The sequence below is a fragment of the Sulfurisphaera tokodaii str. 7 genome, from assembly GCF_000011205.1.
GTDB classification, from domain to species: Archaea; Thermoproteota; Thermoprotei_A; order Sulfolobales; family Sulfolobaceae; genus Sulfurisphaera; species Sulfurisphaera tokodaii.
Window position 1 is genome coordinate 1,643,515 of record NC_003106.2, and the last position, 57,671, is coordinate 1,701,185.

The 57,671-nt window shown below is 32.2% G+C and carries 54 protein-coding genes and 1 pseudogene (2 of these 55 only partly in view); 30 read left to right on the forward strand and 25 right to left on the reverse strand.

Annotation, left to right across the window (positions count from 1 at the left end):
• Positions 1–2,855 carry the 3' portion of an MMPL family transporter gene (locus STK_RS09230; RefSeq protein WP_010979710.1) on the forward strand. 556 nt of this gene lie to the left of the window's left edge, so only the last 2,855 of its 3,411 coding nucleotides appear in the window; its start codon lies off the left edge, out of view; it ends in the stop codon at positions 2,853–2,855.
• 24 nt (positions 2,856–2,879) lie between these two features.
• On the forward strand, positions 2,880–4,346 hold the full coding sequence (locus tag STK_RS09235) for an ABC1 kinase family protein (protein ID WP_010979711.1): 1,467 nt from the start codon (positions 2,880–2,882) through the stop codon (positions 4,344–4,346).
• 14 nt (positions 4,347–4,360) lie between these two features.
• Here STK_RS09235 and hsp14 read toward each other — a convergent pair whose 3' ends face one another.
• Positions 4,361–4,732 (reverse strand): archaeal heat shock protein Hsp14, encoded by a 372-nt coding sequence (hsp14, locus tag STK_RS09240; protein ID WP_010979712.1) that lies wholly within the window; start codon positions 4,730–4,732, stop codon positions 4,361–4,363.
• Between the two features lie 641 nt (positions 4,733–5,373).
• Between hsp14 and STK_RS09245 the strand changes: the two genes are divergently transcribed.
• From STK_RS09245 to STK_RS09260, 4 genes are read left to right on the forward strand one after another with little or no spacing between them, the layout of a single operon-like run.
• Positions 5,374–6,237, forward strand: coding sequence for a (Fe-S)-binding protein (locus STK_RS09245; protein ID WP_010979713.1), 864 nt, complete (start codon positions 5,374–5,376; stop codon positions 6,235–6,237).
• Positions 6,234–7,385, forward strand: coding sequence for an LUD domain-containing protein (locus tag STK_RS09250; RefSeq protein WP_010979714.1), 1,152 nt, complete (start codon positions 6,234–6,236; stop codon positions 7,383–7,385). The genes STK_RS09245 and STK_RS09250 overlap by 4 nt, the downstream gene beginning before the upstream one ends.
• A 31-nt stretch (positions 7,386–7,416) precedes the next feature.
• Positions 7,417–8,262 carry a DUF973 family protein gene (locus STK_RS09255; RefSeq protein WP_010979715.1) on the forward strand — a complete coding sequence of 282 codons (846 nt, stop codon included), beginning with the start codon at positions 7,417–7,419 and terminating at the stop codon, positions 8,260–8,262.
• Between the two features lie 38 nt (positions 8,263–8,300).
• Positions 8,301–9,446, forward strand: a complete 1,146-nt coding sequence (locus STK_RS09260) for a DUF973 family protein (protein WP_010979716.1) — start codon at positions 8,301–8,303, stop codon at positions 9,444–9,446.
• Here STK_RS09260 and STK_RS09265 read toward each other — a convergent pair.
• Positions 9,443–12,058: a hypothetical protein gene (locus STK_RS09265; RefSeq protein ID WP_052846623.1), complete on the reverse strand. Its 2,616-nt coding sequence runs from the start codon at positions 12,056–12,058 to the stop codon at positions 9,443–9,445. The genes STK_RS09260 and STK_RS09265 overlap by 4 nt on opposite strands.
• Positions 12,059–12,671: 613 nt before the next feature.
• Between STK_RS09265 and STK_RS09270 the strand changes: the two genes are divergently transcribed.
• Positions 12,672–14,180 carry a 4-hydroxyphenylacetate 3-hydroxylase family protein gene (locus STK_RS09270; protein WP_010979718.1) on the forward strand — a complete coding sequence of 503 codons (1,509 nt, stop codon included), beginning with the start codon at positions 12,672–12,674 and terminating at the stop codon, positions 14,178–14,180.
• 31 nt (positions 14,181–14,211) lie between these two features.
• Positions 14,212–15,648, forward strand: a complete 1,437-nt coding sequence (locus STK_RS09275) for a hypothetical protein (protein ID WP_010979719.1) — start codon at positions 14,212–14,214, stop codon at positions 15,646–15,648.
• On the opposite strand, the gene STK_RS09280 is transcribed toward STK_RS09275, so the two are convergent.
• From STK_RS09280 to STK_RS09290, 3 genes are read right to left on the reverse strand one after another with little or no spacing between them, the layout of a single operon-like run.
• Entirely contained in the window at positions 15,626–16,111 is a 486-nt protein-coding gene (locus tag STK_RS09280; RefSeq protein ID WP_010979720.1) for a hypothetical protein, read from the reverse strand. The two genes, STK_RS09275 and STK_RS09280, sit on opposite strands and share 23 nt — an antisense overlap.
• A 5-nt stretch (positions 16,112–16,116) precedes the next feature.
• Positions 16,117–16,521, reverse strand: coding sequence for a hypothetical protein (locus STK_RS09285; RefSeq protein WP_010979721.1), 405 nt, complete (start codon positions 16,519–16,521; stop codon positions 16,117–16,119).
• Entirely contained in the window at positions 16,499–17,080 is a 582-nt protein-coding gene (locus STK_RS09290; protein WP_010979722.1) for a hypothetical protein, read from the reverse strand. Before STK_RS09290 ends, STK_RS09285 begins: the two co-directional genes overlap by 23 nt.
• A gap of 192 nt (positions 17,081–17,272) precedes the next feature.
• Here STK_RS09290 and cbsA point away from each other — a divergent pair, with 192 nt between their 5' ends.
• The 8 genes from cbsA (at position 17,273) to STK_RS09330 (ending at position 25,712) form a co-directional block, all read left to right on the forward strand.
• Positions 17,273–18,673 carry a cytochrome b558/566 subunit A gene (gene cbsA, locus STK_RS09295; protein WP_010979723.1) on the forward strand — a complete coding sequence of 467 codons (1,401 nt, stop codon included), beginning with the start codon at positions 17,273–17,275 and terminating at the stop codon, positions 18,671–18,673.
• Entirely contained in the window at positions 18,670–19,614 is a 945-nt protein-coding gene (gene cbsB / locus STK_RS09300) for a cytochrome b558/566 subunit B (protein WP_010979724.1), read from the forward strand. Before cbsA ends, cbsB begins: the two co-directional genes overlap by 4 nt.
• Positions 19,615–19,700: 86 nt before the next feature.
• Positions 19,701–20,681 (forward strand): Rieske iron-sulfur protein SoxL2, encoded by a 981-nt coding sequence (soxL2, locus tag STK_RS09305; RefSeq protein ID WP_010979725.1) that lies wholly within the window; start codon positions 19,701–19,703, stop codon positions 20,679–20,681.
• Between the two features lie 119 nt (positions 20,682–20,800).
• A complete protein-coding gene (locus STK_RS09310; RefSeq protein WP_010979726.1) occupies positions 20,801–22,285 on the forward strand; it encodes a cytochrome b N-terminal domain-containing protein in 1,485 nt (494 codons plus the stop codon).
• Between the two features lie 49 nt (positions 22,286–22,334).
• On the forward strand, positions 22,335–22,625 hold the full coding sequence (locus STK_RS09315; protein WP_052846624.1) for an antibiotic biosynthesis monooxygenase family protein: 291 nt from the start codon (positions 22,335–22,337) through the stop codon (positions 22,623–22,625).
• A gap of 77 nt (positions 22,626–22,702) precedes the next feature.
• A complete protein-coding gene (locus STK_RS09320) occupies positions 22,703–23,146 on the forward strand; it encodes a hypothetical protein (RefSeq protein ID WP_010979727.1) in 444 nt (147 codons plus the stop codon).
• 29 nt (positions 23,147–23,175) lie between these two features.
• Positions 23,176–24,243 carry a hypothetical protein gene (locus STK_RS09325; RefSeq protein WP_010979728.1) on the forward strand — a complete coding sequence of 356 codons (1,068 nt, stop codon included), beginning with the start codon at positions 23,176–23,178 and terminating at the stop codon, positions 24,241–24,243.
• Positions 24,244–24,305: 62 nt separating this feature from the next.
• Positions 24,306–25,712, forward strand: coding sequence for an MFS transporter (locus tag STK_RS09330; protein WP_010979729.1), 1,407 nt, complete (start codon positions 24,306–24,308; stop codon positions 25,710–25,712).
• A 9-nt stretch (positions 25,713–25,721) separates the two neighbouring features.
• Here STK_RS09330 and STK_RS09335 read toward each other — a convergent pair whose 3' ends face one another.
• Entirely contained in the window at positions 25,722–27,107 is a 1,386-nt protein-coding gene (locus STK_RS09335) for a hypothetical protein (protein ID WP_010979730.1), read from the reverse strand.
• A 118-nt stretch (positions 27,108–27,225) separates the two neighbouring features.
• Between STK_RS09335 and STK_RS09340 the strand changes: the two genes are divergently transcribed.
• Both STK_RS09340 and STK_RS09345 read left to right on the forward strand, forming a co-directional pair.
• Entirely contained in the window at positions 27,226–28,137 is a 912-nt protein-coding gene (locus STK_RS09340; protein ID WP_052846625.1) for an ABC transporter ATP-binding protein, read from the forward strand.
• Positions 28,124–28,726 (forward strand): hypothetical protein, encoded by a 603-nt coding sequence (locus STK_RS09345; RefSeq protein WP_198429674.1) that lies wholly within the window; start codon positions 28,124–28,126, stop codon positions 28,724–28,726. The genes STK_RS09340 and STK_RS09345 overlap by 14 nt, the downstream gene beginning before the upstream one ends.
• On the opposite strand, the gene STK_RS09350 is transcribed toward STK_RS09345, so the two are convergent.
• Complete coding sequence (locus STK_RS09350; protein ID WP_010979733.1) at positions 28,715–29,029, reverse strand: hypothetical protein; 315 nt, start codon at positions 29,027–29,029, stop codon at positions 28,715–28,717. The genes STK_RS09345 and STK_RS09350 overlap by 12 nt on opposite strands.
• A gap of 37 nt (positions 29,030–29,066) precedes the next feature.
• On the opposite strand from STK_RS09350, the gene STK_RS09355 reads away from it, so the two are divergent.
• Positions 29,067–29,453: a hypothetical protein gene (locus tag STK_RS09355; RefSeq protein WP_010979734.1), complete on the forward strand. Its 387-nt coding sequence runs from the start codon at positions 29,067–29,069 to the stop codon at positions 29,451–29,453.
• 46 nt (positions 29,454–29,499) lie between these two features.
• Entirely contained in the window at positions 29,500–30,093 is a 594-nt protein-coding gene (locus STK_RS09360) for a zinc ribbon domain-containing protein (RefSeq protein WP_010979735.1), read from the forward strand.
• Here STK_RS09360 and STK_RS09365 read toward each other — a convergent pair.
• The 9 genes from STK_RS09365 to STK_RS09400 all read right to left on the reverse strand — a co-directional run bounded on the left by STK_RS09365 (position 30,073) and on the right by STK_RS09400 (position 40,364).
• The gene (locus STK_RS09365; RefSeq protein ID WP_052846626.1) at positions 30,073–31,722 is read right to left on the reverse strand and encodes a hypothetical protein; all 1,650 of its coding nucleotides are present in this window, start codon (positions 31,720–31,722) and stop codon (positions 30,073–30,075) included. The genes STK_RS09360 and STK_RS09365 overlap by 21 nt on opposite strands.
• Positions 31,723–31,795: 73 nt before the next feature.
• Positions 31,796–34,324 carry an MMPL family transporter gene (locus STK_RS09370; RefSeq protein ID WP_010979737.1) on the reverse strand — a complete coding sequence of 843 codons (2,529 nt, stop codon included), beginning with the start codon at positions 34,322–34,324 and terminating at the stop codon, positions 31,796–31,798.
• Positions 34,325–34,374: 50 nt separating this feature from the next.
• Positions 34,375–34,947 carry a hypothetical protein gene (locus STK_RS09375; RefSeq protein ID WP_010979738.1) on the reverse strand — a complete coding sequence of 191 codons (573 nt, stop codon included), beginning with the start codon at positions 34,945–34,947 and terminating at the stop codon, positions 34,375–34,377.
• Complete coding sequence (locus STK_RS09380) at positions 34,941–36,563, reverse strand: DNA polymerase domain-containing protein (protein ID WP_010979739.1); 1,623 nt, start codon at positions 36,561–36,563, stop codon at positions 34,941–34,943. Before STK_RS09380 ends, STK_RS09375 begins: the two co-directional genes overlap by 7 nt.
• Complete coding sequence (locus STK_RS09385; protein ID WP_010979740.1) at positions 36,518–36,784, reverse strand: hypothetical protein; 267 nt, start codon at positions 36,782–36,784, stop codon at positions 36,518–36,520. The genes STK_RS09380 and STK_RS09385 overlap by 46 nt, the downstream gene beginning before the upstream one ends.
• A 159-nt stretch (positions 36,785–36,943) precedes the next feature.
• The gene (locus tag STK_RS09390; protein ID WP_010979741.1) at positions 36,944–37,972 is read right to left on the reverse strand and encodes a metallopeptidase TldD-related protein; all 1,029 of its coding nucleotides are present in this window, start codon (positions 37,970–37,972) and stop codon (positions 36,944–36,946) included.
• 23 nt (positions 37,973–37,995) lie between these two features.
• Complete coding sequence (locus STK_RS15320; RefSeq protein WP_156014882.1) at positions 37,996–38,133, reverse strand: hypothetical protein; 138 nt, start codon at positions 38,131–38,133, stop codon at positions 37,996–37,998.
• Between the two features lie 73 nt (positions 38,134–38,206).
• Positions 38,207–39,184 (reverse strand): hypothetical protein, encoded by a 978-nt coding sequence (locus tag STK_RS09395; RefSeq protein ID WP_010979742.1) that lies wholly within the window; start codon positions 39,182–39,184, stop codon positions 38,207–38,209.
• 298 nt (positions 39,185–39,482) lie between these two features.
• Positions 39,483–40,364, reverse strand: coding sequence for a hypothetical protein (locus STK_RS09400; protein WP_010979743.1), 882 nt, complete (start codon positions 40,362–40,364; stop codon positions 39,483–39,485).
• Between the two features lie 76 nt (positions 40,365–40,440).
• On the opposite strand from STK_RS09400, the gene STK_RS09405 reads away from it, so the two are divergent.
• Together STK_RS09405 and STK_RS09410 are read left to right on the forward strand one after the other, a co-directional pair.
• The gene (locus STK_RS09405; protein ID WP_010979744.1) at positions 40,441–40,995 is read left to right on the forward strand and encodes a DUF5591 domain-containing protein; all 555 of its coding nucleotides are present in this window, start codon (positions 40,441–40,443) and stop codon (positions 40,993–40,995) included.
• A gap of 97 nt (positions 40,996–41,092) precedes the next feature.
• Positions 41,093–41,389: a hypothetical protein gene (locus tag STK_RS09410; RefSeq protein ID WP_052846627.1), complete on the forward strand. Its 297-nt coding sequence runs from the start codon at positions 41,093–41,095 to the stop codon at positions 41,387–41,389.
• Here STK_RS09410 and STK_RS09415 read toward each other — a convergent pair.
• Both STK_RS09415 and STK_RS09420 read right to left on the reverse strand, forming a co-directional pair.
• Complete coding sequence (locus tag STK_RS09415) at positions 41,378–42,889, reverse strand: hydantoinase B/oxoprolinase family protein (protein ID WP_010979745.1); 1,512 nt, start codon at positions 42,887–42,889, stop codon at positions 41,378–41,380. The two genes, STK_RS09410 and STK_RS09415, sit on opposite strands and share 12 nt — an antisense overlap.
• A gap of 2 nt (positions 42,890–42,891) precedes the next feature.
• Positions 42,892–44,817: a hydantoinase/oxoprolinase family protein gene (locus STK_RS09420; protein WP_010979746.1), complete on the reverse strand. Its 1,926-nt coding sequence runs from the start codon at positions 44,815–44,817 to the stop codon at positions 42,892–42,894.
• A 371-nt stretch (positions 44,818–45,188) separates the two neighbouring features.
• Between STK_RS09420 and STK_RS16005 the strand changes: the two are divergent.
• Positions 45,189–45,375: pseudogene (locus STK_RS16005) on the forward strand (antitoxin VapB family protein).
• Between the two features lie 79 nt (positions 45,376–45,454).
• Here the strand turns inward: STK_RS16005 and STK_RS09430 are convergent.
• Both STK_RS09430 and STK_RS09435 read right to left on the reverse strand, forming a co-directional pair.
• Positions 45,455–45,889 carry a type II toxin-antitoxin system VapC family toxin gene (locus tag STK_RS09430; protein ID WP_010979747.1) on the reverse strand — a complete coding sequence of 145 codons (435 nt, stop codon included), beginning with the start codon at positions 45,887–45,889 and terminating at the stop codon, positions 45,455–45,457.
• Positions 45,870–46,124, reverse strand: coding sequence for a hypothetical protein (locus STK_RS09435; protein WP_198429675.1), 255 nt, complete (start codon positions 46,122–46,124; stop codon positions 45,870–45,872). The genes STK_RS09430 and STK_RS09435 overlap by 20 nt, the downstream gene beginning before the upstream one ends.
• Positions 46,125–46,368: 244 nt before the next feature.
• Between STK_RS09435 and STK_RS09440 the strand changes: the two genes are divergently transcribed.
• The 3 genes from STK_RS09440 (at position 46,369) to STK_RS09450 (ending at position 48,536) form a co-directional block, all read left to right on the forward strand.
• Positions 46,369–47,058, forward strand: coding sequence for a hypothetical protein (locus STK_RS09440; RefSeq protein WP_010979749.1), 690 nt, complete (start codon positions 46,369–46,371; stop codon positions 47,056–47,058).
• A gap of 45 nt (positions 47,059–47,103) precedes the next feature.
• On the forward strand, positions 47,104–47,832 hold the full coding sequence (locus STK_RS09445) for a hypothetical protein (RefSeq protein ID WP_198429676.1): 729 nt from the start codon (positions 47,104–47,106) through the stop codon (positions 47,830–47,832).
• 188 nt (positions 47,833–48,020) lie between these two features.
• Positions 48,021–48,536: a hypothetical protein gene (locus STK_RS09450; RefSeq protein WP_010979751.1), complete on the forward strand. Its 516-nt coding sequence runs from the start codon at positions 48,021–48,023 to the stop codon at positions 48,534–48,536.
• On the opposite strand, the gene STK_RS09455 is transcribed toward STK_RS09450, so the two are convergent.
• Positions 48,493–52,026, reverse strand: a complete 3,534-nt coding sequence (locus STK_RS09455; protein WP_010979752.1) for a S53 family peptidase — start codon at positions 52,024–52,026, stop codon at positions 48,493–48,495. The genes STK_RS09450 and STK_RS09455 overlap by 44 nt on opposite strands.
• A gap of 276 nt (positions 52,027–52,302) precedes the next feature.
• On the opposite strand from STK_RS09455, the gene STK_RS09460 reads away from it, so the two are divergent.
• Together STK_RS09460 and STK_RS09465 are read left to right on the forward strand one after the other, a co-directional pair.
• The gene (locus STK_RS09460; RefSeq protein ID WP_010979753.1) at positions 52,303–53,247 is read left to right on the forward strand and encodes a hypothetical protein; all 945 of its coding nucleotides are present in this window, start codon (positions 52,303–52,305) and stop codon (positions 53,245–53,247) included.
• 572 nt (positions 53,248–53,819) lie between these two features.
• A complete protein-coding gene (locus STK_RS09465; protein ID WP_010979754.1) occupies positions 53,820–54,380 on the forward strand; it encodes a hypothetical protein in 561 nt (186 codons plus the stop codon).
• A 255-nt stretch (positions 54,381–54,635) separates the two neighbouring features.
• Here STK_RS09465 and STK_RS09470 read toward each other — a convergent pair whose 3' ends face one another.
• Entirely contained in the window at positions 54,636–55,049 is a 414-nt protein-coding gene (locus tag STK_RS09470; protein WP_010979755.1) for a phosphate-starvation-inducible PsiE family protein, read from the reverse strand.
• 30 nt (positions 55,050–55,079) lie between these two features.
• On the opposite strand from STK_RS09470, the gene STK_RS09475 reads away from it, so the two are divergent.
• Positions 55,080–55,607 (forward strand): class I SAM-dependent methyltransferase, encoded by a 528-nt coding sequence (locus STK_RS09475; protein WP_010979756.1) that lies wholly within the window; start codon positions 55,080–55,082, stop codon positions 55,605–55,607.
• On the opposite strand, the gene STK_RS09480 is transcribed toward STK_RS09475, so the two are convergent.
• The 3 genes from STK_RS09480 to STK_RS09490 all read right to left on the reverse strand — a co-directional run bounded on the left by STK_RS09480 (position 55,602) and on the right by STK_RS09490 (position 57,055).
• Positions 55,602–56,072 carry a hypothetical protein gene (locus STK_RS09480; protein WP_052846628.1) on the reverse strand — a complete coding sequence of 157 codons (471 nt, stop codon included), beginning with the start codon at positions 56,070–56,072 and terminating at the stop codon, positions 55,602–55,604. The genes STK_RS09475 and STK_RS09480 overlap by 6 nt on opposite strands.
• A complete protein-coding gene (locus STK_RS09485) occupies positions 56,059–56,385 on the reverse strand; it encodes a hypothetical protein (protein ID WP_010979758.1) in 327 nt (108 codons plus the stop codon). Before STK_RS09485 ends, STK_RS09480 begins: the two co-directional genes overlap by 14 nt.
• Before the next feature lie 67 nt (positions 56,386–56,452).
• The gene (locus STK_RS09490) at positions 56,453–57,055 is read right to left on the reverse strand and encodes a hypothetical protein (protein ID WP_052846629.1); all 603 of its coding nucleotides are present in this window, start codon (positions 57,053–57,055) and stop codon (positions 56,453–56,455) included.
• A gap of 135 nt (positions 57,056–57,190) precedes the next feature.
• On the opposite strand from STK_RS09490, the gene STK_RS09495 reads away from it, so the two are divergent.
• Positions 57,191–57,671: the 5' portion of a DUF929 domain-containing protein gene (locus STK_RS09495; protein WP_010979760.1), read on the forward strand. 404 nt of this gene lie beyond the right edge of the window; only the first 481 of its 885 coding nucleotides appear in the window; its start codon is at positions 57,191–57,193; its stop codon lies off the right edge, out of view.

The window sequence follows — 57,671 nt, forward strand, 5'->3', positions numbered from 1 at the left end:
TTCATAACGCATTACAAGAAAACTATACTGCGTTTACTAAGATTCATAACGGAGAAATTGAAACAAATCAAACTATCTACAATCTGTCAAAGTTTTTGTTCGTCCCAGTATCATATTTCCTAGAAGTTTGGGAGGAAGTCTATAATCAAACGCATAACGTCACTTTCGCTAATCAAATTGCTTATGAAAAAGTATATCCGCAATTACCACAAGAAGAAAAACCATACTTCTCTTTATTTTACACATATTGGAGCAATAATGAAATAACACCGTTTAACATATATTTAGTTGCAGATGAGTCAGTATATGAAGCTTCAGAACATTTCTTTAACACAACACAGTTTGAGTTTGTTTCATTTGTATTACACTACATTAACATAACAAACTTCAATAATATTTCAGTAATAGAAGAGGCAACAATAAGTTATTTCAATTATACTTATCATATACCTCTTGAACTTACAAAATTACTTCTTACACAATCTCCATTTCAAGTCCTTATCTCGGTTTATGAGGAAGAAACGGGACTTCCAGCAACTTTTCTTGAAGAAGTGTTTAACTCTACTAACTTTAATGAGATAGCTTTACAGCAAATAATTAGTAAAGTTAATTCAACTACAGAAAGGCAATTTATACAGTGCGTCTATGAGAATATTTCTAAAACCCCAGTACAATTTGCAGTAAATTATATTTCACTACATTATAATGTGAGCAAAGAAGTCGTATATACTATTTTATCTTTTAACAATACTGAAGATTACATAAATTATGTATCTGGTATAGCCTCAAATAAGACAAATCTACCTCAATGGTTCTTCATACAATTAATTAAATATGACAATGTGAGTAATCTCACAGCCTATCTATTCTCTTCACATTTAACTAAACTTTCCGCTCTTTTACAAAAGAGTAACCTTACTACTTTAGAACTTGCATATATGTTACAAACTAATGTGAGCGTAAGAGATTTAGCAGTAAAATTGATAGTTAATTATGCTAATTTCACACCGATTCTAACTGTTAACAAAAGTGAGCTAATTAATGTGGTATTAAGCAACGAGAGTGTTGAACAACTCATAGCCTCTAACACTTTCCCTATAGAGCCAATAAGTAACATAACCGACAATTTATATTCTTCAAACCTCTTCTTAGTCTTTATGAAGGGAAACTTTACTTATCAAGAAGCAATTAATTTCCAAAAATATATTCAAACAAAAATGGGATTAAAAACTTATCTGACTGGAGGGGAACCAATTAGTCATCAGTTAAAGAACGTCGCTTCAAATGCATATTCCATAGCAATTCCTGTGGGTATTATTCTAGCAATTATTCTTGCTGGGATCTACTTTAGGTCTTTTGTTGCTGCAATAATGCCCTTAACTATTTACATTTCAGCATATTTAGTTGCTTCAGTCTTTCTATGGTTAGTTGTAATAAAAATTCTCAATATTACAGTGAACTTCCTAACACCTAGCGAAGTACTATTATTAGCTCTAGGTTTAGGCACAGATTATGTGGTATTTATAGCAGCAAGATATATTGAAGAGAGAAGAAAGAAAAAGAGTAAGGAGGAAGCTGTTTATGAGGCTGTTAAATGGGGTGGAAGAGCAGTAACGATAACTGCACTAATAGTTATGCTGTCCTTTTTATTTATCTATATATACAAAATACCATTTTTCTCAGATACAGCAATTTCTGATATGTTGGCTGTTGTAATTGTGTGGTTATCAGCAATAACCTTATTCCCAGCTATACTGAGGGGTGCTGGAGATAAGCTTTTCTTCCCTAGGAAATTCACAGAAAGTGAGAGTAAAAGAGTAACAATAAAAAGACCATCACTTTATGCTGGAATAATTTCAGCCATAGTGGTCATTTCAGTAGTTATAGCTTTGTTCACTCCACTAACACTAAATGTTTTAGCTTTACTACCGCCTTCTCAAGCAACACAAGGGGTTACGATATTAAGCAATAGGTTTACTTCAGCTAATATATTTCCTATTTATGTGGTTATTCCATACAACGGTACTTTTAATCAAACAGCATATAATTACGCAATGAGTATATATAAAGAGTTGTATAGTATACCCGGAGTTACGGCGGTACAATCCCCCGTTTCGCCATATGGAGGAATAGTTAATTATAGTGAACTTGGAGAGTATAATTATACTCAGTATTTCTCCCATGGCTATATGCTGTTCGTAGTAAATCAAAAATACCAACCATTCTCTAATCAAGCATTTCAAATTGTTCAGCAAATAGAAAAGATTATAAAGAACGGTTATGTTGGTGGAGGACCCGTAGATGCTTTTAACATTTATAACTTCGTTAAGACTAACTTCTTCATTATAGTAGGAGAAATAGCTGTCACAATGTTTATCCTATTGCTTATTATGACTAGGTCTTTAGCTGTTTCTGGAGTAATAATTTACACAATACTATCAGCTGTAGCAATAACTTTAGCTCTAGAAAGGTTAATATTTACTAATGTTCTTGGCTACTCGATATTTGCTGTAGTGCCTATTTTCTTAGTTTCAATTATCATAGGTATAGGAATGGACTATAATATTTTCTTAATAGCTAGAGTTCATGAAGAATTAGAAAAAGGAAATAACATGGAGACTGCAGTTGAAATTTCTGTTAGTAATTTAAGGTTAACAATAGCTTTTCTAGGCTTAATTTTTGCTGGTACATTAGGTTCATTAATGTTAGTAAAGGCTTCAATTTTGCAAGAATTAGGATTCGCATTTGCTGTAGCAGCTATACTGGAAACTACTGTACTATGGAGCTATTTAAGTCCCTCGTTATTGCTTATCCTTTACAGAAGATTTAAGATAAGGCCTAAGCTAATAGTATAAAAGCTATATTTTTTATTTCTATATATGATTAGAGAGCTTCAAGTAATAATTAAATTAGCACCTAGAGTTCTGAAGCTTAGAGAATTTAGGCAGAGGGAATTTAAGGGAGAAAAAATTGATGAAGAGGAAATGAGAAAAGAAGGAAGAAAATTACTTGAAGCGTTTATTTCTTTAGGACCAGCATTTATTAAATTAGGCCAAGTTCTTTCTGTTCATTCTGATGTTCTACCGGAACCTTATCTAAAGGAATTATCTAAATTACAAGACGAAGTTCCTCCAGCACCATGGGAGGAAGTTGAACCTATACTTAGAGAAGATTTAGGGGAGAAGTTTAATGAATATGAAATAGAGAAGAAACCAATATCTTCAGCAAGTATAGGTCAAGTTTATTTAGCAAAAGAAAAAAAGTCCGGCAAAATAGTAGTGATTAAGGTAAATAGGCCTAGAATTAAGGAAATCGCAGAAAGAGATGTAAAAGTTATCCAGAATTTATTACCTTTAACAAAGTATCTATTTGATGAGTCCTTTTATGAAAGTTTAAGGGCAATAGTGAATGACTTTAGTAAGAGAATATTTGAAGAAATGGATTTTACTAAAGAAGCATTCTACATGAAAAAAATTAAAGAGGAGCTTGAAGAATTTCCCGATGTTATTGTGCCAGAATCATATTATGCGACTAAACGAGTACTTATCATGGAATATTTAAAAGGGTATAAAGTCACTTCTCCAGAGGCTAAAAAGATTGTAAAGCCCGATTATTTAGCATACAGGGTATTTAGAACTTTTATGTTATTATTATTAACGAAAGAGTATTTTCATGCTGATCCTCATCCTGGGAATTTAGCTGTTGATGAAAAAGGGAATTTAATACTTTACGATTTCGGAATGGTTGGAAGAATGGATAAAGAGACAAGAAATAGACTTTTAAGAGCTTACGCTGCCCTAATAAGGCTAGACGCAATAGGTTTAGTAAAAGTCCTTGAAGAATTAGGGGCTATTCAGCCTGAAGCAGATAGGGAAATATTAGCAAAAGGTATAGAGCTATTCTTAAAAACATTTGAGGGAATTTCAGTAGAAACCCTAGAAGTAGAAACTTTCCTTAACGCGGCAAATGAAGTATTTTATCGTTTTCCACTAAAAATACCAGAAAAGTTAGCAATATATATAAGAATGACATCAGTACTTGGAGGTACTTGCACACAAATAGATCCAGATTTTAATTTCTTTGTAAATTTACAGAAGTTAATTGAAGAAGAAGGACTTCAATGGAGTGCCATGTTTGATGATATCAGAAATACGATGGAAGCAGCGATAAAAAAATTTAGATTATCCTTACTAGAAAAACCTGTAGTGCCCGCTAAGAAGAGTAATAGGGGTAGTATTATAGCCCCTATATTGGTTATTATAGCAATAATTTATTACTTAATGTCTCACGATGCTATTGTTTCAATATTAATAGGTATATTTGCATTAACTATAAATAGGGTTTAAAAAAGAAAATTAAGTCATTCTATCTTTATAACAGATGTCCCAGCTATCGGTATCCTAATTGTTAGTACACCATTTTCATATTTCCCAGATATTTCAGCATCTTTGGCAACATTATAGGGTAATCTTATCACTTTTCTAACATATTTTGGCCTTTGAGTTAGGTACTTCACTCCAGGTTCGGTAATTTCCCTTTCTGCTTCTATTATCAATTCGTTTTGTCCACTAACTCTTGCTTTAATTTTCTCCTTGTTAAAACCAGCTAAATCAGCGACTACTACTAGGTATCCTCCTTCCTCATACATATCAACTGGTGGATAGACTAGCTCATAGAAACCTCTACTTAGTTCTTCACTTCTCTTCTGTAATTCTTTTCCTAAATAATACATGAATGAAATTCTCCCTCACCTCCTTCTCCTTTTAAGGAAAAACAATATTAATCTGTATATTGCGTACCATTTGAGTAGTCTTTTCATAAATATTACTATCTCAGACAACATAAAATACTTTATTCCTAATTAATTTCTCGTTGTTCAAAAGTACTAATTCAAATTTGAGTGCACATTCAGGAAAATTTTAAAATATTGGCAAAAATCATGTAGCACTTATAGGAAAATCTTTACATTTTTACGTTACGTTAAACAAATGTAAGATATATTGTCTTATTAACTGAAAATTCCTTGTGATTAACGAAATAAAGTAAGGAAGTAAATTCAAAGTATTTATTGGTTAATGAGCAAATATTATAATTTTTTATGGTGAGGGAATTTCCTTAAACTACTAATCATGCTTTGGAATGTTAATAAAATTTATGATTTAATTTAATTTATAATTTCTCAATATTTATTTAATTTAATAATTCAAAAAATCTCGCTAATTAAAAATTATGTAATGATTAAGTTTGAAATTGCATATCTTATAGGTGAAGCATAGAATTGTAAGGAATATGGAATTGTTAGAGCTAATAGATAAATGTAACGTGAAAAATTAATAAGCAAATATTTTTATTTCGTCCCAAAAACTACAATATATGCTGGGAAAATTAATTTATGATAATTTACAAAAATATTCTTTTCCCTATCCTATTGATAAAAAGATATGCGCTGGCTGGGCGAAAGATTTACCTAGTAAAGGGGAAACAATACTTTATACTTCTTGCATGTACCAAACAGCATCTTTAAGTGAGGTCTATTCGAAGTTCATACCATATGCTGAAAAGCTATCATCCTTATCCTTTTTAGGTAGATTTATTAAGCCTAGCAAAGATGAGATAGAAAGAGCTTACAGAATTTTGAACAAAATAGCTCAACTTCTTAAAAGAAATGGGTTAAATTTCGCATATCTTTATGAAGAAGAGCCGTATAGTGGAGCCATACTTCTTGAATTAGGTTATTTAGACGAATTCGGTCAATACGCGAAAAGTGTATATAACTTTTTCAAGAACAAGGGAATAAAAAGAATAATAACAGTCGATCCTCATACTCATAATGCGCTTTCAAGGTATAATGAATTCGTAGAGCACTTTGATTTAGAGATAGTCAGTTACCTAGAACTTGTAAAAGATGTAAAAGGAGTAAACAAGGAAGAAAATTTCGTAATTCACGATTCTTGTCTTTACTCTCGCTTCCTTAATTTAAGAGATGCATATAGAGATTTAATTAGAAAAGCTGGTATAAAGATTGTGGAGGACGAGTTAATTACTGGCATAGATACTTCATTCTGTTGCGGTTCACCTATAAAGCCAATTAATCCAGATTTAAGTGATAAAATTGCTAAAGCTAGGGTAGAACAGTTGTCTAAGCTTAGTAAGAATATTATTGTAGTTTGCCCAATGTGCTATGCTAACCTTTCAAAGTACGGTAATGTAAAAGATTGGATTGAGGTGGTTGAATGAGTCAAGATTGGGAAATCGCAATACAAAGGACAATAAATAATAATGTACCGAGAGTTCACAGAATACTTGAAAATCATAAATATATTCTAGATCTTGCTAAGAAACTCAGAGAAGCTAAAATGAGAGTTTTGTCTGATTTAGAAACTTATGTAGAACAAACGTTAGAGTCTGTGAAAAGAACTGGTGGTAATGCTTATTTTGTTAATAATGCTGAAGAAGCTAAGGAGATTGTAGGAAAGATAGTTGGAAAAGGAAAGATAGTTGTGTTTGGAAAATCAATGGTTGCGTATGAATCGGGAATTAGAAAATATTTGCAACAACTGGGAAATGAGGTTTGGGAAACAGATTTAGGAGAGTTTTTAATTCAGTTAGCTGATGAACCACCTTCACATATTATTGCTCCAGCCGTTCATATGACAAAAGAGAGGGTTGCAAAACTGCTTAAAGAGAAGTTGGGCTTTGATGTTTCAGAGAGTTCTTCTCATGAGGAGCTTGTGCAAAAGGTTAGGGAATTTTTAAGAAATAAGTTTTTGTCAGCTAATGTTGGAATAACTGGTGCAAATGCAGTTGCAGCAGATGTAGGTTCCATAGTTCTTGTTGAAAATGAGGGAAACATTAGAATGAGTACAGTAGTCCCACCAGTTCATATAGCAATTGTTGGTGTCGAAAAAATAGTTCCCACTCTTGAAGACGCTTTAATTGAGGCTTTAGTTCAAGCAGCTTATGCTGGTTTATATCCCCCAACGTATATTAACGTTACTTCTGGTCCCAGCTCCACTGGAGATATTGAGATGAAAAGAGTTAGCCCTGCACATGGCCCTAAAGAGTTTCACCTTATTTTAGTAGATAACGGTAGGTTAAAGGCAAGTAAGGATCCAATTCTAAGGGAAGCCCTACTCTGTATTAGATGCGGAAGATGTCATCTTCACTGTCCAATCTATAGAATTTTAGACGGGAACTGGGGAGATGCTCCTTATAGTGGACCGATGGGTGCTATGTGGTCTTATATTATTTATAATGATTACAAACCGGCTCTATACTGCACTCACTCAGGTAATTGTAAGGAAGTATGTCCAATGAAAATAAATATTCCTAGAGTTTTAGAGTATATAAAATATATGGGTAATAAACAAAGAAGTGATAAGTAAGTTTTTAATCTCTCTAAGTAAAGTATGAATAATGTCTGTAAATCTCGACGTAAATGCGTTAAATAAGCTAAAAGATGCTTCGCTGTGGTTTATAATAGCAACTCTTATTGGGTTTATTGGGGTAGTAACGGTTTTTTCTGAGGTTATTTCCATTGTAGCTTTCATAATATTACTGTTTGTAGCGATTCCTAAGCTAAAAGATGCCTTTAACCTATTTTTACAAACTGGTAAAGATGTTAGGAATGGTATAACCGGAGCTAATATACTACCGTGGGGATATATTATAATCTTTTTAGGTGGTATTATAGGTATTGTAGGGTTATTCTCTATAAGTCCTATTCTAGCTATATTTGGAACTATACTAGTAGTTTTAGGTGTCCTACTAGAATTTATTGGTGGTTTATTAATTGGACTTTCTATATATAACTTAGGTAGATTTTATCAATCCGATTTAATGTGGATTGGTGGAATTCTAATAATTATCCCTGGGATTAATTTTGTTGGATGGATATTGACGTATATTAGTATAGATGATGTTTTGAAAAGACTTTCACCATCTCCAATAGGACCTACTCCCGCTGTACCCACACCGAGTGTTTCAGTTTATCAAGTAGGTACTGGAAGTTTATCTGCTGACGGTAAGGCTTCTCTTGTCTTATATTCCTCTACGCAATTACAGATCCAGTCGGCTTCTATAGATAATACATTAATTTCAGTAAGTTGGGATAAAATAACTCCATATATTCTGAATCCTGGTAATAATACCGTTACAATACAATTTCCACCATTAACAGGTTTTATTAGGGGAAGTGTTTACTCAGTTACGTTAGTATTAAGTAATGGCCAAACTGTAAAAGTATTCTTGACTTTTACTTAACGTTAAAATTTTTTATTAACATAGTCCACGATTATCATATGAGCTCTTCTGCAATTAAATATCTCAGTTTAGGTATGCTAATTATTATCTTATCTTTACCTCTTGCAGTTATTATCTGGTATATATCCTTACTTTTTGGAATCACACCGCCCATGAACGTGACAATTAATGGATTTCTCCTATCAATATTTTCTCCAATGATTTTAAGCGGAGCTTTTTTAGGTATTATTAATATGGCGTCTTTTTATAGAATTAGAATAGGTTTAAGAGTATTAAATTTAGATCATAACACTACATTAGGTGCTTTACTAAATGTTATTGCTTCAATCTTTTTATTTACTGGCAATTTATTAGTCTTATTATCTGCATTGGTTTCAGTTATTAATATAATTACTATATTAGCCTGGATTTCAGCTGAAATATTAACTCTAATATTCTATATTAGTGGCAATATATTTTTAGGAATAGGGTTAATGAGATTAGGAGAGCTAATGAAGAATTCTACGTTAAAAAACGGAGGAATGCTAATAACTTCTGTAGTTTTATCGTATTTTGGATATATAATAGCCTATTTAGGTTTAAGGAAGATAAGTTCACAACAAATTGCTCATTATTTTCCGCTCATGTCAAATATAAGGGCCCCTTCAACTAAAAATGTTCTCTCAAGTAAAATAAAAACTCAAGGAAATGAGGAACTAACTATAACCCATCCCATCTACTATAAGGAAACTGTTAAGGTACATAGGTTACAGTCACAAGAGACTAGAAGTGTACAGCAACAGCCATATCAAACGCAAAAGATTCCATCTCCACAACCGACAAAACAAGTATTACCCTCTACCTTATCCCAATCATACACGCCAACATCGATGCCTCAATCACAGACTACTTTTGTAATTAACGGAAACGGAATATTGAAGTCTGATGGCACAGTATACCTTAATATTTATGTCTCTCAGCCTTGCGTAATTTCTTCAGTAAAAATAGAAAATTTACCGTATTCTCCATTGTCTATACAGCCTCAAAGCTTACAGATAGGAAACAACCAAGTTTTGATAAAATTCGATAAAGTAGCTTTATTAGGGTTATTAAAAGGAAAAGAGTATAAACTTTACCTTACTTTAAGAACCTATAATATATATTACCCAGATCAGGTAATAAAAATAAAATACGAAACTACTTAACGTTTTCTCATTATAAATACCGAAAGGATAACCCCAATTATAATGATTAATAAGACTCCAATATACACTTTAACATTAGTAGAATTATTTGAATGAACAAAGGTAAAAGAGGATGAAGTAGTTACTGCTGTTGTTTTTGTAGTTGTTGCTTTAGTTGTTGTACTAGTTGAAGTGTTTATAACAATTTTTTGAAATGATATAGTAATTGTTAAGTTATTACTTAAAGTAAATTCTCCTCTAACAATTGAGGAATTATATCCTTTAGGGGCTATAACGGTATATGAATATATTCCATGTGGTAGTTTAATAATTAGTGTGGAGGAATTCGTCGAATAAGTAGATCCGTTTATTATTACCTCCCATTCCATGCCATTACGTAATCCAGACCCATTAAATATCACGTTGAAAAGAATTGGTGTAAATAGTAGTTTAAAGGTTTGATTACCCGATATATTAATAATCATAACGCTCTGATTAGTTTTATAGAAGACTGGACTAATAATACTCACGTTATAAATACCTTCTGGTAAAGTTAAGACTATTGAAATATTGGATGATAATATTTTAGTTCCGTTTATTATTACTCCCCATTGACTTCCATTAGGTAAACCTTTTTCTTCAAATAAGACTTTGAATAATATTGCTGAAAAGTGAACAGAAATTGTAAGATTTGATGTTAAGTTTACAATTTCGTATGTAATATTAGAATAGTAATATTTCGGTATTAGAATTGTTAAATTGTAAACTCCCTCAGTTAAGTTTAATATTAATGTCGAGCTAATGGTTTTAATCACACTTCCATTTATTTCGATCCCCCATTCAGTCCCTTTAGGTAAGCCTTCCTCATGAATTACTAGTGAATATACGGGAGGTTTTTGTAATATAACTACTTCTGATTCTGGTGAAAATACATAAATATTTCCATTAAGCGTTGTTACGCTCATAATCGTAGTATTAAAGTGATAAGAGGATATCTCGTTCACTCCTTTAAATATTCCTAAATTATTTCCATAAGCGATAACAACTGAGTTGTTATAGACTAATGCTTCTTCAAATGGTAGAATTGGAATAGGTAAGCTAACGGGTGTAAAATAAATAACGTTTAACAGCGTGAAGTTATCATTATATATAGCTATTCTATCGTTCCCTATTACGTAAATGTAGTCGTCATAACCTATAACACTCAGAGGGCGAAAACTCAAGTTTATATTTTTTGTTATGCCATTTTGGTAAATTGTAAGCTGGTTAGATAATTGATCAGTAACTATTATTTCTCCATTATAGACGGTTATATAATTTGGTCCTTTACCAGTACTAATAGTAATATTCCCCCCGTAAGGGGGTATGACATATAGAAGGTTCTTATTGTAACTTGTGACATATAAATATCCATTATAGTAAATTATCCACGTAGGATCGTCGATTTTTATGTAGCCTAGTATTTTTAATGTTGGCGATAATTCGATTACTCTATTCGAATTAGGGCAAGTAACATAAATGATTCCGTTACCTTCAGTTATACTATAAGGATTTGAATCTAGATTTATCTCAAATTCCCCAGAAGAATTTATTTGAACTATTCTATTATTATAATATTCTGTAACGTAAACTGATGAGCCATAAGCAATCGCATCAGTATAAGTAGCTGTTAAAGTAATGGAATAGACTACACTCATATTATTAGGATTTAGTGCTACTATCTCGTTATTTCCATATAGAACCACGTATAAAAGACCATTAAAGTATATAATATCGGCTGGTTGAGAACCTATAGAGTAATTTCCTACAACTCTGGTATCGTGGATAACAGCAATTTTCCCTGCACCAAATTCAGTTAAATACACATTTCCATTATTTGGATCATAAGCAAAGAAATAGGGATTGTTACCAGTAGGGATAAGAGTTTGTTTACCACTTGTTAAGTTTAATACTATAACGTAACTATAATCAAAGGATGATATATACATTAGATTGTTTACTATAATTCCCATCGAGGGGGGTAAAGCTACATTTATAGTCTCTATTTCTTGAGTTCCATCTAGGACTACAATATGATCACTATAATAACATAATACATAAGTTAGCCCGTTGTAATAAATGATATCTGTTGGCTCTTCTAAACCGTAAATGAAAGTCTTATTATCATTAGTAATGTTAATAGCAACTACATAATCTAAGTTACTATCTGCAACGTAAAGTATATTTTTTTGAGGATCGAAAGCCATACCATATCCATAAAACATTCTTGGTAATGAAGGAGCTTTACCTATGAGTTTAAAGTTTCCTCCTAAAGAAATATTTCCAACAATTTCATTATCTTTAATTATACTTAATATATTATTAAAATAGTTAGTCGCATACAAAGTGTTATTTACTATTAAAGGTATTGTAGAACCATAAAGCGGTATAAAATCCTCTACTGATAAATTAGGAGTTAAGGTAACGATACCATTAAGCGTAGTAACATATAAGTAATTACCACCTGTAGTTATACCTAATGGTTGTACTGCAGTAACACTTGATTCTTGTGAGACTGTATGAATAATAAACATAGATGAAGGGATGATTGAGAGAAGGACTAGGAAAAGAGGAATAAGTAAATAGGATTTCATTGTATAAGAATAAAAAACAAGATTTAAAAAGCTATAATACGAGAATAACATTTTCACTTAATATGCAAAGTAAAAACTTCTTTCCTCTTCCATTCTCGAGAAATTTATAATATTTTGAAATAATGATAATTAAGAAAACAACTCAATGGGTGAGAAATGATTTTTGCGTAGTTATCATTTTTCTAGTAATTTTGATAAGACGTTAAGTAAGACATAAGTATTTCCATCCCGGTTATCTGGATGAACTGTAGTTATTTCTATAAAGTTTATTGCTAAAGATCAATATCACGAGGTTAGGCAAAGTGTGAAGACTCTTAAATAAATTACTCGCTACTAATAAAATAGATTGCCTATCGTGGCATATTGCCAGAGCCTGGTTAAAAATACAAATAGATTGCTTATATAGTTAGTACTAAAGGTAAGGGCTGTATTATTGCTCAAATTATTCTATGTGTTAGTTTCATTGTGTTATATCCTGACTGGTAATGATTTTTAGTCTGTGGAACTTCTTCTTATGTCATGGTCAAAATTTTTTATAGTTACTAAAGGCTTTGAATATCGTTCATAAGAAACATATACAAAAGTTTAAAAACTTTAAAATATACATACTCCTATGGCAATTAGAACTGGAGAGCAATATTTAGATTCTATAAAAATTAGAAATAAGGCTGAAATTTACGTAATGGGAAAAGAAGTAAAGGATGTAACCACTCATCCCTTCTTGAAACCTTCTGTAATGGCATTTAAGGCAACATTTGATGCTGCTTGGGAAGAGGACACAAAAGAATTAGCCAGAGCATGGAGTCCTTTCATAAATGAAGAAGTGAATAGATTTAATCACATACACAGGTCACCAGAAGACTTAGCTGCTAAAGTGAAATTACTGAGAAAATTAAGCCATAAGACCGGTGCATGTTTCCAAAGATGTGTAGGATGGGACGCTCTGAACACTTTGTGGATTATGACGAATATAATGGCTCAAAAAGGTAAAAAAGAATATAAGGATAGATTTGTCGAATACTTAAGTTACGTCCAAAAGAAGGATTTAGCATTAGCTGGTGCTATGACAGATGCAAAAGGTGTAAGAACATTAAAACCGCATCAACAACCAAATAAGAACGCTTATGTTAGAATTGAGGAAGTTACCAAAGACGGTATTTATGTTTCTGGTGCAAAGGCAAATATTACTGGTGTAGCTGCAACAGAAGAAATTGTGGTTTTACCTACTAGGGCTATGGGGCCAGAAGATAAAGATTATGCTGTTGCATTTTCAATACCGACAGATACTGAGGGTATAAAAATTATAGTTGGTAGACAATTAAATGATGCTAGAAGATTAGAAGGTGGTGACATAGATGCTTTACCGTACTTCTATAACCACGAGGGTTTAGTAATCTTTGACCATGTTTTTGTACCAATGGATAGAGTATTCTTAATGGGAGAATACGAGTTTACTTCACAATTAGTTGAAGTATTCTCAGCATATCATAGACAAGGATATGGTGGTTGCAAGGCTGGTTTAGGAGATGTAATTATTGGTGCATCAATGAATTTAGCAAAACAATTAGGAGTAGAAAAAGCTTCACATGTACAAGAAAAACTAACGGAAATGATATTCTTAACTGAGACCATGTATTCTGCAGGAATTGCAGCTAGTTTAAATGCAGTTAAGGTCTGCGATAATTGTTGGTGGGTTAATCCTATGCACGCTAATGTTACAAAACATTTAGTAGCTAGATTTCCAGCCCAGATTTCTCAGTTATCTATCGATATTGCAGGTGGAATAATAGGTACTGCACCAAGTGAGTGGGATCTCAAGAATCCTAAATTAAGAGAATATATTGCCAAATACTTACAAGGTGTTGAGGGTTATACAGCTGAAGATAGATTAAGAATGGTTAGATTACTGGAAAACGTTAGTCTGGGTGTTGCATTCCAAATTGAATCTGTACACGGTGCAGGAAGTCCAGCAGCACAAAGAATAATGTTTAGTAGACTTTATGACTTAAACTATGCTGAGGAAGTCGCAAAGAGGTTAGCTGGGAAGAAGACTGATTTACAGTGGAAACCTAAAGCAGAGCCTTGGAGAGAAAGTGAGACAGAAAAATTAGTAAAAAGTTAATTTTTTATCTTTCACTCTAATATCCCCTTTTGTGTTCCTAAGAAAAACTAGTGGTCTTATAAAGGAACTTAACTCGCTTGACATTACATTACTTAATTTATCCTTTATGGGAGCGATAGCCGGTCTCAACTATCCATTATTTGTAGCTTCAACAATACCTAATGCAAGTTGGTTACTTTCAGTTCTACTAGGAGCTTTATTTACATTGCCCCTTGTTATAAATTATTATTTAATATCTGTAGAATATAGTAGGGCTTCAGCTGACTACATATTTGTATCTAGAAATCTAAACGGTTTCGGAGGAGTATTAATGGCTGTTTCGCTTTTTATGAGCTTTGTAATGGGATTTCCGGTACTAAGTATGTTAGAGGTAATTTACGTAGTTGTACCAGGATTACAAAGTATTGGTTATGTGATAAACAATGAAGGGTTAATTAACTTAGGAAATGAAATACTAAGTACTCCGACGTTTTTGTTCGTTCTTACATTATTTTTTACCCTGGTTACTCTTGTCCTCTCATTATCAGTGAAAGTATATTTTAAAGCCATAAGGTACTTAACATTTGCAGAAATTATAAGCACAATTTTAGTTATTTTCTCGTTATTTCACTTCCATGGATTTTATACAGATCCTAAAATCAACTTACCACAAACATTAGCTTTAACACAAATAATGATACTTAGCTACTTCGCATTTATTAACGCTCCAGCTTACTTTGCCGGTGAAGTTAAGAAACCTAAAAATGGAATGCGTTACGGCTATTTTCTAAGTTGGTTTCTCAATTTGCTTTTCAGTATACTCATTGTGATCTCTGTAGAAATGACTGTAGGCAAAAGCATGTATTTGCAGATTGAAAGTAATGGATGGAACTATCCAATAATACCGAATAGTTTAATATCCTTTGCAACAATTTCGTTTCCGAACACGTTAGTAGTCATTTTGATTGTCATTACTTCTCTTAGCTGGTATTTATTATATGCAATGCAAAATTTTGTCATGTCTTCAAGACTTTTATTTTCTATGTCGTTTGACAGAATACTTCCAGCATTTTTTGCTGACGTATGGAAAGGGACACCAATAAAATCCCTAATTTTCTCATTTGCAATATCTTTGATTTTCTCATGGATAGAGGTTTACGAAGGCTATTCTGTAAGCTTTGCGATAGACGGAATATGGTTTATCTTATGGAGTTATCTTATTGTCAGTATTGCTTCTATAAGAAAATACAGAATTATTGGAATACTATCTTCAGTTAGTATGTTATTTACCGTAATATACACTCTATATTTTGGTTTTGCAAATCCCTCCTTTGGAAATATAATATTTAACGGTAATGAGGTATTTGATTTACTTACTATTCTAATACCTCCAGTTACAGCTGTGATTGTTTATCTAGTATCGAAGGAATATAGGAAAAGGGAGGGAATAAGGATCGAAGAGATATTTAAAGAGATTCCGCCAGAATGAGAAATGAAGAGATAAGATATAATGAGTAACTTACAATTTTTATATCGAAACTTGTTATAAGTCCTAGAAGAAAGAGTATTGCTATAATTTTTAACCTATTATTTTGTGTAAAGGCTGAGAGTCTGAAGTTACCTAAAACTAGGGCAGTTAGTATTCCAATATCAACGAATAGTGCACCAATTAATACTAGAGTTAAACCTAAAAGATGAACTACAGATATTGAGGATACGGGAATTCCTATAAGTATTCCTAGATAACCTAAAAGCATTAAATATGCACCAGCATATGGTATTTTAAACTCTTGTCTAGATGTGAGTTTCTTGAACACTCTTCTTAAAAAATAGACTGAGATAAATGCTAGGATTAGTCCTATAATACTGATAACCTCATAATTAAGGTAAAGAGTTATGATAGATAACAAGGAATAAATGGCGTAAAAGATAGAAAAATATTTCAAATCCATTCTTATTACCTACTACAAACTCTCATAAAACAATACAAATACCCTACTAGCATTGATGATAGTGCTAGTGATATTTCAAATCCATAAAGCATTACTCTAGTAAATTCATCGTTTTGGGTAAGTAAGTACCCTAACCCCGAAAATCCAGCAACAGCTATTGAAACAATATTACTTGTTGCTACAAATTTCGGAAATAAAAGTCCGGTTCTTGAAGCCATGATATATAGGTAGTATCCCAGTCCACCAGAGGCCAAAGCAAAGATAATGTGAAAAATTAGTACTTCTTCTGACATATAATAATTCTTTATTATTCCATTATCAATTAAGGCTCTTAATAACCCTAAAGTGAAAGTCACAAACAGAATTATTATGCTAACTATTGAGTATTTATAAATTAACCTGGGGTTCATTCTCTTTTACCACCTCTTCTTCGCAACATACTTTATTTCCGAAAGGAATCTCTTCTAATTTTAACTTTAATGACATAGAAGCTTCTAGTAATGCTCTCTGAATACTTTCTAATATTTTATACCATGCTAAATTAGGATTATCATCTCTAATTTTAATTCCTAATTCATAAGCTATTTGCTTTAATCCTTGCACACAAGATAAAATAACTGGGCAACTTCCGCAGATATATGTTGTGTCATATATATCAAAATAAACTAACTGTTTCTTATTAGTTATATACATTATTCCTTCTCTTAGAACAATCCCACCCTTGTCATCAGGAGCATAAGGAATTACTACTTTAAATGAGATAGCATTATCTAGTAAGAGTCCCATTTTCCTAAGCTTATCAACTATAAAATAAAAATAACTTTTACTGATTTCACCATCTCTTTTATCATTACTTAATACTCTTATGTAAACCTCATCTCTTAACCTTGAAAATGCATCATCTTTAAGCAAAATAATATCATTTGATATTATAGGTCTTGTAACATTAGTAACTCTCAATAAACACATGAGTGATATGATTGTTTTCTAGTTTATATGTCTAAACATTAAAAATAAGACGTATTAGCGATTAACAATGTTAACCATTTATGAGATAAAGTTAACTAATTAAATCATTTTGACAACAAAAGTAAAATTAGATAATCAGTCCAACGATTAACATTTTTGAGTTGAACTACTTAACTTATTAAATGTGGTAAAATGAGTGTAAAACCTTCTACCAAGTTAACCATAAGTATTGTTCTCTCAGTTCTTCTACTAGGAGTATTATTGGCAGTAACTAACACTCCTATGGCACAAACATCTCCAGATATACCAGTATACAAGGTTGTTGGTACAGCGGATTTATCTAACCCCGGTTCAGCATCTTATTGGTCAAATATTCCATGGATTAACATTTCCCTTACAGCAAATATTCCAATGGCACCAACTTCTGGTTTAACACACTATGTGTTAGTTAAGGCTGCTTGGAATGGATCATGGATATTTGTATTAGTAAAATGGTATGCTCCTAACCCGGCATTTGGTGCTTGGTCAGCAGCTGCAGCTGGAATTTATCCTCCAGCTGCTGGTCCAGGTTTATTTAGACAAATAATGCTTACTCCCGGAACCACATATACTATAGAAAAGAACTATACAAATTACATTTCAATTGTAAATGGAAAGACATATCAAGGTAGATTAGTTCTTAACTATTCTGGTATACTTTTACCTACTCCCAATGGAACTCAAATAACTGTCTTGTCTAATGGTTCAATAATTCTATGGCACTCCTTGAGACCTATGGAGGATTTATTATATAGTGATGGCATGTTTTATGGTTACTATACTAATTCAACATGGTACTATCCAGATAGGGTTGCTATGATGTGGTATATGGGTAGTGTAATACCACCGAGTAAGGACGGTATGAATATAGGTGGTAAATACCCCGGACAAAAATTCGATGGTGTTACTTTTAAGTATGCTGGAGGCTCTTTAGCCCAACCTGGAGGTGCTGCTAATATTTGGATGTGGGTGTCTGGAGCAACATGGAACAATTCCACTTATGATCCAGCATTTAAAGTGAATTTATGGCAGAACGAATCTTTGACTGGTTTACCATATGTTGATCCAGGTAATCATGGTTTTGCTGTACCCTTGTACACAAATAATACTGATATGTATGAGGTTGATTGTGCTGGAATATGGTATACACCAGTAGCATCTAAAGGATTAAATGGTTCACTATTCTTCATATGGACTGGTGCAACATGGAGTAATGGGTATTGGACTGTAGAGTTTGCTAGACCATTAGCTGTACCACCAAATTATGCTAATTGGATGCCTAATATAACAGTTGGGAAAACCTATTATGTTGCTTTCGCAGTATGGCAAGGTAAATTAGGAGAGACATTGTTTGATAAGTCGATAACATCCTCATTCTTAACATTACAGTTGGTAACTACACCACCAACATCAACAACAACCACAACTACATCAGTCTCATCATCCACTTCTACATCAGCAGCAATTCCATCAACCACAGTAGATGTGACTGTGGCTGGTGCAGTTATAGCTATTTTAGCTCTAGTAATACTCTATGTGGTGTATAGAAGATGAGAATTTCATCCTTTTTAGAAAAAGATATAAAATATTTTTTTATAATTCTAGGCATTTCTGCATTTCTTCAATTTATGTTTTCTGAAGCTTTCGTTTTTCCTTCAGCCTTACCTATTCACATCCCTGCTGAAATGATCCTCCTTAGAATAGGTGCAGTTTCTTTTTACATCTTTTTCATTTCTCTTATCCTAGTCTCACTTCTTTTATCTAACAAAGTAAAAGCTCTTCTACCTTTATCAATAGTGCTTATAATATCCCCTATTTTAGCGTATTTAAACGTCAGTTATACATATTATTACGGTATTGAAATATTTATAATAATAGTAGCTATTATGGCACTGATAGAAGCTACTGTTAAAAGTGACGTAAAAGTAGTACTTCTTATCCCATCTGGAATACTAGTAGGATTAGGTTTAATAGCGTCATTTTTCATTACTTTCTATCATACTACTCTTTACATAAGTTATTTAGATTTTCTCATTTTTTCTGCAATTACATTTTTAGTCTATACTGTATTTTGGAGAAAGATAATTAGCAAAAGGAGTGTTATTGCCTATATTGTGGGCTTAATAAGTATGTATCCGTTTGTTATGTTTGCTCATGAGATTATAACAAACAGATATATACAAATCCTAATGGAAATGATACTTCCGTCAGCTCTCGGTATAACTATCTATAATCCTTCCCACTTACTCTATTTAGTTTACTTCTTAGGGATAATTACATTTTCTATTATTTCTATCATTATTAAGGGTAATAGCGCAGCAGGGATTGGTTATTTTATGCTTATATCTACTGTATTTTTCGGAATATACGGCTATCTATTACTAATGTATATGCTAGTTCCCACTATTGGTTATGTTCTCATGTGTTATAACGAGATGAGAGAAGAAAATATTATTAAATATTTATCACAAAAATTGAAGATAAAAAATCAATAATAAATTAAACTCTTTTTTAATTTAATATCTTTAGTCCAACGGCAAAAAGTTATATGAGATACTGCATATTTTTATTGTGATAAAAAATGATAAAAATAAGATTAGGAGACAAGGATGAAAAGACAGTACTTAATTACTCAGATCTGGTCTTTATAAAGAGGTTATTAGCTAAAATGAGAGATCCTAAGACTAAGTTTGATTCTAAGGAGTTTGTTTCTAAGGGAGAGGACTATTTATTTAATTATGTAAATAAAAACGTAGGTAGTGTTGATGAGAAAAGAAGAAAATTCCTTAAAGGTCTAATCTTTGGAATAGCTGCTGCAACAGTAGCTGCTATCATTCCGGGAGTCGAAGTCGTAGTTCCTCCTCAAGTAGCTGCTGTTTCTGGATTTCCTAAATCTCTTCTTGTAGATTCATCTGGAAATCCAATTAAAGCTTCTGAAATACCAGTAAACAGTCCTTATATTGTTCTCTTTGAATATCCTATGACTGGAGAACCAAACTTTCTATTGAATTTAGGAGATTCGTCTGGTAAACCAGTAGAAGTACCTCCTACAAAAGTCGTAGTCCCACAGACCGGAGATACTTATGATTTTCCTGGAGGAGTAGGTCCAAATAAATCAATAGTAGCCTATAGTGCAATATGTCAACATCTTGGTTGTACTCCACCATATATACACTTTTATCCACCGCAATATGTTAGTCCTTCACAATTAACTGCACCAGAACCAGATCAATTAACCGCACAAGCATTATTGGCAGCTAAACAAGCTAAAGTACCAGCAATAATCCATTGTGACTGTCACGGTTCTACATATGATCCATATCGTGGTGCTGCTGTTTTAACCGGTCCTACACAGAGACCATTACCTACAGTTGTATTGGAGTGGGATTCTAGCACAGACTATCTTTATGCTGTAGGATCTATTGGAGTTGCAATTTATCCAGAAGGAGCAAATGGAGTACCGTCATCTGATCCAAAAGCTGATCTTGATACTAGTTTTGGCTCTCCAGTTGGTAATAAGACAACTGTTCAAGAAACACAAAATCCTTTTAGTGGAAGTTAATTTTTCTTCTTTTTGCTATTTTCTTATTTAATTTTTGATAAATAGTAAAGTATCTCTGTCATTTCTTAAAAATCAGTCCAACGCTTAATCCTTTTTTAATATTTTTCTAATTTAATCATATGAGTGATAGAGTCTCAAATTGGTTTAAGGAAAGACTAGGACTAGATGATTTACCATTTTTCAGAACACCAGACTATATGTATAAGGTTAATTTCTGGCTAGGAGCTCTAGTAGCTTCAGCGTTTATCTACACAGTAATATCGGGTTTAATATTACTTCTCTATTATAATCCAGATCAGGGTTACGAGTCTACACTATTTATCATAGATAAAGTTCCTTATGGATCTGTAGTCCTATACAGTCACTTGTATGGAGCTTATGCGATGATAATTTTAGCCTATGTTCATATGTTTAGAAATTACTTTGCTGGAGCATACAAAAGACCAAGAGAGTTATTATGGATAATTGGAGTTATTATGTTTGCTTTGACATTAGGCACTTCCTTCCTTGGATATAGCTTAATAGGTGATGCATTAGCAACTAGTGCTGTAGATGTAGGTTCTGGAATAGTTTCCTCAATTCCAGGGTTATCTGGGTTATTGCCAGTATTATTCGGAAATTACGATGCTGGTCAATACGGTAGAGTATTAGCGTTACATATAATTTTTGCTGCACTTATTGGAGTGTTATTTGCATTTCACTTCTTCTTAGCTGAGCATTACGGAATGATGCCTTCAAGAAAAGAAAAACCAAAAGCACCAGCAGTTTACACAAAAGAAGAGTGGATGAAATTTAACCCATGGTGGCCAAGGAATTTTGTTTACATGATATCATTAGTCTTCCTAACTTGGGGCTTTATACTAGTTATTCCAAATGCGCTATCATATTTAAGTGGATTGCCACAACAACTAAACCCATTCTTAAATCCAAAACCAGCTCCTCCACCAAATTCCCCAGCTGCTGCACACATAACAACTTATCCGCCATGGTTCTTCCTATTCCTATATAAGATGGCTGATTTTACTAACAACGTGTTATTGTTCCTACTGTTTAGCTCAATAATACCCCTAGTTTACCTAATAATTGTGCCATTCCTAGATAGAAGTGCAGAACTACATCCTCTAAAAAGGAAAGTATTCACTGGTATAGGAATACTGATGATTGTGTATTTAATTCAAAATACTATTTGGGGTGATCTAACTCCTGGTGTACCAATTCCATTTAGTCAACAAGTAATGGCATTCTTACCGCCCGCAGTAATAGTTGCTATAGGAATGTATTTCTTACCATCACCTAAAACAGAAACAAATGATTCACCATCATTAACTCAATCTACAAAAATTACTAAAGTAAGCACACAAAACCTACCTAGTTTACCAATAAAAGCTGTAGGAAAAGTGGAGGTCGCTTCTGAAACTAAGAAGAAATTTGCTGAAATTTTAATATCAATACTCTTCATTATGGCTGTAATATTAGCAGCACAAATATGGACAATACCCTCTACTGGACCAGCATCTAATCTATTTGGTATCGACTTAGGGCTAATATTTATAATGTTAGGGGAAGCAATATCCTTGTATCATTACGTAGTATATAAGAAATAAAATATTTTTTATCACTTTTTCTCAAAGTTTAAATTGGGGGTGTTTTTGGTTGATTAGTGTTGGTTTTTATTATAGGGTTAAGAGGGGTTTTGAGGGTGAGTTTGAGAGGAAGTTTGGTGAGGTTGTTTCTTTTTTGTCTAGTTTTAAGGGTTTTAGGGGTGCTAGGCTTTATAGGAGTGTTGATGATCCTTCTGAGTATTTGATTTATAGTGAGTGGGATGATTTGGAGTCTTATAAGAATTTTATTAATAGTACTGCTTATAGGGAGACTGTTGAGTATGGTAAAAGTATTATTGAGGGTAGACCAACACACAAAGTATTCCAACAAGTAAACACATAAAAAATTAAAGATATTATTTTTTTATTTTAACTCCAAAAAGTTTTTAAGTATATAGTTTAAACTATATTTGATGATATATGAAAATTACAATAGGTGAGATAATTGCTATATTATTAATTTTAGCAGGATTATCTTTAGGGTTTTTATCAGCTACCCCAACGACTTCTACGCATCTGTCATTAATTTCGCCATCTTCGGTTTCTAAATACTTAGGAAACTCCTGGACAATTAACTATGAATATGTTGGTAGTGGTTACTATTCTAAGATACCTCAATTGCAAGTTTATAAGAATGCTGAATTAGTATATGAAAACCTAACTGACAGTTCAGGTGATCAGCTAATAATAATATACGCTTATCCATATCATGGTACCAGTGCTCTTTACGTTCACGGATATACAGTCTTGTTTACAACAAATAAAGGAAACGGATATTTAATGATTAGTTATATAGGAAATTCAACGTCAGTAAGTGTAACACAGATAGAGGCATTAGCTAACTATATCTTTAACGTTGAATAATTTTTAAGCTTTGAAAAGAAAGATTTTTTATGGTAAATTATTTTCCTTACCTCTTAAATTATCTTAACTCATCTGAATTTTTCTCAGTAGATCAAATTATACCAGAGCTTAGACCATTATACTCATTTATCTTAGCATATAAATTTTCTTGTCAAGGAAATCTTCAACAAGCATCATTTTTGCTTCAAAGTGCTAGAGATTCCCCATTTATTAATCCTTATTCGTTAAAACAGCATCAGCTAAATAATCCGCTATGTTATGATAAGCTTTTCTTAGCTGTAAACTCATTCTATCTTCCTAATGATCCTTGGAGAAATGCCTTATCAGCGATAATACTTGAAACTAAAGGATATATTACCCCTAATTCTAGTTTTGTGACGGAAGGGATTTCAAACGCTTTGCAATTGATTAATAAGGCAATGTCTCTTTCCCCTCATGTAATTTATAAGCTTTATAAAGCATTTATCTCTAGAGATTTCGATAATAAGCACTTACAGCTTGTTAAGGATTACTTTAAAGAAGTGGAACCTCATTTCCTAAATTACTATCAACCTCTCTTTGATTTATCTTTTTACCACCTTTCTTTTCTAAAGTATTCCGATTACTCTCCACTAGTTGCTATGGTAACAAATTTCATTTCTTTTGGTGAAATTGACTTATTATCAGAAGGAATAAAAAAGATATCTTCTCATCTTACCCTAACACCACTAGCGTTTACAGATCTATATTTTGCCTCTAGGGATATGGGTATTTTAGCTAACGAAGTAATTTCTTCTTCAAGTTTTAATTTAGAACAAGTGGATCATGTTAGAGATCTAAGCTTAGGGGCTTTATCTCATGCTATGAAAGAATTAGAGAAACATGGAAGAGAAAGGTACGCTATCTCCATAAAGGTAATGATTAATAGAATAGCTGGTAAAAAGACAGATGAATTTTTAAAATACTTTAATTTAATGAAAGAAATACAAGATGTTGCATATAAGGACTACGTTTATTTCCTTTATCAAGGTGCAAGTAGTAAGGTCAAAGAAGAGTTATGTAATTTACCAGAATTAAAAGAATCTTGCAAAAATCTTAAACAAGGACAGATTTTATAATTATAAATTCTAAAAACCTATAAGAGAAAATTTATTAGTTACCGAACTAAGTAAGCATTGCAATGAATATCAAGCTTGTACTTTTAGTACTTACATTAGGAACACTAATGGCTGCAGTTGATACTACAATAGTTCTTTTAGCCTTACCTACTATAACTGTAGATCTAAATACAGACTTACTTACATCAATCTGGGTATTATTAGCTTACCTCTTGGTTTTAGCAATACTAACTACTCAGACTGGTAGGCTAGGTGATATTATAGGAAGAAGTAAAATCTACAACCTAGGCTTTGTATTATTTACCCTAGCATCTGCATTAGCTGGTGCTTCAGCAAATATTTACGAATTAATTGCGTTTAGAGTTATTCAGGCTATTGGGGGTGCAATGTTAACTGCTAATAGTAATGCCATAATTGCCGATATTTTCCCTCCTCAAGAAAGAGGAAGAGCATATGGGATAACTTCATTAGGATGGAATATTGGAGCTCTGCTTGGAATAGTGTTAGGAGGAATTTTAACTACATTCTTTGGATGGAGGTTCATATTCTACATTAATGTTCCTATCGGAATAATAGCTGTAATAATAGGTTTAAGAAATATTAAAGATATAAATAAAGTTAAATCATCCTTAGATATAACTGGAGCTTTAATTCTCGGAATCTCATTAACTTTAATATCACTTTCAGTTATGTTCATGGCTGCTAACGGTATGAGTATGCAATATCTTCTTGAGTTACTTGTTGGTCTCCTACTAGTGCCACTGTTTATTTATAATGAGATAAAGGTTAAAATGCCTATGATAAACATCTCAGTATTTAAAATAAGATTGTTATCCTTCTCTCTCATTTCAAGCTTTCTCCAGGGTGTTGGTGCATTAGCCTTAACATTCTTATTAATAATGTATTTACAAGGTGTCAGAGGTTTATCACCGTTAGATTCCTCTCTTCTGTTAACACCTAGTTATATTATAGCTAGTGTGCTAGCTCCAATAATGGGTAGAAGGGCTGATAAAGGCTCACCTGGTTTGGTTGCTGGGATAGGGTTGATATTCATATTTATCTCCCTACTCCTTTACTATTTCCTATTAACACCAACAACACCACTGTATGACATTTTATGGATTTCAGCAATAACTGGTATTGGTTCAGCAATGTTTTGGCCATCAAATGCAGCAGCAATTATGTATTATGCACCTAAGGAATACTATGGTTCTGTTTCTGGTATTTCTAGGACTTTAGGAAGCATAGGGACAGTCTTAAGTTATGTTATGAGCATTTCAATAGCTACTTTAGTTATTCCTAGATATGTTGCATTTGAAATCTTATTAGGTACAAACGCATTAGATCCGAAAACTGGTGCAGATTTTGTTCAAGGCTTACACTTTGCTTTTCTAGTTTCTGCTGTAATAATTATTTTTGCGTCAATATTCTCAATAGCTAGTGGAATAAAAAGAAAATTAAGTTCTTAGAATTTTATTTCAGATATTCAATCTTTTGAAGATAATATATCCCCCCACAACTGGTAATATTATCCATAATATCTGGCTAATTACTGAAACACCTAAGTTAACTCCCTTAGGGAAGTGAAGATATAACATGTAATATGAGATTAATGAGCTAGCGGATGAAGGGTTAATGTAGTAGCTTAGTACATTATTTAATGACGGATATAAAAGACTAATAACGGATATCGCTATATCTACAATAAAATATAGTGCTATTGAGATTCCTAAACCAGCAGTTGGAGATGTAAGAGAGTAGAATAAGTAGCTAATAGAATACCACACCACTACAATCGTAAAAGTATAGATAAACATGTAATAAGCAATAAAAGATGGTATAAAGTGTAATAATGAATACGACGTTATTGAAATTGCTAAGCTAAACAGTAAGCTTGCTACTAACGTAGATATGACACCAGAAAAGTATCTTGTAAAATAGAGCTGTCCTCTTGTTATTGGCCTAGAAAGTATAAAGTCTAATCCTCTATCCTTCAACTTTCCAAACATTACGTATGCAACGTAAATAAAGATTATAATAAATGCAAACGAGAATAATCCCACAGCTCCTAGCATAGGGGTTACTATCTCGAATTCTATCTCTGGTTCTAAAGGCATACCTGTTCCACTTAACGAGACATTAGGAACACCAACATAAATATAAAATGTATTTGAAGGTATCTGAATTACACTATCTTTTATTCCGTTAATAGATAAGTTGATTGTTTTAATCACAGAATTATTAAGATTTCTAAATTCTACAGAAAAATTCCCTATGCCGGCGAATATAAAATGTGCTGAATTGCTATTATAGCCAGCTATAACAAAGAATACCAAAAAGAAAGGTTGATAAGCGTATGTAATGCTCGAGTAATCTACTAGTTTACTTATATTTGCAAAAATTATAGTATTAATAAAAGGGTTTTCAATTTGGTTACCAGTTTGCGCACTAAATCCGAAAGAATTAAATCCTGCAGAAATATGAGTAGTATTTACATGTAATATTACCTTTTCTTCTCCATTATAATTAGCTGTGATTGACGATGGGAAAGTAGAAGTGTCTACTACAATATATCCGGATGAGTTAGTTACATAGGTATTATTATCTATCTTTATAGTTACTCCCGATAATGGATTACCATTATTATCAAAGGCAAATCCTAGAATATGATATACTCCACTAGCTTTATTTTGACTAACGGTAACTATTACGTTATAATTGTATAGTTCTGCAGGATATATATTGAGAGAATGATATGCCTCGTAAATTATTCCTACTCCACCAACAACAAAGAGTATTAAGAAAATTAATATAGAAAGTCTTAAAAATGTTCTTCTAAAATCATAAAGTAGCGGATTTACCATATATTTTACATGTTATTATTAGATTTTAAGTTTAATGCTTATATTGAAGAATTTCAGTGACTCAATGCCATGTTCACTTTCTAAAAACTTTTTATATTTAGAGGTAATATGTAACTTAATGATTAGAATAGTAAATCTCTATAAAAAGTTTGGTGATTTCTTAGCTCTTAAAGGAGTTTCCTTTGATGTAAATAATGGAGAAGTTGTGGGCTTTGTTGGACTAAATGGAGCTGGTAAAACGACTACAATAAAAATTTCAGCTGGTGTAAATTTTCCTACATCTGGTGATGTGGAGATTGATGGATATAGTATTACTAAAGATAAAAGGAAAGCAAGTAGAAACGTAGGTTGGGTTCCAGAACTACCTAATTTTGAGCCGGATGTAAAAGCTTTGGATTACTTTGTCTATTTAGCTGGCTATTACGGTATTTCCTCTCAAGAAGCTAAAAACCTGGGCAAAAAGCTTTTAGAAGAGGTAGGTCTCTCAGAATGGATGAACGTAAAGATTGGTAAGTTTTCTCAAGGAATGAAGAAGAGGTTTGCCTTAGCTGTTTCATTAGCTGGTAATCCTAATAACTTTCTATTTGATGAAGTTTTAAATGGCTTAGATCCTGCAGGGATGCAATTCTTTAAAGATTTAGTAATAAAGATGAAAAATGAAGGGAGAGCTATACTTTTCTCTTCTCATATTTTATCTGAGGTTGAAAACATAGCAGATAGAGTAGTGTTTATTCATAAAGGTAAGATAATTGGAATTAAAAAGATGGAAGACTTAAGGAAAATGGTTTCAACAAACATTGTAAAAGCAGTGGTAAACAATTACAACGAAGCACTAAAGGTTGCTGAAAAATATGGTAAACCGGCTATAGTGAATGGACAAATAATTATATCTGATTTTAAGGGCGATATCTCTGAACTATCGAGCGAACTAAAACCTTATGGTTTAATAGAAATTGGTTATGAAAGACAAAATCTTGAAAGTGTTTTCTTCCAATTAATTTCTGAGAGTGAAAAAAGTGAAAGCCGTTGATGCAATTAATGAACTTTTTGCCAATTATCGGCTCATCATCCTTACTTTAATTATAGCGATAATTGGTGCTATAGTAGTGGGTATTATTTCTTTACTTTTAGGACTAGGTGTATCTATTTCCTCAATCTTTGGAATCTCTTCCCCATATGGAGTAGTTGTAAAACTAATACTTTCTATCATAGTAAGCATATTCTACATGTTTGCTTTAGCAATTTCAATTTACTCATACAAGAGATATTGGGATATCTCTAGAGCTTTTTCCAGTATAGGTATATTTTTCTCTGACGCAATAATAGCTGGAATAGCATTAGGTCTTGTAAACTTTATCTTCTCTTACATTCCAGTAGTGGGAATATTGATATCGGCATTAGTATTTACTGGTCTTGCGTTAAGTTTCTCCATTTCCGAAAGAGGTAAAAAAATTGTTGACTCGATGAACGAAGGTTTTTCAGCAATATCTAGCTTAATAAGAATAGATGCTGTCTCTCTTCTTATCTTATATATAGCGGCAATACTGTCATTTATTCCTATTTTAAATATATTCACAATACCTTATGTTGCAGTATTATCGTCTCTTTTAACTAAGTAATTTACTTAATTTCTCATAGAGCTCAGCGTTTTTGCTTTTTACAACCTCTTCATTTATCTTTTTTAATGTAGAAATAATTTCTGATGAATTAGCTAATTCATGCCTTCCTAGGGGAGATTCAACATAAGCTTTTCCGTTTTTAATTACTATTTGTATTTTACCTAATTGAGAACCTATCGCGACTTCATAAGAAATTTCCTCAGCAATTCTTATCTCATCCTGGGAAACATTGACAACAATCCAACTACCTTGATAGCAAAAACCAATACCGTCTTTCCTTACCTCAACTCTTTGAAATGACACAATTTATTTTATTTTCCCAGAGGTTAATATATTTATCATGACCAAATCAATAATAAAAATTGATGACAAAATCTTGATAGAAATAAATAAGAAAGGGATAAGTGCGATACTTGTCAACGGAGAAATAAAAGTAGGGGATTACGATGGTGTAGAATTTAAAGAAACAAAAATGAAGCATGAGGAATTTGTAAAGGAAATAGTTGATAAAGTAAAAGAGTTTCTTTTGAAGTGTAACTTCATTCAGTCTATTGTTATGTCTGATATGTATTACATAAAATTTCACCTCGGTGAAAGAGAAGTTATTGCGTTTATCTCAGAAGATGGGAAAATCACACTAAACGTTGAAGTAGAGTTAAACGAAGATTTAAAGGAAAAATTACTTTTGTGCGTAGATGAATTTAAAAAATTATTAAAAATCTCTTGAAGGTTTTCTCTTTAAGTTTTTTAGTAATTATGATGAAAAATTGTATATGAAAAAATGTCCTAGATGTGGTTATGAAAATCCAGATAATGCGGAATTTTGTGAGAAGTGTCATTATCCGCTCTTTGAAATAAGAAATTTATCGATCAATGAAGTCACTGAAACTAAAGAAAGATTAAAAATTGTAGTGTTTTATTATCTCTTATTTGCATCAATATTTTATATAATTAGTATACTAGGCTTTTCTATTTTTCCTCAATATATGAGTATTATAAACGCAATAGCTACTATTTTTCTCTCATTAGCAATATACGAGTCTAAAGTTAAATGGTATTATTATTTTGTTAATTTATCATCACTGGGCTTATTTCTTATATCAAAACAACCTTTGGTTGGATATGTTATATTTTCTTTCAGTGGCATTATTATTTCCGATTATATGAGAGTAATTTATAACATAGAGAAAGATGAAATTTTTAGAATATCATTTCTTATTCTTACCATAGGTTATTTAGGAGGTTTATTATTTACAATACTTTATAACATGATTATAGCTGGCTATCTTGTTGCTGTAATGGAGAGTGGAAAAAGAATAATGGAAAAAGGGAAGGCAAAAAATAATTTATCTTCTTCTAAGGACTAGAACTAAGCCTATTGCAATCAATATCACTGCTATTATTATACCTATAATCAAAACTGTAGTTGTCGATGACGAGGTTGTTGTAGAGGGTGGGGGTATTAGTTGAGATGTTGTTGCCGTTGAAGGTGTTTGACTAGTTGTTGATGTTGAAGTTGACTGCTGTGTAGTTGATGTTGTAGCAACTGTACTTGGTTGTTGGTTATATACTACATAGTATACATTTGAGGGATCATCAAATACTATAAGCTTTCCGTTAGCAATAAAGTAATTTGAGGAATTTAATTCTATAAGTTCTCCATTCACTAATTTGTAAACTGTAACTTCACTATTGTTAGTGAGAAGACTAACGTTAAATAATATATACTGTGATGATGAATTAACTATAACTTCTTGTGCTACATAAGCTTTATCCTGAATTTTTACTGTAGTATTACTAACATTTTCTGGTTTAACAGTTGTCACATTTGCAGTAACATTAGACTTGGTAACTACAACAAATTTAGCTGAGTTATTTAAGTAAATAAGTACTAAAACTCCAGCTTCATTATTTACAGAAACCACATGGGTAAAGTTTACGTAAGCTGTAGAAGAAACCTTACCGTGACTATTAGCAACAATTATAATTTCATTTCCGTTTACATATGTTTTCCCTACAAATTCACCATGAACTACAGTGGCTCCTTCAACTTCAACTATTTTAATTTCAGAAAACTCGAAGTTTGCACTGTGTTTTATGGGTCCTAGACCAAATGAATTAGTTCCGTTAACATTAACCATATGAACATACCCAACTACGGTACCATTAACGCCATAAAATTCTATGGTTTCTTCACTAAATTGTAACTTACCACCACCCATTAATCCCCCAGCAAAACCGTATCCCATCCCTTTCCAAACTAGTGCTGGTGTCAATGAACCATTAAAATATGCCTCAGTAACTATATATCCAGACTCATTACTCCATGATGTACCGTTATAATTTACACTCATGAAGAGTGGAGAATACCTCTTGGGAATTTGTGTTTGAATCGAAAGTTCTCCACTGGTAGTTGAAGAGATTGTGAAGCCCATTGAAAGTAAGCTTAAGCTAATGTCCTTAGTTAATGTAGTATTAGTCTTAATACCTAAAGTTACGTTAACAATAGAAGTACCGTTTGCGAATTGTAGGAGTAATGTTCCAGTTCCGTTAACATATGCTAATGTATTAATTGTAATAGAACTATTTTCAACCCCAGCCCACACTAGTTCTGATTGTCCAGCACTATATACTATTACTCTAATCAAGTTAGGAACGTTTGTGTAAAGTGAAAGAGAATTGTTTGTATATATGCTAACTTTAACTTTACCAGTATAGTTGCTTATAGAGTTGAAAGTTAGTAGATATACAGATTTATTATAAGTGGCATGTAAAGCTTGATTATTTCCAGATATCGTATTATTATACATAACTGATGTGACAGTATATAGTACACTGTTAGAATTTAACAAGAAGTTTTTTACACCACCACTGCTATATATACTATCATATCGTGTATAGTAAACATGAATTGTCGGATTATTTGAGGCTAAAGGTATAATTGAAAAAATTGGTAAAATTAACACTATTAGTAGAGCATATATTACCTTTTTCATCACGATAAAGAAAAACGTTTCGACTATATAAGTTTAATACGAACAAGCAAAATGGATTTTAGTAAAATTCAATTTATTTACTTTGTTCCACTCTTTTTACTAAAGAGATTTTGAGAATTGCTGGATAAATTATAGTTCTAACTATGAAAGTATCTAGAATTGCAGCCAAAGCTATTGCTAAACCAAGTTCTTGAATAGATTTAATGGGATTTATAGCTAATGCGCCGAACGAAAAGGCTAAAATTACACCCAAAGCAGTTATAGTATTGGCTGAAATAGATAATCCCTTTACTATTGGATCTTTTTCGCCATTCTCAATTTCTTCTTTCACTCTAGAAAGAATAAATATACTGTAATCATTTCCTAAACCCATCATTAATACGTAAACTGCTATAGGAATCAAGAATAGTATTCCTACATCTGGTGAAATTCTAAATCCTAAATACACTATAGCTAAAGCGGATACTATAGTTAGTATTATACTTAATGAGACACCAATACCTATTCTAATTGAACGTATGAAAATTGCTACTATTATTGCTAAAACTACGGGTAATAGAAGCATTAATGTATAGTAGTAAGGAAATAAATAATCCATGAAAGCTAAGTAATCAGCAGTAGTTCCCCCAACATAACCAGTTTTAGTTAAACTTTGAATTTCCTTGACCAAGTTGTAAGCCTGTATACTATCATACTTGTAAGAGGGTATTATAGTAACGAGCAATGTCCTATTATTATTTCCAACATTTGCCTTAAACATACTAAGAACTGATGGTGTTATTGTGCCGTTAAAGTTTGGTGGTACTGGTCCAAAGACTTCCTCAATACCATTTAACTTACTAACCTCAGCCTCAAATTTCCCTACCTGGATTAAATCCTGTAGCGTTATAGGGTGAGAATAGTTAAATACTACAAGAATAGGGTTTAGATAATTTTCTCCAAAAGCCTTATTAATTACATTTAATCCTTGTACAGCTGGTGTATTAGGTAAGTACGATTGGAAATTTAAATTTAAAGGAGTTGAAAATACATAGAAGCCTGCTATTAAACCAATGACTAAAGCAATTACAAACACTATTACCGGTTTAGATGTTGACAGTTTAGCAACTTTTTCAAACCTTGGTTTTACCTTAAATTCTTTTGAAGGCCAGAACACCTTTTTCCCTAAAGCTCCGTAGATTATTGGTAATAAAGTTACAGCAATTCCTACAGCAAACGGTACTGAAAGACCGATTATTAATCCCCATTGTCCAGCAAACGGAATAAAAGTCATTGAAAGAAAGACTATAGTTACTGTTGTTCCACTTATCAAAATCGCTTTCCCAGACGTTTTCACAGAAATTTCCATGGCCTTCCATTTATCAACTCCTTTACTTAGTTCTTCTCTGAAACGTGAGAGTAAGAATATACTATAATCAGTTCCTACACCCATGATTACGGCTATCATAGGTTCTATTACTTGGAAGTCTATTTGCTGTTTTGTTACTAAACTCACTAGGGTTACCATAGCTAAACCGGAAATGATCGAAAGGCTTATAGTAATTAAGGTTATAATAGGTGCTAAAATGCTTCTGAAGTAGATAGCTGTTACGACAAGTAGGAAAGCGAAAATTAAGATAAATGTAATTGCATCATACTCATTCTGCAATTGAGAAAGCTCAGCAAATACTGGTGTTTCACCAGTAACGTAAAATGTTCCGTTAAAAACTTCCTTAACACTTTCCTTTATCTGTGGTACAATTTGCTCATCAATAAAGGTACCGTTTGAATATACAGCAGTAGCTGAATATTTAGTGTAAATAAGAATAACATCTGTGTGGTTCTTAGAATAAACTGCAAGTAGTGAGGAGGGAGGATTTAAAAGGCTGAAGAAAGCTTTAGGGTTCGATTCTAATGCATTATTAACACTTTTAAACAGTAGAAGGGAAGATACTTGTGGTGAAATGTTTAAAACTTTTGCAGTAGCAATTGGTAATTGCTTCTCTACGTACTCTGGCGTAACAAATCCTTGAGGATTGATAAATGCTAATGCGATTAACTGAGTTTTGTTTAAGGTCGAAATACTAAGTTCAAATGCTAAAGTATAATTTTCAGTTTTCACGTAAGTATTAGCGAAGTTTTCATAAAACGAGGAGTATGAAGAAGGCATTCCTTTTTCAGCTTCACTTAAGGCTAGACTTTCGTTATGTGTTTCGTTTAACAAGAACAGGAATTTTTCTGGAAAGATATAAAGTGCATAAGCACTTTCGTTAAGTAACGATCCGGTTTGGTTAATTACTTTTCCTAAAAAGTTCGCATAGCTTATGTAAACGTTAGGTACTCCACTTACATTAGTTATCAAAGGTATATTAAGTAGTTTTTGTTCTATTAAATAATCCTCGTAAGGTGTGGAGTTAACTAAGACAATATCAATAGAGTTGTTACCGCTACCTGATGGGAAGTATTTACTAAGTAGATTAGTTGCGATAAATGCTTTACTGTTTGATGGAAGTGTTACGTTTTCGTTATAGGAAAGGTGTGCGAAAGATTGTGAGGCCAAATACATCGAGAAAAGAAGAATTAAGACCCAAACTATTATTGTTACGATAAACTTTCTATTCATAATATAGGTTAAACAGATAAAATTAAAAACTCAACATTCTTTCTCTCTGTTTAAACTAACCATCTTAACAGACCTTCTTCGTTCACTTTACCATATAAATCCCAAATACTATTTGGTATTTCAATTTCCTTAGTTATAACACTCTTTATGACTATGAATCTGAATCCTCGTTTACTCTTCACTATTTTTATTATGGAATGTGCAGTATGAGAGCCAAATATTGAACCTTCTCTTTCTCTATCTAAAAAACTGAATAGAAATTTTCTCCCCTTCCCCTTTCTTATAGCTGCAACAATCCTAGTGTATTCCCTTTTATAATGATAAGGGTCAATTATTATAAGATCCTCATCCCCCATAGACTCAATAGTTAAAGATACGTCCTCAGCCTTAAATGCTCTTCTTATATAAACTTCTTCCTCATTAGAAAATATCCTTTGGAAACGTTTTACTAAATAAGGATCTAACCCTCCCCTTTCTGATACAACTACTACATAGACCGGAGAGGAAAGAGCAATTACCCTATGATAAAATATCCTCAGTAACTCTTCATCTGGAGAAAAGAACTCTACAATTTGATCCTTTTCTATTATTTCGTCTAAAAATGCAAAACCAGTTCTCAGCATTTAATCACCTTAGTTAAATCCTCAAATATCCTTTCTAGGTATGCCTTATAGTAGCCAACATCTTTACCCTTAAATCCTTCCCTAGCATCATAAAAACCTTTTATTCCCCTAACATATGGAACGTCCTTGATCCAAATAACATAATCGTCTGGCTCACCGTTAATTACTCTTCTTTTATAATAGTCTAAAAGTTCCTTAATTTTCTTTACACTTGCTTTGACTTCATTACAGTCTTTAGTCTTTGAAAGAATTTCGAGAGAATCGTTTAGGTAGGACTTCACAATGTTAGGCATATTGCTCCTTACCAGTCCTTTAGCTATAATTTCTCCATCATCTTTATTTCCTATATACCTTGTTGGATAAGGCGTATCGTTTCTGCTAGCTGTAAAAATGACCCACTTAAACTTCTTGTAATCCAGCTTTAAGCCAGTTTCTTTTTCTACAGCTTCAATCAGTTTTAAAACGTCCCCCTTTACTATTAAAGAATCAATTATACCGTGAAGTACTTTAATCCCTAAACTTTCAGCTATTTCAACCGTTTTCCTCAGCGTTTTTCTAGCAAAATAAGTAACCATCTCATATGCTTCTATTTTTCCAAATCTAGAGTTCCTATACCCCAAATAACCAAAAGATGCTACTAAAATCCATTTTATTGCTTCCGCTCTCTCTTCATCAATTTTCTTTAGTTCTTCTTTTCTCTTTACAAGCCACTCTAACGCTTCTGGTACAATACCCTTTTCTTTAAGACAAATTGAATGTAATTCAGTCTTTATATCATCACAAGCGTCAACAGTTTCAGCGGATATATTATATTTTATAATAAGAGAAGGATACATTGATTTAAAATCTATTTGATAAACGTCCTCATAACAACCAGGTTTAGGGAATATAAATAAACCTCCCTTATCTGCTCTCATTATGTCCTCTAATTTTCTTAATTTCTCTAATCTAGTAACAATATTTTGTATTATGATCCTTTTCTTTAAGGCAACCCATGCTTCGTTTGTGGTTAACGCTTTTCCAATAGTTGAGTAAGCAATCTCATGTAATGGCGTTTTGGATATATAAGACCACTCAAGAAGTCCCTTTATAGATACTGGTGATCTTTTCTTCTCTCCTTGAATCTTAACGTGGGCTCTAATTCTCTTGCAAGGAAAACCGTAACATTCTACAACATCAGCCTCAAAGTCCTCTAAATTATAAACTCTTTCACCATTTATTTCATAACAGTCTGAACAACCATCATACCATCTAAGGAATTTTACCGTAGCATAATTAACTTTCTCTATCTTATCTACTAAGGGAATTTTCAACCTATACAGTGTTTGTGCCAGAACTGTTGGTATTTCGTTGACTACCTTTAACCTTTTCCTTATGTAATAATAAGCGTTAAAGCTTTCAACCTCGAATCTGTAAAGTTCAACTTCTTTACCGTCTAGGCTTCTCCATTTTTCTTTTTCGTAGTATTTAACTTCGGGATGTTGAAGAACAATGTCTGGGTTATCAGTTATTACGTAAACTGGGAAAGTTGTCTTTATGAATTCAGTCCTAAAATCATTTAACAGAAGTTTTATTCCTCCTTTTGTCGGATAAGCGTCGAGTACAATTTCTTCCATTTTTCACACTCCTCCGCTAAAGTCCAAATAAATGTAAAATACACTAAATTATAGGGGTCAACAAATTCGTCGTAAGAAGCGCTTTGGACGTATCTAACTTTCTTTTTTACTTCCTCAAATAGAGACTCAAGTGAAGGAGAATGTAGACGTGAAATGATCTTTTCTACTGTTTCCAGCTCTTTGTCAACAGCCCTAGTGTAAGAGGGTTGTGTTCTTCCCATGTGCTTTTTCTCTACATTATTCTAATTAAGGCTTTAGAGAGATAAGTGAAATTAATAGTTTAAACTTTTGAATAAAAATACAACGTGATTAATACCAAAAAATAGTATTATCAGTAAGGCCGGGTTATCGTCACCACTCTTATTCTGGCGGTCTCATCACTAAAATAATATTATTCTTACCGGCATTAAAACATATGGTGAAACTATTCCATGCTGTTCATCTATTGCAAAGGGTTTTACATTTTTTGACAAAGCCTCTATAGATAGAAGATCTTGGAAAGGAACAGCTATCTCTCTTATTCTTAACCCGACACCCTCTTTCTCAACAATTTTGGGTGTTATCCTTATACTATTTTCAATGATCTGGACAGATTCAACACCGTATACTGTTATAGCGTCTTTGTTCTCATCTCTCATTTCTTCTAAACTCCAATCTCCAGCTTTAATTTCTAAAGTAAAGAAATCAGGTTCTGGCGGTATTCCTCTTGCATTACCCGGACTGCCAAATCGTGAATAGAGTGTGCCTAAGTAATCTTGAACTACTCCATCACCTATTAATTCCTTCTTCTTGGTTAAAACTCCTTCATCATCAAAAACTGTAAATCCTGGTGAAATATCGTTAAGTGGATTATCAAATACTGTTAAGGGAAATACTTTTTCATAAAGCTTTAGTTTAGGATAATTTCCGTTTAGTAAAGTCTTAACAGTATATGCTATTATAGTACCAAAAACCTCTGGAGATAAAATTACTCTAACTCTACCTCCAGTTTGATAGTCTCTGAGTATTCGCTTTACACTTTTTATCTCGTTCTGTAAATAGCTAACTAAGCTATCTATGTACTGAACTTTACCTCCTACTTTTAGGTAGTCTTTTTCCACTAATGCGATAAATTTTATTTCTTTGCATTCTCCTACTCTCCTCTCAATTCTCTTTATAATTATTTTGTCTACGTAGGGAATTAGTTTCTCAGCTTTATTTATAACCTCTTGATATAAATCTTCTTTCTCCTCGTATGAAATACAAGGAGTAAAATTTTTACTTTGTTGAAAATTAATTTCTTTATTTTCAAGAATCCAACCTTCTGGTGTTAGAGTCATTTCTGCTTTAATCTGAGAACTTTGTGAGTATTTTCCAGACCTTGTAATAATTAGGGAATCCTCCTTGGAACTAAAAAAGATTTGTACCATATAATATATTAAAAAATATATTCTTATAACGGTGTAGTTAAGGAATCTCTAACTACACAAGCTATTAATTTGCAAACTTCTTTACCGTTTTCTAATCTGCATTCATATAAACCATAGTTTGTAGGACAGTAGTATGTCTGTTTTACGGTATAGTATCTCATATTTAAACATTTGGTTATTTAAATATATAAACTTTTATAAATTTGTGTGTATCTACATACACAGATTATTTTTTTATATAAATATAATATCCATAAAATCTGGAGTTGTGATATTTGAAAAATTATCGAGAGTTCCAAACTCTACAATTGAAGGAACGGATATAGTAAATGTCGATATACCATGTTCTTTATGCGTTACTACCACTTCTTGTTCTCTCAATATGACGACTTGATTTCCCACAAGAACACCTATAACTTGAACCAGGTGAGGAGAAGTATAATGCCCATAATACATCTTTAGTTTCTCTTCTTTATTTACTATGAATTCTTTGAACTTATCTTTTATTTTGCTTATTTTCATGAAATATATTCTATTTCTTTCTGGTATTCTTTTTACACCTAGTAACTCCCTAATTTTTTGTTTAACCTCTTCCTCAACCTTTGCTATTTCCCTTTCCTTAATTCCTATCATATAGTTTATTCTCCTTATCCTTCTTATCTCATCTAATACATTTAGTAGCCTTTCTATTTTACCTAACTCTTCATCCTCGGACAAGTATTTTCTTATAAATTCTTCCCAAAGATTACTACGTATATCATTAACGCCAATCCCTGGAAAAAAGGAGAGATAATTAAGTAATCTATCCAAAGAATGAAAAGTCTTAATTATTCTTACTGCAAAATCTCCTTGAATCCTTATTATTTGACCTTTCTTTAGGCTAATTACTTCCCATTTATGATGAGTAAAGCCCATGAAGTTCTTTAACTTTTGAATTTTCCTATCTTCTCTTATCCCCTTATCGAGTACAATACTTGGGTCACCATTTATTAATCTTACAAATATTTTCCCAGTAGTATCGTCAACCCCCATTACAAAGAAATTCCTAGAAAATTTCATGGGGAAAATTACATATTCGCCTATTCGTTGAGAATCCTTATAGTAAGATAATGCTATTTTACCTCTGTAATAATGATCTTCAGAGAGAAAACAATCACTCTTCTCTTGTAACTTTAAGGGGTCATGATATAGTAATTCTTTGCAATCTTCCATAAGTAATACTAGAAATTATCCTTTTTAAACTATTTCCTTCTGATTCAAGTACACTTTCCAAATACTCTTTATAATTACAAGAATCATCTGTATGCTTCCGCCTTTACCAAACCTAAGTTCATAAAGTAATTGCCATTAAACTAAATAACGATTTCAATACCACAAAAAAGCTGGACTTGATGCTAAATAAGTAATTTTCTCAAATACTCGTTAAATTTCATTATCAAAATCAAATGCTAAATATGGACTGAAATTAATTTATTTTTGCTAATTTATAAAATGCGTTACAGTGTAACTTCTATTCCACATTTAGTTTAAGGAAATTACAAATTTCACCTATCTTTTCACCAATTTCTTCTCTGTGCATTTTATCTACTTCTTTAGAAAGTCTAATTTCCCATGTTTCTTTCTCGTAATCAGAGTGTAACATTACCCATGCATTGATCATTGATCTATTAACCCAGTCTCTTAGATCTACATCATAAGGATATCCAGTTTTTTCTAAGAAAGACAATAAATTATCGATTTCTTCCTCAGTAGCTCTTTTAGCATTCCAAGTTATTTTCCTTTCTCCCACATATCTTTCTCCTTTTCCCGGTATAATGACTAAACCGTTAGCACCCTTTACTCTGTAAGTTGCTGTATCAACACTGTCAGCATTAAAGAAAATTTTCCTCATGTAAGGCGAACCAGCACCTAAAACGTGGATCTTCTTAACAGATTTTCTAACATAATGATATAAGTATATTACTATTTTTCTCCCTCCCTTTAAAGATGGCGGAACTATACCACCAAATGCTATTACGTCCACATATTGTGAGTAAAAGTCAATAGCCTTATCAATATCTTCAACATTATATCCGTGAACAACTGGAATCACGTTTATCTCTTTCTCGTAAAGATATTCAAAGTGTTTGAAGTTTCTCTCATCGACTCTTCCGCAAGGAAATGATGGAATATCAAGATTAATATATGCATCAGCAGATAAAGTCTTATATTTCTTTTCTATCATCTCTGGACTTAACGGAATTCCTTTTTTCATTATCTGATAACCACCACTATCTACCCATGTTTTATTATTCCAGGATACACTATCCCATCTAAGCTGGTTAATCATAACTGGCGTATGAAATTCCCAAGCTGGGACCTTCAAATCTTGTACTCCAAGAAAAATCTCCATGAGAATATTTTGGTCATACCAGGTTTATAGGTATTACTAAAAAGAGATTATTAAATATCCCAGCGTATTTTTTAATATGCAATGTCCTCCTCTCTACGGAGAAAGGATAATTAAAAGAGAAGGAGAAGATCCTTTTAAGCATCCAGTAGTTAGAAAATGGTACGAAATTCTTCTTAATGAATGGAAATCTATAAAACCTTACGCTGTTCTTCTTCCTTGTACCTCTATAAAGCCATATCACTTATCAAGAACACATAAGTTAGCTTATGCTATAATGAGAGGATTCGAGGAAAAAGTGCAGTTTTATTCTGTATCAGAACCTATGTTGTTAGTGCCAAGAGAATATGAGGACTGTTACCCGTTTAACTCTTACGATTATCCACCATCGATGATGACTAAGGAGGAAAGAGTGGAATTTGTTGAATTATTAGCAAAAGTTCTTATAAATGTTAGAAATATGCATACTCACATTATAGGGATATTGCCAAAACATCACTATAGTGTAGTAAAAGAAGCTTCAGAAATAGCGGGAGTTAATATTAACTTATATCCTTATGGAAGATTACCATTTAAAACTATTTCTGAAGTATTAAATAATTTGAAAGAAATGATGAAAGCCCGCCACACTTAACGGTGAAGAAATACGCAGGCACTGAATATTTAAACGTAAACTTGGTAATACTCTTACCAAAAATATTATATACTTGAAAGAGAATAGGCAAAGTAATATGAAGACAAAGTATGTTATTTTACTGGGTTTATTAAGTGGGCTTACTAGTATATTCCTCTTTATGAGTTTAGATTTTTACTTTTTCTTAGATGGACCAGTTAGGCTTTGGTTTACGCCATTTAACGTGTTTATACTACCAATCATTGTAGCCTTATTAATTGTAAATATTTTATCACATAAATTCTCTTTTAGTGAAAAAATCTATAGTAACTTAATCTCTGGCATAACGGCTTATATAGGTTCCCTTCTTGTAATGTCAATAATTAACAGTATTATCCTTGCTCTAAGACCTTGAATAACCACCACCGCCTGGAGTTTCAATAATCACCTCATCTCCTTCATGCAAATCTATCGTAAATTTACTAGGCATTTCCATTCTCTCTCCCTTCTTTATTATATAAACTCTTCCAGGCTTACCATTTTCACCACCATTTAAACCCCATGGAGAGGTCTTGAACCTATCAGCTAAAATAGAAAGCCTCGTGGGAGAAAGAACTTTAAAACTCCTAATTATACCGTCACCACCTTTATGAACTCCCTTACCACCACTTCCAGCCCTTATCCTATATGAGGTAAAGAGAATGGGATAGTTCATTTCTGCAATCTCAATTGGAGTATTTAAAGTATTAGTCATATTTGTGTGAACAGCCGATACTCCATCAGAATTAGGCCTAGCACCACTGCCACCAGCTATTGTCTCGTAATAAGACCAATATTTACCTTGATAAATACCACCCATCATAACGTTCATCATAGTCCCAGAACTAGCTGCTGGAATATAAGATAGAAAACGGGATAGGGCTAAAAAAGTAACATCAGCAATTCTTTGTGAAGTTTCAACATTACCACCACCAACGGCAGCAGGCTTTTTAGGATTTACTAAAGAACCTTCTTCAGCAATAACTTCTATGAAAGAATAAAAGCCATCATTAGTAGGTATGTCCTTATTTAAGGCTGATCTAATTGCAAAAGAAACTGCGGAATAAGTAACCCCTAAAACAGCATTCAATGGACCATCTATTTGCCTATGAGTACCAGTAAAATCGGCAATAATTTTGTCTTTCTTAATATGTAAATGTAAAGTTATATTCAGCAGATTATCATTAAACTCCAAATAGTCCTCAGCCTCATAAACACCTTCTTTCCAGCTATGCTGGAGAATAAGATTCCTAGTGTGGTTTATGCTCTTATCCCAACCTTCAAGAACTTCCTTCTTACCGTATTTTTCAATGAGTTGCTTTATCCTAGTTACTCCAGTCTTATTAGCTGAAACTTGAGCATTTAAATCGCCAATAGAAACCTCTGGAACTTTAAAGTTCTCCTTTACAAACTTAATTACTTCATCCGTTAACTTCATGGGAGGAATTACGATACCCTCCTCATATAAGGTTTTGGCATTTGGATTTATACTACCAGGTAATGGACCACCTACATCAACATGGTGAGCCTTATTTATAACATAACCCATTAGTTCTGATTCATAATAAATTGGAGTTAATATACCAACGTCATTCAAATGAGTCCCAGATATGTAGGGGTCGTTGAATATTAGGCTTTCCCCTTCTTTTAATTCCTCAGCAAACTTCAGTACGTTTTTAACCGCAATTTTAAAAGAACCCAAATGAACTGGAATATGTTCAGCCTGAGCAACAATTCTACCTTCTCTATCTACTATTGCACAACTATGATCCATTCTTTCCCTTATATTTGGTGATAAGGCAGATTTCTTTAACATAACTCCCATTTCTTCTGCAATGAATATTGTAGCTTTATTTATAACTTCCCAACTAACCATTTTTACTCCCTCGTTAATTCTATGAAATAATTAGGGAGAATAGTAAAACTCCAACCATCTGGAATTAATGTTGTTGCACTGTATTCTTCTATGATTGCCGGACCTCTATCTCTAAAGCCTATTGGCAAAGTCTCTCTGATGAAGACTTTAGCATTAACCCAATCATCAAAGTAAACTTTCCTCGCCTTTACTTTAACGTTATCTGAGATCTTTAACGTTATCTTAGGCTTCTTAATCCTCTTAACAGCAAACACTCTTATATTCACAATCTCGATATCATAGGGTAAAGTAAAACCGTACGCAGTTCTATGCCTCTCCTCAAAATTTCTTCTTATATCACCATCAGCGGGTACAGTTAATTCCCATCCTTGACCCTTATATCTAACATCAGCATACCTTAAAAAGTAGTCAATACTGGACATTTTCCTTCTCAATTCCTCTTCCAGTTCTCTGAATTCTAAGTTAACGTCCTTGGGATAAGCCCTTCTAATTTCTATCTTAATATCAGCTAATAACATAGATAGGGCACTAAACAATCCGGGATAGACTGGAACTAAAACCCTCTTAATACCAAGCTCTTCAGCTATGCCTAATGCAAACTGCGGTCCAGCACCGCCAAAAGAGAAAAGTGCGAATTCTGAAGGGTCTAAACCCCTTTCGACTGTTACCAACCTTATTGCCCTAGCCATTTCTAAAGTAGCTAGCCTTATTGCTTCCTTTGCAATTTGTATAGGATCACCTAACTTTTCAAGTCCTTTTATTGCCAGTTCCTTATTCAGTTTCATATCACCGCTTAATAACTCCTCTCCAATTCTTCCTAAAACGAGATTTGCGTCAGTTAACGTTGGCAAATTACCACCCTTATTATAGCACATAGGACCCGGATCAGCACCAGCACTTAAAGGACCAACATTTAGTCCCCCAGCCTCATCTAACCAAATTACTGTTCCACCACCGGCAGAAACTTCAGCCAAATCAATGAAAGGAAACCTAACTGGATAGCCGGAGCCTTTTATTATTCTACCGTGATGAGTCCTGCCACCAACCTCATATTCACTAGTTATCTCAATTTCACCATTAACAATTGAACCAGCTTTAGCTGTAGTTCCACCCATATCAAAACTTATGGCATTTTTTATCCCCATCTCGTCAGCAAAGTATTTAACCCCAACAACTCCAGCCGCTGGTCCAGATTCGATTAATTGTACTGGTCTCTCAATAGCCTCATCAGCATCAATTAATCCACCAGAACTTGCCATTATAAAGAATTCCTTAGGTTTTATTTCCTTCGACAAAGATTCTATGTACTTACTTATAAGAGGCTTTAACATTACATTAATTACTGTCGTTGTTGTTCTTTCATACTCTCTTTGTTCTGGGGAAACCTCATAAGATGCTGAAACATACTTTACATATCTTGAAAGTATTTCTTTAGCAACCTTCTCGTGTGTGGGATTTAAGTAAGAATGCAAAAATACTACTGCAACTGCCTCAACATTGATCCTTTTTGCTATTTCTTCTATCTCCTTAGTATTGAGTGGCTTTAAAACTTCGCCTCTTGAATTAATCCTTTCGTCAACTTCAAATCTCAACTCCTTAGGAACCAATGGTTTAGGTTTTTGAAAGAACAAATTATAGAGTTCAGGTCTGTTTTGTCTTCCAATCTCAATTATGTCAGAAAAACCCTTAGTAGTGATTAATGCTGTTTTAGGTAACTCTAAATTGACTTGTCCAAGAAGAGAGTTTGTTGCAATCGTTGTAGCATGTATCAGTGTGTCCACACTTATTCCTAATTTTTGAATACCTTCTTTCACTCCATTTTCTGGATTTTTTGGTGTTGATAAACCTTTGTAGAAAACAATTTCTCCGTCATCTTTCACTCCTATTATATCTGTAAATGTACCACCTATGTCGACCGCGAGAAGCATATAAGATTCTATATTTAGCTATATAAAATTTTTTGCCTTTTCTGAGTGAATACTTAAAATTAGTTATCGGAAAAGGGACAATTCTATGTCATTACAGTAAAATATTGTATTTCTAGTATAGCACTTATAGGAGAATCGTTACGTTTTTACGTTACGTTAAATAAATGTAAGATATATTGTCTTATTAACTGAAAATTCCTTGTGATTAACGAAATAAAGTAAGGAAGTAAATTCAAAGTATTTATTAGTTTATGAACAAGCATTATAATTTTTTATGGTAAGGGAATTTCCTTAAACTACTACTAGTATACTCTTTAAAGGTTTAATAATAGTACATTTAAACATAAGTTTAAACATGGCTTAAGAGTATTATGATTTCTGAAAAAGCATATGGTTATTATTGAGTGAGAAGAGGGAAAGAGTTTTTCTGATGTTATTATAAGATTAGTGAAGGGTAATAGGAGAAATATTATGGATTATGCTGGTATTTGGGGAGATATGAGTGATTATGAGATTAGCAGATTGCTTGAAGATCTTAAGAAGATGCGGAATAGATAGAGTGTAAATGCTTAAATAGTGATATACTTATCGACTTTCTAAGGGATATCTCAAAAGTTAGAAAGGATAAATTTCTAACTTATAAGTACCTTATGTTGATTACGGGCTTCTTAAACTCAATTAAGGTTATGTCATCGAAGTCGCTATTAAAGCTTACTATAAATTGTGTCCTTAACTTATCCATTGAGGATAAAGTTGTACAATCAGTAAAGCTAAGCTTTTTATCATATCTGGCAAGGTAATTTAAAGCTCCATTAAGGGTTTCAATGCCTATCATATATAATGTAAGCTCCTCATTATCTATTTTATTTAGGATTGTTTTAGCAATATTTATTGCATAATTTTTATTTATGCGATATATTAGGAAAGTTAATAATTCATCAAGTATATAATCTGTGATAACAGATTCAAACTCCGCAATCTTTTTAGAAAGTGACAAAGCTTCGCTATGGTACTTATCATTCTTATTTAAGTATGCTATAAAATACGAAGTATCAAGAAGTACTTTTTCCATAAACTACCTCATCTACCTTTTCTGAGGAATCCGTATCCATTTCTATAATTAACCCATCAAAGTCGTTCATTTTTAATCCCTTTTTAATCTTTCTTTTATTTTCATAAAAGTCTATTAGGAGCTCGATTACGTCATTTAGACTGATCTCTTCACCTTTCTTAGCTTGAATCTCTCCAGCTAACTTAATTAGCTTCCTTTTTACTTCATCAGTAACCTTTATTGTGGTATAAGCCATATGTATACTTAGTATACCGAAATAAAAAGTTTTTATGGAATATTGTAAAAACATAGTAAGACTGATCCAATATCCTTTGTAAATTGTAATATTATCTTACTCAGTATAATTATATGAAGAAATAATTGATTATATGTTGTTACATAGGTATAAGGGTATTACTTATCAAAATTCTAAATAGAGAAATACAATACAGTGTTTTATACGATAAAATTTATAAAATAGTAGTCTAAATCATACTATTATGAATATTAAGGATGTACTAAAGGAAAATTCTATTAGAATTCTCTCAGTACTTATAGCTACGATCGTTATATTAACTACAGCATTTGCAATTCTTTATTTGTTTACACCAGTGCTAATAGGGTATCAAACAACTTCTGCAGGTGTAATAGAATATTTTAAGAATGTTCTTGACCCGTCTTTTGTAGTAAAAACTTATGTAAATGGTGGATTAGCAAACACTATAATCTCTGTTTATATTAATCAACCGAATAACGTGAAATTTTATAAAGAGTATTATGGGGAGACATTAGAAATACCATTTTCAGCACTAACAAACTATGTTAAATCATGGGAAAAACATAATGTAATAAACACATCAATCCTCATCATAGCAACATATATAGAAGGAGGAAAAGCATTCACTGAAGCAGAAGAAGTAGAGTATAATCCAGACTGGATTATAAACAATAATCCAATACAAATTGTTGCAATAATTAACATAATACCAAAAATAATAAAAACAAACAATGTAACGGTTGAGCAAATCACTACACAAGTAACAAACACAAGCAATGTAACAAAATACCCTTACACAATAAACATCATTGAAGAAGAATATAATGAACCACAAATACATCTATCCTCAACTGTTTACACTCCTGTGACGAATATCTTATGTTTCTACAACTTCTCTGTACCATTAAGCTGAATAACATTAAGCAATAACGTGAAAAACAAGAATAATTATACAGCGATGTATTTTTGCACCAAGTTTGTCGGTAATGTAAGTTGGTTTGGAGCAAGTAACTATTATATAGGTTCATATATAGGAATCTCCTATTCAACTCATGTACGTGATAGCCCCTCTGTTTCATTAGATAAAACTTATCTTTCCACTTTATCTAATCCTATAATTTATACTTACTATAACGCTACAATAGCAATAGTTACTTATACGTTATATCAGACAGTACACGGTCTCAATATACCGATATGTAATTTAAGTGTCTTAGAGATTTTGTCTTTATCCAGATTTGGAATTAGTGTTGAAAGTAGTAGTGGTTTAACTCGTATTGTTTTCAGTAATTCTTCTGGTAAATATGTTTATTATTTACCTATTGGCAATGGTAGTGTGAAATTATTTTACACTTATTTTGGAGAATTTGTTAAAACCTTAAAAAGTCTTCCATATGGTTATGCATATGAAGAAGAAGGTAAAGTTAATGCTACAAAGAATGTTTTTATTGGGAGTAACACTATTGGTGTTACTACATATTACTTTTCTAATTTAAGGAGTACTAACCTAACAGAAATATATCTACTAAATCCTGTCGTAAATATGTTTATTTCGCATGGTAATGCTCAAGTTTATTTTAGTTACTTTGTTTATTCTACTGGTTGGGGAATACCTATAGAGGGTTTTATATTAAACTATACTTCTTATTACGAGGGATTAAAGTATGAAAAGGCTAACATGCCATAGTTGCTTATTTAGAGTCTGTAAGTGAAGAAAATCAAGATTAATAGTCTTTATTACTTTAACGTTAATGCATAACTGTAAAGATTTTTTATGAATAAGTGCTATAAAATATCAAATTTACTTGCTCGTATATAAAATAAAAAAACAAGTATATATTTAAAAATATAAATAAGTGATTCAGTTAAAATGGTGTGAATAACTCAATTTTAGTAAAGGCCGAAAAGAGAGAAATAATGAAAATTATAACTGATCCATTCAGATTATTTGGTATAATATCTCATATTAACATTCTTCAAGTGTTTGATGAGGAAAATAAGGTTTTCACTACTTTAGATAAAATAAATAAATTTCCCAAAAAATTTAGAGTAATGTATATTTTTGGAACTCCAGATACTGGCATAAAAACATTCTTAGGTTATGCTGAAGGCCCCAATATTATACCAAATGGAGTAAAATACCAGGGTAACAGTGAAGATGAAACGTTTTACTGGGAGATTGAAATTTTTGTTACAGAGAGAATTGAAGCTTCAAACATAGTTTTCAACATGAATACAATTTACAAACCTAAGGTCGTCCAAAAATTACTAGGGAAAGACGTAAAAGAACTAAAACCAGATTTTAACTTCCCTGATCACGTACTGAAAGCGCATTTAATACCGTACTTTAAGTTCTTCTCTGGCGATACATTATTAACAGAACAACAATGACAAGAAGAATAGCTATAATTGATAGTACTAAAGATATTGTTAAAATACTATTAGACTGTATATAAGCCTCAAAGTTTTCACTTACAATTTCTCCATCATTCTGAACTACTATCACATGAATTTCATTGTATCCATTAGATAGAGGAAGTGTAACTTGAGTAGATGTACCGTTATATACTAACTTTCCGTTTACGAAAACCTCGACATTTTTAATATCTTTACCATGAACTATTACTTCGTTTCCACTGAGTAAGACTGAAGGTAAAGGTATGGAAAGATATTTAATTAATGAAGTTTCGTTAGTTATCCTAGAGTTTGATAATAACGTTATATTCGTGATTTTAGAATTAATCACATTTATAGTCGAATTTATAACTATTATTTTGTCGCCTACAACACCGTCAAGTGTTACATTAGAGTTTCTTATTACTAAAGTTCCATTTATTTGAGAGTCCATAATTTCCAGGTTACTGTTATATATTATATCATTTTCTAGTATATCATTAAATAGTTTTCCTATCATTGAAATATTATCATGATAAAAGTAAACGTAAAATGTTTGAGCAAAAGTTACTGATGTGTTTGCTATCAGCGTATAGGGCTGAACTATAAACGGTTTTTGTGCATTAAGGTTATTAGTTGTAGGATATCCATTTGCTGAAATTCCTGAGATAAAGATCGAGAAAGGACCAAAATAATTTCCCGATAGGTAAGTTAAATTACCTTGAGTATAAGTTGACGGTAATGTAAAATTACCTATCCATAAAGTTCCATTGAACCATAATGGTATCTCAAAACTTTCAGTGTAATCTTCGTAGTTACTCTGAAGCTGTAACGGATAAACAGTTGCTGAGAACATTCCGTATTTAACTTCAGTACCATCAGGATAGGTAATATTGGCTAAAATTTTTACGTTATTTCCTTCAGCTAAAATTCCTTCAAGTTTTACACTAATTGAAAGATTTTGAGGTATAACGTATATTTGCGAATAATATCTTCCTTCTAGCACACTACTGTTACCTAACGTAGAATATTGATTAAGAATTATAGTATAAAGTCCAGGAGTTATGTTATAGGGAATTTTTAAGTAACCAATATAAGTATAAGCTAATAGTCCTTCAAATGGCACTAAAACCCAAGATAAGTTTGCAACAGATAGTACTTTTCCGTCATTACTATACAGTACAGCTGAAATGTTAGTGTTACCGAATGGCATGTTAGAAGGTTCTATAAAGAGTGAACTACCGGGCGTTACAACACCAGGCTCTACTACAAGTGGGGGAATTATTAGTGTATTTAACAGAAGAGAACTACCTGCGAAAGTTGGTATATAACCATAAACATTATTCCCAACAATTAATATTGGACCAGCTGTAATATTTCTACCTAAATATGCTATGTATTCTCCTTTACTAGAATTCATTATAATATTTGTGATTTTTACATAAGAGTTATTTAGAGGCTGGTATGCATATATCGTTACATTTACATAGGTCACATTAACACGCTCATCGTATAAGTTATACACTTCTCCTCTAATTTCTGGGTAAATAACATTTAAATTTCCCTTGATGGTTAGTATATAACCTACAAAGGCGTTAGTCCCACTCTCATTATTAACTATAACTTCTATTGGGCCTTCAACAGTAGGGTAATAATAACCTATCCATCTACTGCCGTTAAAATGAAGTTTGATATCTGCTACTTCACCGCTTAATGAGTATACATAAGCATTAAATGAACCGCTGGTTAATTCTTTTCCGTTCTCAGTAGCGTTAACAATTATTTCTATTTCTTGGTCTGGTAGAAAGTAATAGGTGTAATTTGTACCGTTGTAAAGAGAAATAGTTATTTCTGGCTGGGAAGAAGATTTAATCAGCTTAACTAAATGGGCGATTTCTCCGATGTTTGGTGCACCGAGTCCCGTAACAAGATTATATCCGTATTTTGCAACCCAAGGAATATTGTAACCAAATGTAATAGGGAAATAAGCCTCATTATAATATTTCTCTCCTAAATAATAGAGCAGTGGGTTAATGAGACCAAAAGTCATGTTATCTTTCTGCATAACTAGTGTTAATAAACCAGCAAAAAGTGGTGAAGCTTCACTTGTACCTCCTATTAAATAAGTTATATTACCGGGAAAGACTACTTGAATCCCTGGGAAAAGGTTAGCGTTTAAGGAAATATCTGGTACCATTCTTCCATAAGGATAAGTATTAGGTGTTGGGATATAGAACTGATACCATGGTTTTACAAATAAAACACTAATACCTCCAGTTGAACCACCGTAGTTGGTGAAATATGGTATGAAACCGTAATTTGACCAAGCAGTTTGATAAGCACTGCCATTTAATGTAATATATGTTGTGGTACCACCTATAGCAGTAACAAATGGTGAAGTTGATGGAAAAGTAACAGAACCTATAGGGGAAGTACTATAACCGCTACCACCTACATCACCGGTACTTGCTAGAAAGGTTATTCCCTCTAGTGATCCTAAAGCATAATATAAATTCATTTCATAAACTGTCATAAGATTTGCTGGGTTATCAACTATTTCTGATTCTGGGATACCCCAGCTCTGAGATAATACGTTTACTTTATCCTCTTGGACAATTTTAGCTAAAACTGCTGGTAATGGTAAATTTGGATTTGCGACATAGAGTATAATACTAGCCTTAGGCGCCATAGCGTGTGAAACTTCGACATCAAGACTTATTTCCAAATTCCAGCCTGAAAGTAAACCTCCAAACGGACAAGAAGGTCCAATATATTTAATCTCAAAAGATGACGGAGAAGGTAAATTGTATATTTTATCGAAATAAGCTAATTGTTGCACTATAGTAGGATCTCCATAAAAATCTAGGATTCCTATCGTATAACCTTCTCCAGTCGTATTAAGTACAGTTGCATTATATGCCTTAAGTAACCAAGTTACTGGATAAGATTCATCAGCGTAGGTAAAGTTCAAAGTTATGGCTTTTTTCTCGATTTGATTAATAAGAGAAGGTGTAACTAAATCGTCAGGTGATTTCAAAAATAATGTGGTAAAATTACTTGCTACTATTACGTTGCCGTTGAGATAACCAATCCCAGAGTAGTAAGTGTAGTTTTGGAATTTATTAAAGAAAATAGTAGTGTTTAGAAACTCCTCAAGTTGAAGAATACTTACATTGACTACAATTATTGAATCTAAAGAAGTAGAAATTATTTTAATACCATGTGATTTAAGAAAAGATAACATAGCTTCATATTCTTGTATATTCATAAATTTCATTATTTCTGATGAATTTAGAAAATGATGATATAAAGGAGAATTAGGATTGGAAACTTCATACGCTAATGAATATATTTGGCTAATATCTTTAGGTGGAATAAATATACTTGCGATAACATATTGTCCTTCTGTATTAGAGTAAGATAATAAAAATGTAGGAAAGATAGAAATTAAAAGAAGAAATATAAAGATAATTATTACTCTTTTCATTATTCTAACTATATGAGAAGCTATTATTTAAAATTGTTCATCATATTTGTCTTCTTATATTTCTTTTCTAAATGGATAGAAGTAGATTAGCACTCTATCTGATGATTAAAATTGTCTGCTAAGATAGAATTATTCCCAAAAATTCTTTAGGTAATTTCTCACTTTAAGAGGAAATAAATTAATCATTTTTCTACGTTATAAAGTAACTTTTATTAATGAATCACATACGAATATTTTCATTTAACACTTATTGCTTTAAAGGCGTACAAATTGTTAATGAACTTGTTTGATGAAAATATAAAACACGATATATTTCTATTCTGTAGACAGAGGCTTTACCTTAGTCCTAGTGAGGAAGATTATAAAGAATTCATTTCATTATTTAAAGATTATAGGGAAGATCTCCGTAGGAGTGAGTACGAATATAACGTCGAGAATATATCTTCTCTAAATGAGATAATAAACGAGGATATGTTGAAGTACAGAGTATTTATTGAGCCTAAACATGATGGAACTCAGATCGTAATGAAGGTTAACGATAAGGTCCACTTAAGTCATAAGAGCGGTTCCGGAATAAATAAACAAGATATAGCCTTACTCTTTGGAGTATTTGTAAAATTCCGCGAAGACTTTTTTGAGCTATTAAATAGGGCTAAGGAAGAGGGAGTAGTAGTAAAGATGGAGATATTCGGTAAGGAATATTCTCCTTTTAAAATAGAGAAAGAATCTCTTAACTTTTCAGTTTTTGACGTACTTAAACGCGATCATTATTTACTGCCTACAGAGCTTTCATATCCACATTCAGTAGAGTTTATTGAGATTAAGAGCTTAAAAGATATAGACTCAATGAAAGTTTTATCATGGTTAAAGAGTAAGGAGGGGGTTGTCGTAAAAATTTACGGCGATTCTCTTCCCTATAGGAAGGCCAAAAATTTTAACATGTTAGCATTTAAATATAAGCCGTTTATTGAACAGCTAGTTGATGAAATGAAAGGTAAAAAGATAATTAAAGATCAAAGAAAGTTTTCCGCTGTATTTTCGGAGTTAGTCACAGAATATGCTAAGGATAGGACTAAGTCCTTCGAGGAAATTCTGGTGAAGGTAAAAGAAGACCATGAAGAACTAAAGGATTTCATTGATAAAAACCATGAGATAATTAAAGACTTCTGGTTTAATAGTAAGGCTGTGAAGTCAGTGTTGCAGCTAATTGAGATGAAGTAAAAGTTTTTGTCTGTGATATATTTGCGCAATTTTTAGTTATTTTTAATCACTTTTAATCCTCTTAAATAACCTTATGTAGTCTGCTTATCAAATCCTTTCCTATTTTAATCCCTTTATGTTCATCAGAGTTAGTAGTACCTTTAGATTACTAGATAAGGTTGAACTTTGCTTCAATACCTTAATAATACCATGAATGACTATTTGTCTCTCAGTAGAACACAAATCCCTCATATTATCCTTCCTCACTTAGTGAACTTCTTTTTGTTTATAAAATCCACAAATACAGCACAATCAACAATAACCTTAACGGGAATTTCAAGCACTGAGATAAAGCGTTTAATCTTAACACCTTGACCTACTCCTCAGGCTAAATAAGTTTTATCATTTCAGAACTCATAAAACCCTGATAGTAACAACTCTTATATATTACATTTTTTATATAATATATTGTAAAAAGCCTACTCAATCTGTCGGGGTTTGCCCGAGGGAGATGAGAGTAGGTAAAGCCTGGACTCTTCGGGTTTGCCCGAGGGGTGTGAAAGGCTTTTTACTATTTTATTAACTTCTCCCTTGTGAATAATTATTATATTTTTGTTGATGAATCATATGACAATGAAGTCTTCGTTTTAGGAGTAGTTTGGGTAAGGAGTTTAAAGGAAGTGATAAGAATTAAAGGAAACGCGCTGAAAGTCCTAGGAAAGAAGGATCATAACTTTCATTATTCTGATGACAATGAAAAAATAAAAAGTATATTCCTAACAGAAATTCTTTTAAGCCCAGTTAACTATGGAATAGTATTATTTAAAGTGCCTCCCAAAACTTGTAGAGAATATGCAAAATATTATGTTTCAGACATAGTTAGGGTTTTACCACTCACTAAGTCTTTATTAAACATTTATGTAAAAGGGTTAAAGTATTGGATAAGTAAAAGCTGTAACATATTAGCTGAAGCTGCTGCGTTAGGAATTGAGAATGAAAATGCTGTAAGATTGAGATTAAACTTTAATAAAGAGGAGAGGGCTGGGCTAGAGGTTGCAGATTATATTGCTTCAACCTTTAGGATGTGTATTAGAACAAGATTTGAGTTTTGTGATGAATTAAGTAGTAAGGTTAAGTTTATTTACAGGGTTTAATTTTTGTAAAATATATATCTTCTTAGTTAAGTAAATATTAAAGTTTATCAAAAAGCTAAATAGTTGATTATTAATTTATGAAAATATAACTAGTGAAATAATATTTAAGAACAAAATTCTATTCATAAAGATTAATAAATTTAATTTGTAGAGTAGTGAAAAAGCTTATTCATACTTAATTTAAATTCCTATCTTTCGAAAAAGTAATTCTTCTCATCATTCATCTTTTTTGACATTTCGTGTTAATGTTAACTTTTATTTTCTCCTCATAGAAATTAAAAATCTACTAACAGCTATTGCGATTATTAAACCGGCATAAGTTAAGAGTATAGTAGCCTGCGGCGTACCATTAAATATTTCTATTATAATTTCCCTAAGCAGAAAAGATACAGTAGCGTCCATAACATATACTACGCTCCTTCCTCTTCCTCTACCGAAATCAGCGATGCTCTGGAATATTTCTAAAAGTACCACTAATAAAAATGCATTACCTACCAGTCCTATAACTTCAACTATAAAACCTTGTGAAATAGTAGTTATCAGTTCATAAATCGTATAAGCTATCATAACTGTTATAGCAATTAAAACTATTCCTTCTATCACTTTAACTATATTAGATACTATTTTTTCTTCTTTTAGTTGAGCTTTTATGAAATCTATTAACTTCATGATTATATACTACTTTTCCTACATAGAATTATGATTAACGAAAATGATTTTCGCCCAATTTTAAGAATGGGTATCACAGTTGATGAGGAGATATTTATAGCTAAGAAGATAAGTAGAATATTAGGTGATATTCAAGGAAAAATTTTGGATTATGCATGCGGAAATTGTTTAATTCCAATTTACATCTCTATAACAAACAACAAGGAAATTTATTGTGTAGATGACTGGAAATATGTTAATAAAAAAGAAGTAGAAGGGTTAATTTCAAAATATACTGCTAAAGTGAAACTATTTGATGGTTTAGATAAAATTCCGTTCTCAGATAAATATTTTGACTTTATATACTCTGTTATGTATTTTTACAATTTAAAGAGGGATAAGCTAAAAGAAACTCTAAATGAGGTCCTAAGAGTACTTAAAGATAATGGAAAAATACTAGTAGTAGATATGATAATGATAAGGGGGAAAATAAAGAAAGAAATGGAAGAAAGAAAATACTCCCTTGATTATTATGAGGAAGCTAATGGCTTATTCTTTTCAACTTGGAAAAAATCATAGTCTATATGCCATTGAAGATTTAGACGCTGCCAAGAAAACTATTCCCACGATCAGTAATATTGATGGCAAGTAAAATCTTGGCTCTGGTGCTAACCAACTCATATATGGTGTAAATGCTAAACCAAATAGGATTATAGATAATGCTGTAATAACAATTCCAGTTATCAGAACGCTCCATGAGTAAGTATAGTAAATGAAAAGTTCTTGCCAATCAGCCTTCCTAGTGTCTACAACTACTCCAAGGCCTTTCATAAAAGCTAGAGAGTAATTACTTCCGATCATTGCAAACCCATTCATTCTATTAAATCCTAATTCCTTAGCCTCTTCATTACCCTTTTCCACGTTAAACTTCAGAACGTTTGCCCATTCTTCCTCATTTTCTAGGTTTTTTGCTTGTATTACTTTTCCTTCTTCATTTATTGCTATATGACCTTTATAACCTTTAATTTCTTCAACTTTTTTCATATACACCTACCTCTTTTAATAAGCTTTTAATTAGAAAATCCCAATTTGTTTTCTTTGCTTCAGTTATAACTATTAGACCACTCAGATATGTTATGCCTATATCATCAACGACCATAGCAAAACCTAGAAAAGGGTCAATGAGTTTTAACTTCTTTGCTTCATCTTTACCTATTCTCATATTTTCCATTATTATATTTTTTAACTTATTAATATCAATATTAATATCTTTGCCATATATTTTAATAACAGAATCGTTATCAATTTTATATACAGCAATTAAACCAGGTATTCTATTAAAGTTAATTTGTGACATCAAATTAACTATTGTTTTACTAATTAATAAATCTTTCTAAGTTAAGATTAATATAATTAAAATTTAATTATATTTGAATCAAAATATCTAACAAATCTTTTATAATTTTTCTAATTATTGGAGAATTTTCTAATTCTGAAAATGAACTATAAAATGGTATCCCATAAACCTTATGAAAAATTCCCTCACCGTAAACGTAATCAATAAATTCTTCCTCAATTTTCTTAGGGTCATCGGCAAAATTAACTATTAAAATCCTAGGTGAGTTCCATTTAGATGCGTATTCTATGGTGCGAGGCATTGTAGTCTTATCTGTAAGAAATACGTTTAGATTTACATTGGTAATAGAATTTTGAAACTGTATAATTTCACTATTAGGATCTATTCCAGTAAACATATCAGAAATTGATATTAGCCAGTGATATTTCTCTAATTGTTTTTTCAGCTTATTTTCGTTTACTTTTAGTCTTCTATAAAGAAAGTCACTTGTAGAGAAGTAAGTAATGATAGGTAAAGTATTAGATGATAAAACCCTTATTGTTTCAATTGGATCTAGTTCTTCCACTATAAATGGTACTTCAGCCTCTTTCAGATAGTTGGCTATTAGCAATGATAATATAGATTTTCCTACACCACCCTTGATACTTAGTAGCCTAATTCTTCTTCTCAATTTAGCTACCCGTTTGTTAGTAAAAATAATTATTAGTAAATATAAGTGTAACTGAAGTATTATAAAGTACAGTTATTTATAAACAAATGAGATTTTAGGAAAAAAGTTATTACTTTAAATCTACTATTAATTACGATGGCAAAAAGAAAGAAGAAGGAAAGTAATGAAAGTAAATTATTATATATACCATTTATTGCACTAGTTGTAGTCTTAATAGTATTTCTTATGTTACCAATGATACACCCGAATTCCGGGAGTTCTGGAAACAGTGTAGTAAATGCACAAGAACCTTTCTTTCAATTTGCAAAAGTATCTAACCAAGATTATGCCCCACCGGGAAAAGTAGAAGTATATCTAGTTAGTTGGGTAGGCTGTCCATTCGGTGCTTCGGACTCTTGGGGACTTTATATAGCACTAAGCCATTATGGTATAGTTAACGCTACACCCAATTATTCAGACATAGAACAAATACCTGTCTCTCCAACATCCACAATTTCAGGCAAGGTTCCAGGATTGATATTTAATTCATTTAAGTCAAATTCTAGTGTAGAATTCTACCCGATATACCTACTTGGCAGAATATATACCTCAAATTCCTCAGCCTCGCTACCAAATG

What these genes read in the sequence shown, in the direction of transcription:
- STK_RS09360 (WP_010979735.1), top strand. Translation starts at nt 29,500, where the DNA reads ATGAAAAAATGTCCTAGATGTGGTTATGAAAATCCAGATAATGCGGAA.
- STK_RS09370 (WP_010979737.1), bottom strand. Translation starts at nt 34,324, where the DNA reads ATGAATAGAAAGTTTATCGTAACAATAATAGTTTGGGTCTTAATTCTT.
- STK_RS09415 (WP_010979745.1), bottom strand. Translation starts at nt 42,889, where the DNA reads ATGGTTAGTTGGGAAGTTATAAATAAAGCTACAATATTCATTGCAGAA.
- STK_RS09455 (WP_010979752.1), bottom strand. Translation starts at nt 52,026, where the DNA reads ATGAAAAGAGTAATAATTATCTTTATATTTCTTCTTTTAATTTCTATC.
- STK_RS09365 (WP_052846626.1), bottom strand. Translation starts at nt 31,722, where the DNA reads ATGAAAAAGGTAATATATGCTCTACTAATAGTGTTAATTTTACCAATT.
- STK_RS09355 (WP_010979734.1), top strand. Translation starts at nt 29,067, where the DNA reads ATGACCAAATCAATAATAAAAATTGATGACAAAATCTTGATAGAAATA.
- STK_RS15320 (WP_156014882.1), bottom strand. Translation starts at nt 38,133, where the DNA reads ATGAGATACTATACCGTAAAACAGACATACTACTGTCCTACAAACTAT.
- STK_RS09335 (WP_010979730.1), bottom strand. Translation starts at nt 27,107, where the DNA reads ATGGTAAATCCGCTACTTTATGATTTTAGAAGAACATTTTTAAGACTT.
- STK_RS09320 (WP_010979727.1), top strand. Translation starts at nt 22,703, where the DNA reads ATGAAAATTACAATAGGTGAGATAATTGCTATATTATTAATTTTAGCA.
- STK_RS09385 (WP_010979740.1), bottom strand. Translation starts at nt 36,784, where the DNA reads ATGGGAAGAACACAACCCTCTTACACTAGGGCTGTTGACAAAGAGCTG.
- STK_RS09380 (WP_010979739.1), bottom strand. Translation starts at nt 36,563, where the DNA reads ATGGAAGAAATTGTACTCGACGCTTATCCGACAAAAGGAGGAATAAAA.
- STK_RS09250 (WP_010979714.1), top strand. Translation starts at nt 6,234, where the DNA reads ATGAGTCAAGATTGGGAAATCGCAATACAAAGGACAATAAATAATAAT.
- STK_RS09285 (WP_010979721.1), bottom strand. Translation starts at nt 16,521, where the DNA reads ATGAACCCCAGGTTAATTTATAAATACTCAATAGTTAGCATAATAATT.
- STK_RS09410 (WP_052846627.1), top strand. Translation starts at nt 41,093, where the DNA reads ATGAAGACAAAGTATGTTATTTTACTGGGTTTATTAAGTGGGCTTACT.
- STK_RS09325 (WP_010979728.1), top strand. Translation starts at nt 23,176, where the DNA reads ATGGTAAATTATTTTCCTTACCTCTTAAATTATCTTAACTCATCTGAA.
- STK_RS09430 (WP_010979747.1), bottom strand. Translation starts at nt 45,889, where the DNA reads ATGGAAAAAGTACTTCTTGATACTTCGTATTTTATAGCATACTTAAAT.
- STK_RS09255 (WP_010979715.1), top strand. Translation starts at nt 7,417, where the DNA reads ATGTCTGTAAATCTCGACGTAAATGCGTTAAATAAGCTAAAAGATGCT.
- STK_RS09445 (WP_198429676.1), top strand. Translation starts at nt 47,104, where the DNA reads ATGTATTTTTGCACCAAGTTTGTCGGTAATGTAAGTTGGTTTGGAGCA.
- STK_RS09480 (WP_052846628.1), bottom strand. Translation starts at nt 56,072, where the DNA reads ATGAAAAAAGTTGAAGAAATTAAAGGTTATAAAGGTCATATAGCAATA.
- STK_RS09270 (WP_010979718.1), top strand. Translation starts at nt 12,672, where the DNA reads ATGGCAATTAGAACTGGAGAGCAATATTTAGATTCTATAAAAATTAGA.
- STK_RS09330 (WP_010979729.1), top strand. Translation starts at nt 24,306, where the DNA reads ATGAATATCAAGCTTGTACTTTTAGTACTTACATTAGGAACACTAATG.
- STK_RS09435 (WP_198429675.1), bottom strand. Translation starts at nt 46,124, where the DNA reads ATGGCTTATACCACAATAAAGGTTACTGATGAAGTAAAAAGGAAGCTA.
- STK_RS09475 (WP_010979756.1), top strand. Translation starts at nt 55,080, where the DNA reads ATGATTAACGAAAATGATTTTCGCCCAATTTTAAGAATGGGTATCACA.
- hsp14 (WP_010979712.1), bottom strand. Translation starts at nt 4,732, where the DNA reads ATGTATTATTTAGGAAAAGAATTACAGAAGAGAAGTGAAGAACTAAGT.
- STK_RS09375 (WP_010979738.1), bottom strand. Translation starts at nt 34,947, where the DNA reads ATGCTGAGAACTGGTTTTGCATTTTTAGACGAAATAATAGAAAAGGAT.
- STK_RS09310 (WP_010979726.1), top strand. Translation starts at nt 20,801, where the DNA reads ATGAGTGATAGAGTCTCAAATTGGTTTAAGGAAAGACTAGGACTAGAT.
- STK_RS09235 (WP_010979711.1), top strand. Translation starts at nt 2,880, where the DNA reads ATGATTAGAGAGCTTCAAGTAATAATTAAATTAGCACCTAGAGTTCTG.
- STK_RS09400 (WP_010979743.1), bottom strand. Translation starts at nt 40,364, where the DNA reads ATGGAGATTTTTCTTGGAGTACAAGATTTGAAGGTCCCAGCTTGGGAA.
- STK_RS09470 (WP_010979755.1), bottom strand. Translation starts at nt 55,049, where the DNA reads ATGAAGTTAATAGATTTCATAAAAGCTCAACTAAAAGAAGAAAAAATA.
- STK_RS09440 (WP_010979749.1), top strand. Translation starts at nt 46,369, where the DNA reads ATGAATATTAAGGATGTACTAAAGGAAAATTCTATTAGAATTCTCTCA.
- STK_RS09485 (WP_010979758.1), bottom strand. Translation starts at nt 56,385, where the DNA reads ATGTCACAAATTAACTTTAATAGAATACCTGGTTTAATTGCTGTATAT.
- STK_RS09395 (WP_010979742.1), bottom strand. Translation starts at nt 39,184, where the DNA reads ATGGAAGATTGCAAAGAATTACTATATCATGACCCCTTAAAGTTACAA.
- cbsA (WP_010979723.1), top strand. Translation starts at nt 17,273, where the DNA reads ATGAGTGTAAAACCTTCTACCAAGTTAACCATAAGTATTGTTCTCTCA.
- STK_RS09390 (WP_010979741.1), bottom strand. Translation starts at nt 37,972, where the DNA reads ATGGTACAAATCTTTTTTAGTTCCAAGGAGGATTCCCTAATTATTACA.
- STK_RS09260 (WP_010979716.1), top strand. Translation starts at nt 8,301, where the DNA reads ATGAGCTCTTCTGCAATTAAATATCTCAGTTTAGGTATGCTAATTATT.
- STK_RS09290 (WP_010979722.1), bottom strand. Translation starts at nt 17,080, where the DNA reads ATGTGTTTATTGAGAGTTACTAATGTTACAAGACCTATAATATCAAAT.
- cbsB (WP_010979724.1), top strand. Translation starts at nt 18,670, where the DNA reads ATGAGAATTTCATCCTTTTTAGAAAAAGATATAAAATATTTTTTTATA.
- STK_RS09405 (WP_010979744.1), top strand. Translation starts at nt 40,441, where the DNA reads ATGCAATGTCCTCCTCTCTACGGAGAAAGGATAATTAAAAGAGAAGGA.
- STK_RS09460 (WP_010979753.1), top strand. Translation starts at nt 52,303, where the DNA reads ATGAACTTGTTTGATGAAAATATAAAACACGATATATTTCTATTCTGT.
- soxL2 (WP_010979725.1), top strand. Translation starts at nt 19,701, where the DNA reads ATGATAAAAATAAGATTAGGAGACAAGGATGAAAAGACAGTACTTAAT.
- STK_RS09280 (WP_010979720.1), bottom strand. Translation starts at nt 16,111, where the DNA reads ATGGATTTGAAATATTTTTCTATCTTTTACGCCATTTATTCCTTGTTA.
- STK_RS09265 (WP_052846623.1), bottom strand. Translation starts at nt 12,058, where the DNA reads ATGAAATCCTATTTACTTATTCCTCTTTTCCTAGTCCTTCTCTCAATC.
- STK_RS09340 (WP_052846625.1), top strand. Translation starts at nt 27,226, where the DNA reads ATGATTAGAATAGTAAATCTCTATAAAAAGTTTGGTGATTTCTTAGCT.
- STK_RS09420 (WP_010979746.1), bottom strand. Translation starts at nt 44,817, where the DNA reads ATGCTTCTCGCGGTCGACATAGGTGGTACATTTACAGATATAATAGGA.
- STK_RS09245 (WP_010979713.1), top strand. Translation starts at nt 5,374, where the DNA reads ATGCTGGGAAAATTAATTTATGATAATTTACAAAAATATTCTTTTCCC.